Source organism: Nonomuraea sp. NPDC048892 (assembly GCF_040649735.1).
GTDB lineage: Bacteria > Actinomycetota > Actinomycetes > Streptosporangiales > Streptosporangiaceae > Nonomuraea > Nonomuraea maheshkhaliensis.
Map to the genome: position 1 here is coordinate 275,655 of NZ_JBEZFZ010000006.1, position 54,329 is coordinate 329,983.

At 67.8% G+C, this 54,329-nt stretch carries 65 protein-coding genes (2 of these 65 cut by a window edge); 44 read left to right on the top strand and 21 right to left on the bottom strand.

The window, feature by feature from the left end; genetic code table 11:
• Positions 1-448, top strand: the 3' portion of a protein-coding gene (locus AB0C28_RS22325) for a TetR family transcriptional regulator (protein WP_358076867.1). Its footprint begins 251 nt before the window's first position; the window shows 448 of its 699 coding nt (coding positions 252-699); its start codon lies off the left edge, out of view; its stop codon occupies positions 446-448.
• A 3-nt stretch (positions 449-451) separates the two neighbouring features.
• Here AB0C28_RS22325 and AB0C28_RS22330 read toward each other — a convergent pair whose 3' ends face one another.
• Positions 452-1,030, bottom strand: a complete 579-nt coding sequence (locus AB0C28_RS22330) for an NUDIX domain-containing protein (protein ID WP_357846054.1) — start codon at positions 1,028-1,030, stop codon at positions 452-454.
• 177 nt (positions 1,031-1,207) lie between these two features.
• Here AB0C28_RS22330 and AB0C28_RS22335 point away from each other — a divergent pair, with 177 nt between their 5' ends.
• The gene (locus AB0C28_RS22335) at positions 1,208-1,798 is read left to right on the top strand and encodes an RICIN domain-containing protein (RefSeq protein WP_358076870.1); all 591 of its coding nucleotides are present in this window, start codon (positions 1,208-1,210) and stop codon (positions 1,796-1,798) included.
• A 37-nt stretch (positions 1,799-1,835) separates the two neighbouring features.
• On the opposite strand, the gene AB0C28_RS22340 is transcribed toward AB0C28_RS22335, so the two are convergent.
• Positions 1,836-3,107, bottom strand: coding sequence for a GPP34 family phosphoprotein (locus AB0C28_RS22340; RefSeq protein ID WP_358076873.1), 1,272 nt, complete (start codon positions 3,105-3,107; stop codon positions 1,836-1,838).
• Positions 3,108-3,208: 101 nt separating this feature from the next.
• Here AB0C28_RS22340 and AB0C28_RS22345 point away from each other — a divergent pair, with 101 nt between their 5' ends.
• The 3 genes from AB0C28_RS22345 to AB0C28_RS22355 are packed head-to-tail and all read left to right on the top strand — an operon-like array spanning position 3,209 to position 6,664.
• A complete protein-coding gene (locus AB0C28_RS22345) occupies positions 3,209-3,988 on the top strand; it encodes a glucosamine-6-phosphate deaminase (RefSeq protein WP_358076876.1) in 780 nt (259 codons plus the stop codon).
• Positions 3,985-5,148 (top strand): amidohydrolase family protein, encoded by a 1,164-nt coding sequence (locus AB0C28_RS22350; RefSeq protein ID WP_358076879.1) that lies wholly within the window; start codon positions 3,985-3,987, stop codon positions 5,146-5,148. Before AB0C28_RS22345 ends, AB0C28_RS22350 begins: the two co-directional genes overlap by 4 nt.
• A gap of 25 nt (positions 5,149-5,173) precedes the next feature.
• Complete coding sequence (locus AB0C28_RS22355; protein ID WP_357846064.1) at positions 5,174-6,664, top strand: altronate dehydratase family protein; 1,491 nt, start codon at positions 5,174-5,176, stop codon at positions 6,662-6,664.
• 41 nt (positions 6,665-6,705) lie between these two features.
• Here AB0C28_RS22355 and AB0C28_RS22360 read toward each other — a convergent pair whose 3' ends face one another.
• Complete coding sequence (locus tag AB0C28_RS22360) at positions 6,706-7,695, bottom strand: LacI family DNA-binding transcriptional regulator (protein ID WP_357846066.1); 990 nt, start codon at positions 7,693-7,695, stop codon at positions 6,706-6,708.
• Positions 7,696-7,788: 93 nt separating this feature from the next.
• Positions 7,789-8,394, bottom strand: a complete 606-nt coding sequence (locus tag AB0C28_RS22365) for a GDSL-type esterase/lipase family protein (protein WP_358076882.1) — start codon at positions 8,392-8,394, stop codon at positions 7,789-7,791.
• Between the two features lie 104 nt (positions 8,395-8,498).
• Between AB0C28_RS22365 and AB0C28_RS22370 the strand changes: the two genes are divergently transcribed.
• The 7 genes from AB0C28_RS22370 (at position 8,499) to AB0C28_RS22400 (ending at position 14,566) form a co-directional block, all read left to right on the top strand.
• Positions 8,499-9,776: a Gfo/Idh/MocA family oxidoreductase gene (locus AB0C28_RS22370; RefSeq protein WP_358076885.1), complete on the top strand. Its 1,278-nt coding sequence runs from the start codon at positions 8,499-8,501 to the stop codon at positions 9,774-9,776.
• Positions 9,773-11,029, top strand: coding sequence for a mannitol dehydrogenase family protein (locus AB0C28_RS22375; RefSeq protein ID WP_358076888.1), 1,257 nt, complete (start codon positions 9,773-9,775; stop codon positions 11,027-11,029). The genes AB0C28_RS22370 and AB0C28_RS22375 overlap by 4 nt, the downstream gene beginning before the upstream one ends.
• 161 nt (positions 11,030-11,190) lie before the next feature.
• Positions 11,191-11,571, top strand: coding sequence for a hypothetical protein (locus AB0C28_RS22380; RefSeq protein ID WP_358076891.1), 381 nt, complete (start codon positions 11,191-11,193; stop codon positions 11,569-11,571).
• Positions 11,522-11,821, top strand: coding sequence for an oligopeptide/dipeptide ABC transporter ATP-binding protein (locus AB0C28_RS22385; RefSeq protein ID WP_358077383.1), 300 nt, complete (start codon positions 11,522-11,524; stop codon positions 11,819-11,821). Before AB0C28_RS22380 ends, AB0C28_RS22385 begins: the two co-directional genes overlap by 50 nt.
• On the top strand, positions 11,821-12,807 hold the full coding sequence (locus tag AB0C28_RS22390) for an ABC transporter ATP-binding protein (RefSeq protein ID WP_358076894.1): 987 nt from the start codon (positions 11,821-11,823) through the stop codon (positions 12,805-12,807). The genes AB0C28_RS22385 and AB0C28_RS22390 overlap by 1 nt, the downstream gene beginning before the upstream one ends.
• A gap of 82 nt (positions 12,808-12,889) precedes the next feature.
• Positions 12,890-13,915, top strand: coding sequence for a WYL domain-containing protein (locus AB0C28_RS22395; RefSeq protein ID WP_358076897.1), 1,026 nt, complete (start codon positions 12,890-12,892; stop codon positions 13,913-13,915).
• A gap of 102 nt (positions 13,916-14,017) precedes the next feature.
• The gene (locus tag AB0C28_RS22400; RefSeq protein WP_357846081.1) at positions 14,018-14,566 is read left to right on the top strand and encodes a VOC family protein; all 549 of its coding nucleotides are present in this window, start codon (positions 14,018-14,020) and stop codon (positions 14,564-14,566) included.
• Positions 14,567-14,607: 41 nt separating this feature from the next.
• On the opposite strand, the gene AB0C28_RS22405 is transcribed toward AB0C28_RS22400, so the two are convergent.
• On the bottom strand, positions 14,608-15,387 hold the full coding sequence (locus tag AB0C28_RS22405; protein ID WP_358076900.1) for an alpha/beta hydrolase: 780 nt from the start codon (positions 15,385-15,387) through the stop codon (positions 14,608-14,610).
• A 57-nt stretch (positions 15,388-15,444) separates the two neighbouring features.
• On the opposite strand from AB0C28_RS22405, the gene AB0C28_RS22410 reads away from it, so the two are divergent.
• On the top strand, positions 15,445-15,936 hold the full coding sequence (locus AB0C28_RS22410; RefSeq protein ID WP_358076903.1) for a MarR family winged helix-turn-helix transcriptional regulator: 492 nt from the start codon (positions 15,445-15,447) through the stop codon (positions 15,934-15,936).
• A 43-nt stretch (positions 15,937-15,979) separates the two neighbouring features.
• Here the strand turns inward: AB0C28_RS22410 and AB0C28_RS22415 are convergent, their stop codons facing one another.
• The 4 genes from AB0C28_RS22415 to AB0C28_RS22430 form a co-directional block, all read right to left on the bottom strand.
• Entirely contained in the window at positions 15,980-16,477 is a 498-nt protein-coding gene (locus AB0C28_RS22415) for a hypothetical protein (RefSeq protein WP_358076906.1), read from the bottom strand.
• Positions 16,478-16,700: 223 nt separating this feature from the next.
• Positions 16,701-17,339 (bottom strand): hypothetical protein, encoded by a 639-nt coding sequence (locus AB0C28_RS22420; protein ID WP_358076909.1) that lies wholly within the window; start codon positions 17,337-17,339, stop codon positions 16,701-16,703.
• Positions 17,336-17,875 carry a hypothetical protein gene (locus tag AB0C28_RS22425; RefSeq protein WP_358076912.1) on the bottom strand — a complete coding sequence of 180 codons (540 nt, stop codon included), beginning with the start codon at positions 17,873-17,875 and terminating at the stop codon, positions 17,336-17,338. The genes AB0C28_RS22420 and AB0C28_RS22425 overlap by 4 nt, the downstream gene beginning before the upstream one ends.
• Positions 17,876-18,388: 513 nt before the next feature.
• Entirely contained in the window at positions 18,389-18,673 is a 285-nt protein-coding gene (locus tag AB0C28_RS22430) for a hypothetical protein (RefSeq protein ID WP_358076915.1), read from the bottom strand.
• Between AB0C28_RS22430 and AB0C28_RS22435 the strand changes: the two genes are divergently transcribed.
• Both AB0C28_RS22435 and AB0C28_RS22440 read left to right on the top strand, forming a co-directional pair.
• On the top strand, positions 18,672-18,815 hold the full coding sequence (locus AB0C28_RS22435; RefSeq protein WP_358076918.1) for a hypothetical protein: 144 nt from the start codon (positions 18,672-18,674) through the stop codon (positions 18,813-18,815). The two genes, AB0C28_RS22430 and AB0C28_RS22435, sit on opposite strands and share 2 nt — an antisense overlap.
• 308 nt (positions 18,816-19,123) lie before the next feature.
• A complete protein-coding gene (locus AB0C28_RS22440) occupies positions 19,124-19,459 on the top strand; it encodes a hypothetical protein (protein WP_358076922.1) in 336 nt (111 codons plus the stop codon).
• Positions 19,460-19,548: 89 nt separating this feature from the next.
• Here the strand turns inward: AB0C28_RS22440 and AB0C28_RS22445 are convergent, their stop codons facing one another.
• Both AB0C28_RS22445 and AB0C28_RS22450 read right to left on the bottom strand, forming a co-directional pair.
• A complete protein-coding gene (locus AB0C28_RS22445; protein WP_358076925.1) occupies positions 19,549-20,181 on the bottom strand; it encodes a DUF6461 domain-containing protein in 633 nt (210 codons plus the stop codon).
• A 26-nt stretch (positions 20,182-20,207) separates the two neighbouring features.
• The gene (locus AB0C28_RS22450) at positions 20,208-21,197 is read right to left on the bottom strand and encodes a helix-turn-helix domain-containing protein (RefSeq protein ID WP_357846099.1); all 990 of its coding nucleotides are present in this window, start codon (positions 21,195-21,197) and stop codon (positions 20,208-20,210) included.
• 66 nt (positions 21,198-21,263) lie between these two features.
• Between AB0C28_RS22450 and AB0C28_RS22455 the strand changes: the two genes are divergently transcribed.
• Positions 21,264-22,460, top strand: a complete 1,197-nt coding sequence (locus AB0C28_RS22455; protein WP_358076928.1) for an MFS transporter — start codon at positions 21,264-21,266, stop codon at positions 22,458-22,460.
• Positions 22,461-22,545: 85 nt separating this feature from the next.
• Here the strand turns inward: AB0C28_RS22455 and AB0C28_RS22460 are convergent, their stop codons facing one another.
• Positions 22,546-23,061 (bottom strand): GNAT family protein, encoded by a 516-nt coding sequence (locus AB0C28_RS22460; RefSeq protein ID WP_358076931.1) that lies wholly within the window; start codon positions 23,059-23,061, stop codon positions 22,546-22,548.
• Positions 23,062-23,295: 234 nt separating this feature from the next.
• Between AB0C28_RS22460 and AB0C28_RS22465 the strand changes: the two genes are divergently transcribed.
• The gene (locus AB0C28_RS22465) at positions 23,296-23,688 is read left to right on the top strand and encodes a hypothetical protein (protein WP_358076934.1); all 393 of its coding nucleotides are present in this window, start codon (positions 23,296-23,298) and stop codon (positions 23,686-23,688) included.
• Positions 23,689-23,727: 39 nt separating this feature from the next.
• Here AB0C28_RS22465 and AB0C28_RS22470 read toward each other — a convergent pair whose 3' ends face one another.
• Entirely contained in the window at positions 23,728-24,081 is a 354-nt protein-coding gene (locus tag AB0C28_RS22470) for an Imm8 family immunity protein (RefSeq protein ID WP_358076937.1), read from the bottom strand.
• A 69-nt stretch (positions 24,082-24,150) separates the two neighbouring features.
• On the opposite strand from AB0C28_RS22470, the gene AB0C28_RS22475 reads away from it, so the two are divergent.
• The 3 genes from AB0C28_RS22475 to AB0C28_RS22485 all read left to right on the top strand — a co-directional run bounded on the left by AB0C28_RS22475 (position 24,151) and on the right by AB0C28_RS22485 (position 25,898).
• Positions 24,151-24,393, top strand: coding sequence for a hypothetical protein (locus AB0C28_RS22475; protein WP_358076940.1), 243 nt, complete (start codon positions 24,151-24,153; stop codon positions 24,391-24,393).
• Positions 24,394-24,533: 140 nt separating this feature from the next.
• Positions 24,534-24,926, top strand: a complete 393-nt coding sequence (locus AB0C28_RS22480) for a hypothetical protein (RefSeq protein WP_326631890.1) — start codon at positions 24,534-24,536, stop codon at positions 24,924-24,926.
• A gap of 519 nt (positions 24,927-25,445) precedes the next feature.
• A complete protein-coding gene (locus AB0C28_RS22485) occupies positions 25,446-25,898 on the top strand; it encodes a hypothetical protein (RefSeq protein WP_358076943.1) in 453 nt (150 codons plus the stop codon).
• A 174-nt stretch (positions 25,899-26,072) separates the two neighbouring features.
• Here AB0C28_RS22485 and AB0C28_RS22490 read toward each other — a convergent pair whose 3' ends face one another.
• Positions 26,073-26,636, bottom strand: coding sequence for a dihydrofolate reductase family protein (locus AB0C28_RS22490; protein WP_358076946.1), 564 nt, complete (start codon positions 26,634-26,636; stop codon positions 26,073-26,075).
• A gap of 205 nt (positions 26,637-26,841) precedes the next feature.
• On the opposite strand from AB0C28_RS22490, the gene AB0C28_RS22495 reads away from it, so the two are divergent.
• A complete protein-coding gene (locus AB0C28_RS22495) occupies positions 26,842-27,249 on the top strand; it encodes a hypothetical protein (RefSeq protein WP_358076949.1) in 408 nt (135 codons plus the stop codon).
• 249 nt (positions 27,250-27,498) lie between these two features.
• On the opposite strand, the gene AB0C28_RS22500 is transcribed toward AB0C28_RS22495, so the two are convergent.
• Complete coding sequence (locus tag AB0C28_RS22500; RefSeq protein ID WP_358076952.1) at positions 27,499-28,374, bottom strand: PaaX family transcriptional regulator C-terminal domain-containing protein; 876 nt, start codon at positions 28,372-28,374, stop codon at positions 27,499-27,501.
• 105 nt (positions 28,375-28,479) lie between these two features.
• Between AB0C28_RS22500 and AB0C28_RS22505 the strand changes: the two genes are divergently transcribed.
• The 9 genes from AB0C28_RS22505 (at position 28,480) to AB0C28_RS22545 (ending at position 36,555) form a co-directional block, all read left to right on the top strand.
• A complete protein-coding gene (locus AB0C28_RS22505) occupies positions 28,480-29,406 on the top strand; it encodes an SDR family oxidoreductase (RefSeq protein WP_358076955.1) in 927 nt (308 codons plus the stop codon).
• Positions 29,407-29,416: 10 nt separating this feature from the next.
• The gene (locus AB0C28_RS22510; protein ID WP_357846646.1) at positions 29,417-30,295 is read left to right on the top strand and encodes an amidohydrolase family protein; all 879 of its coding nucleotides are present in this window, start codon (positions 29,417-29,419) and stop codon (positions 30,293-30,295) included.
• Positions 30,292-30,750, top strand: coding sequence for a MaoC family dehydratase (locus AB0C28_RS22515; protein ID WP_346111146.1), 459 nt, complete (start codon positions 30,292-30,294; stop codon positions 30,748-30,750). Before AB0C28_RS22510 ends, AB0C28_RS22515 begins: the two co-directional genes overlap by 4 nt.
• Before the next feature lie 27 nt (positions 30,751-30,777).
• Entirely contained in the window at positions 30,778-31,164 is a 387-nt protein-coding gene (locus tag AB0C28_RS22520) for an AMP-binding protein (protein ID WP_358076958.1), read from the top strand.
• Positions 31,107-32,273, top strand: a complete 1,167-nt coding sequence (locus AB0C28_RS22525; protein WP_358076961.1) for an AMP-binding protein — start codon at positions 31,107-31,109, stop codon at positions 32,271-32,273. Before AB0C28_RS22520 ends, AB0C28_RS22525 begins: the two co-directional genes overlap by 58 nt.
• Positions 32,274-33,096: 823 nt before the next feature.
• Positions 33,097-33,513, top strand: coding sequence for a hypothetical protein (locus AB0C28_RS22530; RefSeq protein WP_357846123.1), 417 nt, complete (start codon positions 33,097-33,099; stop codon positions 33,511-33,513).
• A gap of 253 nt (positions 33,514-33,766) precedes the next feature.
• Positions 33,767-35,653 carry an alginate lyase family protein gene (locus tag AB0C28_RS22535; RefSeq protein ID WP_358076964.1) on the top strand — a complete coding sequence of 629 codons (1,887 nt, stop codon included), beginning with the start codon at positions 33,767-33,769 and terminating at the stop codon, positions 35,651-35,653.
• Positions 35,654-35,898: 245 nt separating this feature from the next.
• Entirely contained in the window at positions 35,899-36,174 is a 276-nt protein-coding gene (locus AB0C28_RS22540) for a hypothetical protein (RefSeq protein ID WP_358076967.1), read from the top strand.
• Positions 36,175-36,186: 12 nt separating this feature from the next.
• Positions 36,187-36,555, top strand: a complete 369-nt coding sequence (locus AB0C28_RS22545; protein WP_358076970.1) for a hypothetical protein — start codon at positions 36,187-36,189, stop codon at positions 36,553-36,555.
• A gap of 367 nt (positions 36,556-36,922) precedes the next feature.
• Here AB0C28_RS22545 and AB0C28_RS22550 read toward each other — a convergent pair whose 3' ends face one another.
• Complete coding sequence (locus tag AB0C28_RS22550; RefSeq protein ID WP_357846131.1) at positions 36,923-37,468, bottom strand: hypothetical protein; 546 nt, start codon at positions 37,466-37,468, stop codon at positions 36,923-36,925.
• Positions 37,469-37,619: 151 nt separating this feature from the next.
• Positions 37,620-38,444: an IS5 family transposase gene (locus tag AB0C28_RS22555; protein ID WP_358077385.1), complete on the bottom strand. Its 825-nt coding sequence runs from the start codon at positions 38,442-38,444 to the stop codon at positions 37,620-37,622.
• Positions 38,445-40,194: 1,750 nt separating this feature from the next.
• Between AB0C28_RS22555 and AB0C28_RS22560 the strand changes: the two genes are divergently transcribed.
• On the top strand, positions 40,195-40,290 hold the full coding sequence (locus AB0C28_RS22560) for a DUF2000 family protein (RefSeq protein WP_357846650.1): 96 nt from the start codon (positions 40,195-40,197) through the stop codon (positions 40,288-40,290).
• 12 nt (positions 40,291-40,302) lie between these two features.
• On the opposite strand, the gene AB0C28_RS22565 is transcribed toward AB0C28_RS22560, so the two are convergent.
• On the bottom strand, positions 40,303-40,782 hold the full coding sequence (locus AB0C28_RS22565; protein WP_357846135.1) for a hypothetical protein: 480 nt from the start codon (positions 40,780-40,782) through the stop codon (positions 40,303-40,305).
• Here AB0C28_RS22565 and AB0C28_RS22570 point away from each other — a divergent pair.
• A complete protein-coding gene (locus tag AB0C28_RS22570) occupies positions 40,781-41,077 on the top strand; it encodes a hypothetical protein (protein ID WP_357846137.1) in 297 nt (98 codons plus the stop codon). The two genes, AB0C28_RS22565 and AB0C28_RS22570, sit on opposite strands and share 2 nt — an antisense overlap.
• Before the next feature lie 723 nt (positions 41,078-41,800).
• On the top strand, positions 41,801-42,289 hold the full coding sequence (locus tag AB0C28_RS22575; RefSeq protein ID WP_358076973.1) for a hypothetical protein: 489 nt from the start codon (positions 41,801-41,803) through the stop codon (positions 42,287-42,289).
• Between the two features lie 320 nt (positions 42,290-42,609).
• Here AB0C28_RS22575 and AB0C28_RS22580 read toward each other — a convergent pair whose 3' ends face one another.
• Positions 42,610-43,335, bottom strand: coding sequence for a PaeR7I family type II restriction endonuclease (locus tag AB0C28_RS22580; protein ID WP_358076976.1), 726 nt, complete (start codon positions 43,333-43,335; stop codon positions 42,610-42,612).
• A gap of 179 nt (positions 43,336-43,514) precedes the next feature.
• Between AB0C28_RS22580 and AB0C28_RS22585 the strand changes: the two genes are divergently transcribed.
• On the top strand, positions 43,515-45,200 hold the full coding sequence (locus AB0C28_RS22585) for an Eco57I restriction-modification methylase domain-containing protein (RefSeq protein WP_358076979.1): 1,686 nt from the start codon (positions 43,515-43,517) through the stop codon (positions 45,198-45,200).
• A gap of 6 nt (positions 45,201-45,206) precedes the next feature.
• Here the strand turns inward: AB0C28_RS22585 and AB0C28_RS22590 are convergent, their stop codons facing one another.
• Positions 45,207-46,496, bottom strand: coding sequence for a hypothetical protein (locus AB0C28_RS22590; RefSeq protein WP_358076982.1), 1,290 nt, complete (start codon positions 46,494-46,496; stop codon positions 45,207-45,209).
• A gap of 346 nt (positions 46,497-46,842) precedes the next feature.
• Here AB0C28_RS22590 and AB0C28_RS22595 point away from each other — a divergent pair, with 346 nt between their 5' ends.
• Together AB0C28_RS22595 and AB0C28_RS22600 are read left to right on the top strand one after the other, a co-directional pair.
• Entirely contained in the window at positions 46,843-47,127 is a 285-nt protein-coding gene (locus AB0C28_RS22595) for a hypothetical protein (RefSeq protein WP_358076986.1), read from the top strand.
• A gap of 292 nt (positions 47,128-47,419) precedes the next feature.
• On the top strand, positions 47,420-48,112 hold the full coding sequence (locus tag AB0C28_RS22600; RefSeq protein WP_358076989.1) for a GntR family transcriptional regulator: 693 nt from the start codon (positions 47,420-47,422) through the stop codon (positions 48,110-48,112).
• A 13-nt stretch (positions 48,113-48,125) separates the two neighbouring features.
• On the opposite strand, the gene AB0C28_RS22605 is transcribed toward AB0C28_RS22600, so the two are convergent.
• Entirely contained in the window at positions 48,126-48,545 is a 420-nt protein-coding gene (locus AB0C28_RS22605; RefSeq protein WP_358076992.1) for a hypothetical protein, read from the bottom strand.
• A 165-nt stretch (positions 48,546-48,710) separates the two neighbouring features.
• On the opposite strand from AB0C28_RS22605, the gene AB0C28_RS22610 reads away from it, so the two are divergent.
• The 8 genes from AB0C28_RS22610 to AB0C28_RS22645 form a co-directional block, all read left to right on the top strand.
• On the top strand, positions 48,711-49,136 hold the full coding sequence (locus AB0C28_RS22610) for a plasmid replication, integration and excision activator (RefSeq protein ID WP_358076995.1): 426 nt from the start codon (positions 48,711-48,713) through the stop codon (positions 49,134-49,136).
• A complete protein-coding gene (locus tag AB0C28_RS22615) occupies positions 49,137-49,403 on the top strand; it encodes a hypothetical protein (protein ID WP_358076998.1) in 267 nt (88 codons plus the stop codon).
• Positions 49,400-49,714, top strand: a complete 315-nt coding sequence (locus AB0C28_RS22620) for a hypothetical protein (protein WP_358077001.1) — start codon at positions 49,400-49,402, stop codon at positions 49,712-49,714. Before AB0C28_RS22615 ends, AB0C28_RS22620 begins: the two co-directional genes overlap by 4 nt.
• Before the next feature lie 86 nt (positions 49,715-49,800).
• A complete protein-coding gene (locus tag AB0C28_RS22625; RefSeq protein ID WP_358077003.1) occupies positions 49,801-51,219 on the top strand; it encodes an FtsK/SpoIIIE domain-containing protein in 1,419 nt (472 codons plus the stop codon).
• Complete coding sequence (locus AB0C28_RS22630; RefSeq protein WP_326634297.1) at positions 51,216-51,365, top strand: hypothetical protein; 150 nt, start codon at positions 51,216-51,218, stop codon at positions 51,363-51,365. Before AB0C28_RS22625 ends, AB0C28_RS22630 begins: the two co-directional genes overlap by 4 nt.
• On the top strand, positions 51,362-52,975 hold the full coding sequence (locus AB0C28_RS22635; RefSeq protein ID WP_358077006.1) for a replication initiator: 1,614 nt from the start codon (positions 51,362-51,364) through the stop codon (positions 52,973-52,975). The genes AB0C28_RS22630 and AB0C28_RS22635 overlap by 4 nt, the downstream gene beginning before the upstream one ends.
• Positions 52,972-53,163: a helix-turn-helix domain-containing protein gene (locus AB0C28_RS22640; protein WP_358077010.1), complete on the top strand. Its 192-nt coding sequence runs from the start codon at positions 52,972-52,974 to the stop codon at positions 53,161-53,163. Before AB0C28_RS22635 ends, AB0C28_RS22640 begins: the two co-directional genes overlap by 4 nt.
• Positions 53,160-54,329: the 5' portion of a tyrosine-type recombinase/integrase gene (locus AB0C28_RS22645; RefSeq protein ID WP_358077013.1), read on the top strand. 195 nt of this gene lie beyond the right edge of the window; only the first 1,170 of its 1,365 coding nucleotides appear in the window; the start codon lies at positions 53,160-53,162; the stop codon falls past the right edge of the window. The genes AB0C28_RS22640 and AB0C28_RS22645 overlap by 4 nt, the downstream gene beginning before the upstream one ends.

Sequence of the window (54,329 nt, forward strand, 5' to 3'; positions counted from 1 at the left end):
CGCCGCCACCGCCCGGGCCCTCGCCGATCCCGACCCGTGGCGCGGCTTCACCGGCTTCATCGAGACCGTGTGCGCCATGCAGGCCGCCGACCGGGGCTTCGCCGACGTGCTGGCCAGGTCTTTCCCGTCCGCCAAGGCCCTGGAAGCCCGGCGCGCGGAGGCGTACGAAGGGTTCCTGGAGATCATCGCCCGCGCCCAGGCCGGCGGCCACCTCCGCGACGACTTCACCGCCGAGGACCTCGTCATCCTGCTGATGGCCAACGCGGGCGTCGTCGCCGCCACCGCCGAAGCCGCCCCTGACGCGTGGCGCCGCCTGGTCGGCCAGATGCTCCGCGCCTATGCCACCCCCGGCACCCCGCTCCCGCCCCTGACACCACCCCCCAGCGGGACCGCGGTCTACCGCGCCATGCTCCGCATCTCCCGCCCCGCCCCGGGCTCGGGTACTTAGCAATCAGCCGAGTGCCTTGACGAGCTTCCTGGTGAACCGGTGCATGTGCGGATCGAGCCGTTCGATGGGCTCGGCGAGGACCTCCCGCGGCGACAGCCACCTGATGCCGGCGAACTCGCCCTCGTCGTAGGAGGTGATGGGGTCGGTTTCGATGACGAACCAGAGCGACACGTCGGTGTGGGAGCGCGCACCGCGCGTCCGCGTCGCGGTGACGAAGAACGGCCGCTTCCCGGCCGACTCGGTGGGGCGGGCCGCCACGCCCAGCTCCTCCCGGCACTCGCGTTCGACGGTCTCCCAGGTGTCCTCGCCGGGCTCGACGTGCCCGCCGCTCGGCAGCCAGAGCCGCGCCTTGCGGTGATCGACGAGCAGGATCTCCTCGCTCGGGCTGAGGACCACGGTGTAGGCCACGAGGTGCGGATCCGGCACATCGGGCGCGTCGGTCCGGTAGAGCGGCGCCCCACCGGCGATCCAGTCCAGCCCTTCGGCTATGTGGACGGCCTCCAACTCGTCCCACGGGGTGATGCCGGCGAACTGCCACGCCAGCCGCTCCCGCGCGTCCCCGGAGTCGCCTCGCCCGATCACGACCGCACCAGAGGCAGCCCCCAACCTCCCGGCTCCTTCATGACAACCGACCGTACCGCCCACGACCGACAAGAACCGGCGAGCGGGATGGGCCGACTTTGCGAGAAATCACGAAGACCGCGGCACGGCTCGCTTCCTACGTTGGTCCCCATCCAACTCACGACAGGGGGAACGAACGTGGGACGACGATCACTGACCCGAACGCTCATCGCCATGCTCATCGCCGTGACCGGCTGGTCTGCCCTCACTGGCAACGCCTCCGCGAGCACCGGCGCCACGCTCCTCGACGACGTACCACCCGGCACCTACAGGATCACCCTCCCGGCCGACACCACGCAGTGCCTGACCGCGGGCGCCAAATTGATCGACCCTCAGCGCATCTACGTCTACTTCGACCCGTGCCAGCCGGGCGACACCAGGCAGGCGTGGAGCTTCCAGCCGTCCGCCAACCCCGGCTCCCCCGCCGACGCGCGCCGCGTCCAGAGCGTGGTGTTCTTCGGACGGTGCCTGGACGCCGACAACCGGGGCGGCCGCCTCACCGGCGTCATCCACGTCTACGCCTGTAACACCAGCCCCAACCAGGCATGGCAGTTCAAGGGCGGCCTGGGCGCACCCGGTAACGGATGCGTGTGGGTGGCCTACCTGTGCGACGTGCGCATGGTGCGCGTCCCGGCCATCCCGTACTACGACGACCTGCCCGTCCGCCTGATCAAGCCGAGCCTGGAGGACGTCAACTTCGGCCGGGATCAGTTCATCGTCCAGAACTGACGATCGACCCCGCCTGCGCCAGGCAGGAGGACGGCGCCTACTCCCCACCACCTCCCTCGGAAGAGGCGCTGTCGTGGCTTCTGGAGGGGACGCTCATGGAGAGCACCGCGCTGGTGTCCCGCACCTCCTCCGGCAGGGCCGCCACCGCCCCGATCCCCCGGGCGCGGTCGAGTCTCTGGCGCATCGTCATGGTCAGTCCCAGTTCGCCGTTCAGTCCGGCCTCCTCCACGAGGTCCGACAGGAGCAGCAGGTGCCCGTCCATGGGGACCCGTTCCTCGGTGGCGGCCCTGAGCCGGCTGGCCAGCGCGTCGCGTACGCCGGGATCCGGGTGGTGGCGTTCCTCCTGATCGGGGCCGGAGCCGGGGCTGTGGAACAGCACGCCGCCGCCGGTCAGCGCGTCCCGGTGCAGGAGGAGCGCTCTGTCGCCGCGCCGCTTGAGCCACTGGCGCAGGCTGATCGGCTCGCGCCGGGAGTCCGTCGCGGTCCCGCCGCGCTGCCGGGCGGCCGTCTCCAGCTCCGCCAGCAGCTCATCGGCCCAGGCCAGGCCGGTGGGGGTCGCGTCCAGCAGGTGGATCTTGCTCGGCGAGAGGTAACACTCGAAGCCGAACACCCTGATCTTCTTCCGGGGCACGACCCGCAGCCTGCGGCGCAACGCGAGCTCGCCGAGTTCCGCCGCCGCGCACGCGACCGCGCTCTGATGCCGGTCGTGGACGTCCCCGTACCGGTAGGAGAGGAGAAGGAACGCCTCGGGCAGGGACAGGCGCGGCGGAGCCAGGACCGTGCCCTCCGGCACCGGCCGAGCCCCGCCCACGGGGCCGCTGTCCACTGCTGCCCGGTCCTCGCCGGTCGTGGAGCTCTCGTCGCCCTTCCAGAGTTCGCGCAGCGGGCCCCAGGCGTACCATCCGAGCCATCCCGCCGCCAGGAAGGCGAAGCCGGCGGTCAGCAGGTCGCCGTCGAAGAGCGACATCACCCCTTTGACGAACGCGCCCAGCGTCGTCGGGATCAGCAGGAGCAGGACGAGCACCACCACGACGCGCGCCATGAACAGCCCGGCCCCCTTGACGGTCTCCCCCACCTCCACCAGCACCGAGGGCGGCGCCGCGTCCGGCTCGACCGGCCCCGCCCGCGCGGGCCGCACGCTCCTGCCCGCGAAAGCCCGCAAACCCTTCCAGCCGAGGTACGCCGCGGCGGCCCACAGGGCGATCCAGGCGATCAGGCCGTCATCGCCCGGCTGCCAGGCACTCAGCACGATGACTCCGGCGGGGCGCGGCGGCGCCTCGCCCGGCTGGTCCGTAGCAAGCGCTGTCACCGGCGTCTGAGCAGCTTTGCCGTGGAAGAGTGTCAAGCCTTCTTGCAAGTGCTGCATACGTTTGCAGTATGGTGGTGTTCGTCTAGTCCGAGGAGGATCATTTGTCCACCCCACTTTCCCGATTCACGGCGGACAGCCTGCCCGTCGAGGTGTACGCGAGCGAGGCGGACCTGGGCCGCGCCGCGGCCGAGCGCGCCGCCGCGACCATCCGGGACGCGGTGCGACGGCGCGGCGCCGCCCGGGTCGTCATCGCCACCGGAAACTCCCAGTACGCGTTCACCGACGCGCTGCGCGAGCAGGAGATCCCGTGGGGTCGGGTGACGGTCTTCCACATGGACGAGTACGTGGGCATCGCGGCCGACCACCCGGCCTCGTTCCGGCGCTGGATCAGGGAGCGGATCGAGATCCCCTTCGCGCCCACCGACGTCCACTACATCGACGGCAACGCCGCCGACCCGGAGGCCGAGTGCGCACGATACGAGGCCGAGCTGCGTACGCTGCCGCTGGACCTGGTGTGCATGGGCGTCGGTGAGAACGGTCACCTGGCCTTCAACGAGCCGCACCAGGCGCGCTTCGACGACGACCGGTGGGCGCGGGTGATCACGCTGCTCGCGCGCTCGCGCGAGCAGCAGGTCGGCGAGGGGCACTTCGCCACGGTCGAGGACGTGCCCGCCACCGCGATCTCGCTCACCGTGCCGGCGCTGCTGGCGGCCGAGTCGGTCCAGGTGTGCGTCCCCGAGCAGCGCAAGGCGGCGGCCATCGCCGCCACGCTGAACGATCCGATCACGACCGCCTGCCCCGCCACGATCCTGCGCCGCTCGCCGCACGCCACGCTGTTCCTCGACGCCGACTCCGCCAGCAAGATCGACTCTCTGCGGTGATCCTCACCGGCGGACGGGTGCTGCTCCCGGACGGCATCCACGACGACGTGGACGTGGTGATCACCGACGGCCGGATCGCGTCACTGCCGCCGCATACGAGCGACCACGCCGACGGGGTGATCGACTTGGGTGGGCGGTTGGTCACGGCCGGGCTGGTCGATCTGCATGTGCACGGGTTCGCGGGCGCCTGTTTCGACGCGGGCTCCGGGCAGGCCGCCGAGGTGCTGCGCGGGCTGGCGCGGCAGGGGGTCACCAGTGTGCAGGCGTCGCTGGTGTCGGCGTCCGTGGAACGGCTGGCCGAGCTGCTGGCCGCGTTCGCCGCCGTGGACCGTACCGCCGAGGGTGGCGCGGAGCTGCTCGGCCTGCACCTGGAGGGCCCCTTCCTGGCGCCCGCGCAGTGCGGCGCGCACGACCCGGCCGTGCTCCGTCCCCCGACGCTCGCCGACATCGACCTGCTCCTGCGGCACCGCGACGTGCTCAGCATGATCACGCTCGCCCCCGAACTCCCCGGCGCCGTCGAGGCCACCGGTCTCCTCGCCGACGCCGGGGTCGTCGTCGCAGGGCACAGCGACGCCCGCGGCGACGACCTGAGTGCCGCCGTCGAGGCGGGGCTCACGCACATCACGCACCTGTGGAGCGGCCAGTCCGGCACGGTCCGGCGGGGCCCGTGGCGGGTCCCCGGCCTGCTGGAGGAGTCGCTGGCCGCCGATCACCTCACCGCCGAGGTGATCGCCGACGGCCGCCACCTGCCGCCCGCGTTGCTGGAGATCGCCCGCCGCTGCGTGGGCGAACGGCTGTGCGTGGTGTCCGACGGCACGCCGGGCACCGGACTGCCGCGCGGCTCCCGCTACCGGCTCGGCACCGTGACCTGCGAGGTCGGCGACGGTGTCGGACTGGTGGTGGGCGCGGACGCGTTCGGCGGCTCCACCTCGGCGCTGCCGGACATGCTCCGCCACCTGACCGGCGACCTCGGCTGGCCCGTCCCCGAGGCCGTGGCCGCGGCCACCAGCACCCCGGCGCGGGTGCTCGGTCTGACCGGCCGCAAGGGCACGATCGAGGTCGGCGCCGACGCCGACCTCGCCGTCTTCGACGAAGGCTTCCATCCGTGGGCGACCGTACTGCGCGGCAGGTGGCTCGGCCCAGAAGAGATCAGCGCATGAGCATCGGTCCAGAAGGGAGCAGCGCATGAGCAGAGTCATCCGGTTGAGGGAGGGCGACACGGTGGCCGTCGCGCTCGACGGGCTCGCCGCCGGCGACTCCTTCGGGTACGGACTCACCGCGACCCAGGACGTCCCGCCCGGCCACAAGGTCAGCCTCGCGGCGGTCGGACCCGGCGCGGAGGTCACCAAGTACGGCCAGGTCATCGGCCACGCCACCGCCCCCATCGCCCCGGGCGAGCACGTGCACACGCACAACCTGGGCTTCCACGACACCGACCGGACCGAGGTCGTCCCCACGCCGGGGACGGTCGTCCGGCGGGAGCCCGAGACGTTCCAGGGCATCGTGCGCCCCGACGGCCGGGTCGCCACCCGCAACTACGTCGGCATCATCACCTCCGTCAACTGCTCGGCGACCGTCGCCAAGCTCATCGCCGACCAGGCCCGCCGTTCGGGAATGCTGGACTCGGCGCCGGGAGTGGACGGCGTGGTCGCCATCACGCACGGCAGCGGGTGCGGCCTGGCCTCCGACGGCGAGGGGCTGGAGCTGCTGCGCCGTACGCTGTCCGGCTACGCCGCCCACCCCAACTTCGGCGCGCTGCTGGTGCTGGGGCTGGGGTGCGAGGTGAACCAGATCGCCGAGCTCGACCTGCCCACCGGCACCCCGATCGCGACGATGACCATCCAGGAGGCCGGCGGCACGGCGGCGGCCGTGCGGAAGGGCGTCGAGGCCATCCGCGAGCTGCTGCCCTCGCTCGGCGTGTCCCGGACGGAGGTTCCCGCCTCGCACCTGGTGCTCGGGCTCAAGTGCGGCGGCTCCGACGGCTACTCGGGCATCACCGCCAACCCCGCGCTGGGCGTGGCCGCCGACCTGCTGGTCGCGCAGGGCGGCACCGCGATCCTGGCCGAGACCCCGGAGATCTACGGCGCCGAACGGCTGCTGGCGGCCAGGGCGGTGGACGAGAAGGTGGCGCGGGCGCTGCTGGACCGCATCGACTGGTGGCGCGACTACACCGCGCGGCACGGCGGCTCGCTCGACAACAACCCCTCACCGGGCAACAAGGACGGCGGAATCACCACAATCCTGGAGAAGTCGCTCGGCGCGGTGGCCAAGGCCGGCAGCTCGCCGCTGACCGGCGTGCACGGTTTCGCCGAGCCGGTACGGCAGCCGGGCCTGGCCTTCATGGACACCCCCGGCTACGACCCCGTCTCGGTCACCGGCATGGTGGCGGGCGGCGCGAACATCGTCTGCTTCACCACCGGGCGCGGTTCCGTCTACGGGTGCAAACCGGTGCCGAGCCTGAAGCTGGCCACCAACAGCGACGTCTACCGGCGGATGCGGGACGACATGGACCTGGACTGCGGGCCCATCGCGACGGGCGAACGCACGATCGAGGAGACCGGCCGCGCCGTCTACGACCTGATCCTGGCCACCGCGTCCGGGCAGCAGACGGCCAGCGAGCTGCTCGGATTCGGCGACGAGGAGTTCGCGCCGTGGCAGCTCGGCGCCGTCATGTAAGCCAGGCCGGTCCGAGGCCGGCCGTCACGTGACGCAGGCCGTTACCTGGACGGTGCCAGGGTGGTGGAGCCGCGGACGACCAGTCGTGTCTCCAGTTGCACGACCGGCGGCTCCTCCTCCCCCGGATTGTTGATCATGTCGAGCAGCAGATCGACCGCCACCACCCCGGCCTCCGTCCCCGGCACGTGGATCGAGGTCAGCGTCGGATAGGCCATGCCGGACATCGGGCTGTCGTCGATGCCGATCACGCTCAGGTCCTGGCCGACCCGCACCCCGCGCTCGGCCAGGCGGGTCATCAGGCCGAGCGCGATCAGGTCGTCGTAGGCGATGACCGCGGTGACGTCACCGGCGTGCACCAGGTCGGCGGCGCGTACGCCGGCCTGGACCTGCGGCTCGAACGGCCCGTACTCGACCAGTTCGACGCCCTGCGCCTGGCAGGCCGCGACGACCGCCTCGCGCCGCTGCGCGTTGGACCACGAGCGCCGCGGGCCGCTGAGGTAGGCGAGCTTCCTGTGGCCGAGCGCGGTCAGGTGCTCGACCGCCTCGATCATCCCGTCGTCGTTGTCGACCAGCACGTTGGCCGCGCCGGGGACCCGCCGGTTGACGAACACGATCGGCTTGAGCCGGGCCAGCTCGTGCAGCCGGTCGTCACCGGTACGCGGAGAGACCATGATCAGCCCATCCACCCGCTTACGCAGGATCTGCGCCCGCTCGACCTCGTCACTCGGATGCTCGTCGACGTCCGTGATGATCACGGTCTTGCCCTTGAGCCCCGCCCGCGCCTGGATCGCCTTGATGATCGGCGGGAAGAACGGGTTGGCGATGTCGGGCACGATCAGCCCGAAGATGTCGTGATGGCCGGAGATCAGCGAGCGGGCCGTCTGGTTGGGCACGTAACCGAGCTCGCGGGCCGCGCGGCGGACGCGCTCGCGCGTGTGCACGTTGACCTTGTCGGGGTCGGACAACGCCCGCGACACGGTCGACGCGGACAGCCCGGTGGCCTGGGCGACGTCCGCAAGCGTGACTGGCATGAGCCTGACCTCCTGGTTTGCTGCAACGAGGCGACGATATCGCACGGGCGGAGCTGAGGAAGCGTTCTCTTGTTGCAGGTCGGTGCTGCTATTTCAGCTATCGCTTGCAATTGTACGTTCGGGTACGCCGAGCGCGTCGACGAGCGTGCGCGCCATCACCCGGTGCCCCTCGGCGTTGGGATGCACCGGATCTCCGTACCAGCGGGAATCGGCGTCCTGCCAGCGAGCGTGGTGATCGACGAGCGCCGCACCCAGCTCGCCGGCCAGTTCCCTGATCGCCTCGGCATAGGCGGGGATGGCCGCGATCGGCCCGGGCACGGGGGTCTGCAGGGCGACCAGGGACCCCGCCTCCCGTACGCGCTCGATGACCGGCGTCAGCACGGCGCGGAACTCCGCGACGGAGAGGTCCTTGGCGTCGTTCGTACCGACCCCGATCACCGTCACGTCGGGCGCGTGCCGCAGGACCGCCCGGTCGAGGTGCGCTGCCAGGTTGGCACCCCGCCAGCCGCTGACCCCCGTGTTGATCACCGCGTCCAGGAACCGCCCGCACTCGTACCTGACCCGCTCCGAGAACAGCTCGACATAACCGCGCGCCCCGGCCGTCCACCGGGCGGCCTGCACGATGCTGTCGCCCGCGAACACCCAGGTGACGGGCGCCTCCCCCGTCAGCAGGTCGCCGATCGCCGTCAGGTCGTCCATGAAGCCTCCTGCAAGCGTTTGTTGCAATTTCAGTCGCAGTCTCGGCATTATGGCACGGAACCCGACGAGGATCACATGACTGCGTTTGCAGGAGGCTGACAGGTATGAAGCGGTACGTCGTATGCGGGCTGTCCAACAGGGGGCTGGCGAGCTTCGTGCTGCCCCTGCTCGACCACGGCGACACCGTCGCGGGCGTGGTGGACCCCGACCGGGCGAGGGTGGAGGCGTTCAACGACTCGGTGCTGCCCGAGGGGCACGAGCGCCTGCCCTGGTACGCGCCGTCCGAATTCGACCGGATGGTCGACGAACTGGCGCCCGACACGGTGATCGTCGCCTCCCCCGACCACACCCATGCCGGCTACATCCTGGCCGCGCTCGCCCGCGACCTGGACGTCATCTCCGAGAAGCCCATGGTCACCACCGCCGCCGACGCCGTCCGCGTGCTGCGCGCCGAGCGTGACAGCAAGGGGTCGGTGCTGGTCACGCACAACATGCGCTACATCCCGCGGCACCGCCAGATCAAGCGGCTGATCCAGGACGGCCGGCTCGGCCGCATCACCCACGTCGCCCTCGACTACCACGTGGACGTACGGCACGGCGGCAGCTACTTCCAGCGCTGGAACCGGGTGCGCGCGCTGTCCGGCGGCCTGTCGGTGCACAAGGGCTGCCACCACCTCGACCTGGTCTCCTGGTGGATCGGCGCCGCTCCCGAGCAGGTCTTCGCCTACGGCGCGCTCAACTTCTACGGCCCCGACAGCCCGCACCGCCCCCGCGACGCCTCCGGCACGCCGTACACGGGGGCCGACCTGTACGAGCGCGACCCCTACTACCGGGCGCAGGCGGGCAGCGGCGCGTTCGCCTTCGCCGAGCCCGGCGGCGTCCGCACCGGCCTGTACGGCCTGGCCTACGAGCACCAGTACCCCACCGACACCTACCTCTACGACGACGAGATCGACATCGAGGACACCTACTCCGCGCTGGTCCGCTACGACAACGGCGCGAGCCTGGCCTACACCCTCGACTTCTCCTCCCCATGGGAGGGCTACCGCGTGCTGATCAGCGGCACGCACGGCCAGATCGAGTCCCGCCACGGCAGGACCCCGGACGGGACCACGCTGCCGGGCTCCGGCACGTTCACGTTCTCGCCGCTGTTCGGCGAGCAGGAGACGATCGAGGTGATCGTCCGCGAGGGCGGGCACGAGGGCGCGGACCCGCTGCAGCAGAGCGACCTGTTCGGCGCGCCCGCGCCGGAGTCGCTGCGCGACGGCCTGCTCGCCGACGCCCGGCAGGGGGCGCTGGCGGTGGCGACGGGCGAGGCGATCTGGCGCTCGGCCGTGGAGTCGCGCCCGATCGACATCGCCGAACTCCTCGCCGAATCATGATCGTGCACTTCGGGCTCGGCGCCTTCCACCGTGCTCACCAGGCCGTCCACACACAGGAGGCGGGCGACGGCTGGGCGATCTGCGCGGTGGCGCCGCGCTCTCCCGAGGTCGTCCGCGCGCTGCGCGCCCAGGACCATCGCTACACGCTGCTGGTACGCGACGGCGACGACGTCTCCGCGACCGAGATCTCCTCCGTACGGCGGACCCTGCACGCCCCGACCGAGACCGAGCAGGTCATCCGGCAGGTGGCCGACCCCGAGGTCCGGGTGATCACGCTGACGATCACCGAGAAGGCGTACGCCGACACCCGGCCGGGCAGCCCGATCGACCTGCTGGCGGCCGGCCTGACGCGCAGGACCTCGGACGGGGCCGGCCCGGTGGCCGTGGTCAGCTGCGACAACCTGCTCGCCAATGGCCCCCGGCTACGTGTGGCCGTGCTGAACGTCTGCGGGAGCGTGCCGGAGGGGGTGTCGTTCCCGGCCACGGTGGTGGACCGGATGGTGCCCGCCACCACGCCGGAGGACCTGGCGACCGCGGCGAAGCTGACCGGGCGGGAGGACCTGGCGGCCGTGGTGGCCGAGCCGTTCAGCCAGTGGGTGCTCCAGGACGACTTCCCCGGCGGCCGGCCGGCCTGGGAGCGGGCGGGGGCGCGGTTCGTGGCGGACGTGGAGCCGTACGAGCGGGCCAAACTGCGCATTCTCAACGGCGCGCACAGCACGCTCGCCTACACCGGCGCGCTGACCGGCCACGAGCACGTCGCGGACGCGCTCGCCGACCCGGTGCTCGCCCGGCTGGCCGAACGGCTGCTGCACGAGGACGTGCTGCCCGCACTGACCCCGCCCCCCGGTGTGGACCTGCGCGAGTACGGCGCGCAGGTGCTGGACCGGATGCGGAACCGGGCGCTGCGTCACCGATGCGCGCAGATCGCCATGGACGGGTCGCTCAAGGTGCCGATCCGCCTGCTCGGCACGGTGCGCGACCGGCTGGCCGCCGGGGCGATGCCGCGCTGGGCCTGCCTGGCGGTGGCCGCCTGGCTCAGGCACGTCACCGTCGCCACCGACGACGCCGGGCGGCCGGTCGAGGTCAGCGATCCGCGCGCCGGCGACCTGCGGCGGCTGGCGCACGATCCGATGCGGCTGCTCGCCGCGGTGGCGCCCGACCTGGCCGACCACGCGGAGGTCGCCGCCCGCATCCGTGCCGACCTGGCCGATTTCGCGGCGTACGGCGTGCGGGACTACCTCAGCAACGCCTGAACGATAACCATCCTTGCAGCAATCGATCCATGCTGCCCTGAAACTCGGAATGACTGCAAATCAGATGATAGCGTTTGCAGTATTGCGGCAATCGTTTGTTGTCACTAGGTTCGATGTCATCGGCCGTGGCGTGGGGGGCGCCTTCGACGAAGGAGTTGATCATGGAAAGCAGCTCGCGGATCGAATCTCACCTGAGCCGCCGGCAGATCCTGGCGGGCGCGGCGGCACTGACAGCAGGCGCCCTGGCCTGGCCAGGAGCACGTACGGCGAAGGCGGCATCGCTGGTCCTGCCCGACCCGCCCGCGAACGGCATCGCCCGCGGCCAGATCTTCGACAACCAGATCCCCGACAAATCGGTCTACGCCGGGCTGGTGGACTTCGTCTGGGGAGCCTCAACCCTGGCGCAGCCCGCCGGCGCGGTGCCCTCCGGTTACCTGCCCGCCTTCCGCGACTTCGACCGCACCCACACCCTGGCCTGGTACCAGGCCAACCATCCCGACTGGGTGGTCTACCAGGCCGACCGGGTCACGCCGGCGTGGTAGTTCGGCAACACGCTCTACGTCCCGATCGACCCCGCCGCTGCACGGGCCGCTGCGCGAGCTGCGCGGCATCCCCGGCTCGCCCCCCGACCTGCGCGCGCTGCCTGCCGGCTGCGCCTTCCAGCCCCGCTGCCAGAAACGGCAGCCCGAGTGCTCGACCACCCGGCCGGAACTGCCTCTGGCGGCCGAGCACGGCGCCGCCTGCCTCCTGGCGCAGCCGGCCGACCTCCCCGGAAGCAAGGCGGTGCGTTGATGTCATCGACAGAGGCGATCCTTGAGGCGGTCGCCGTGACCAAGCGCATCCCGCCGCACGGCCGCGACCGCGGCCGCGTGGTGCACGCGCTGAACGGGGTCGACCTGACCCTGCGGCGCGGGCGGATCCTGGCGCTGGTGGGCGAGAGCGGCTCCGGCAAGAGCACCCTGGCCCGGCTGCTGGCACTCGGCGACCTCCCCACCGGCGGCGAGATCCGCTTCGCCGGGAAACCGGTCCGGCGCGCGGACCGCCGTACCCACTTCGGCCGGGTCCAGATGGTGCTGCAGGACCCGTTCTCGTCGCTGAACAACCTGCACCGGGTGCGCTACATCCTGTCCAGACCGCTGCGCAACTTCGGCCGCACGCCGGCGGCCGAGCTGGAGCAGCGCATCCTGGACCTGCTGGAACGGGTGAACCTCACCCCGGCCGACGACTTCATCGACAAGTACCCGCACGAGCTGTCCGGCGGCCAGCGCCAGCGCATCGCCATCGCGCGGGCGCTGGCCGCCGAACCGGCCGTCCTGCTCGGCGACGAGCCCGTGTCGATGCTGGACGTCTCGATCCGGCTGGACATCCTCAACCTGCTCGCCGAGCTGCGCCGGCGCGACGGGCTGGCCATGCTCTACATCACCCACGACATCGCCAGCGCCCGCTACTTCGCCGACGAGATCAGCGTCATGTACGCCGGTCACATCGTGGAGACGGGGCCCGTGGAGCAGGTCACCCAGGACCCGAAGCACCCGTACACGAAACTCCTGCTCGCCGCCTCCCCCGACCCCGACCGGCCGGCCGCCTCACCGGGGACGGACGAACCGGACGACCTCGACGAGGAGGACCTGGCGGAACCCCCGAATCTGCTCGCCGAACCTGTCGGCTGCCCCTTCGCCCACCGCTGCCCGCACGCGACCCCGGCCTGCCACACCAAAACCCCGCCGACGCACACGTTCACCCCGGACCACCGGACCCGCTGCTGGCTCTACTCCTGACAGTTTTCAGCTCCGGTCCTGCGGCGGCCCTGCCGGCGGATGCGGACACGAACGGTCCTCGTTCTGCAGCAGGCTGAGGGGTATGCCGGACACCACCGCACGCGCGCTCGCCCTCCTCAACCTGCTGCAGACGCATCGGCACTGGACGGGCCCCGACCTGGCCCGGCGGCTCGGCGTCACTCAGCGCACGGTGCGCCGGGACGTCGAGCGCCTGCGCGATCTCGGCTATCGCATCGAGTCGGCTCCCGGGCTCGCGGGCGGTTACCGGCTCGAACCCGGTGGGGTGGTGCCGCCGCTCCTGCTCACCGACGACGAGGCCGTGGCGATGGCGGCAGGCCTGCGCCTCGCGGCGACGCGGCAGCTCACCGACGGGGCCGACACGACGCTGCGGGCGCTCACCAAGCTCGAACGCGTCCTGCCCGCCGCGCTGCGCGAACGGGTCAACGCCCTCGCCACCGCGGTACGCCCGTCCCGGACGGGACCCCGTACCGGAGCCGGGCCTGGGACCGAAGCCGCATCAAGTGCCCGGCCTGGAGTGTCGCCGACCGTGCTGACCGACCTGGCGCTGGCCTGCCGCGACCACGAGCGCACCCGCTTCACCCATATATCCCCCTCAGCGAGCGGCCCGTCACCACGCCACGTCGAACCCCACCACCTGGCCCCGTCCGAACGGCACTGGTACCTCCTGTGCTGGGACCTCGACCGCGACGACTGGCGCACGTTCCGCATCGACCGGATCTCCGCCGTACACCGCACCGCCGTGTTCTTCGAGCCACGGCCGCTCTCCCAGCGCCAGATCGAGGAGTTCGTGGCCGTCGCGACGTCATGGGGCAGGCAGGCGACCGACGCGACCGCGACGATCCGGATGCCGATCGAGCGGCTCCGGCAGGAGTTCGGCGAGTGGGCCCAGGGCGTCGAGCCGGCGGGCGCCGACACCACGCGCTGGCCGGTGGGCGGCGGCGACGTCCGCGAGACGATGTACGCCCTGTCGTGGATCCCGGCCGGCGTCGAGTACACCGTCGACCTGCCCGGCCCCGCGCGCACGCAACTGCGCGAGACGCTCGCACGAATGCTCCGCGCCCTGGAGACGCCGCCTGACGCCGCCTGACGCCGCCTGACGTCACCCGTCAATCATCCCCCGCAGATGCGGACGGAATATGACCTCGTCTCCTGCGAGCATGCCTGCACCGCTCACGCAGGAAGGATCATCATGACCACATTCCCTCACGCGCCCGCCGGCTCGAACACGGTCAATCCGTTCATCATCACCGACCAGGCCATCGAACTGATCGACTTCCTCATCGACGTGTTCGGCGCGACCGACGTGCCGGCGGCCCGTACGATCGACAAGGACGGCCTCGTCCTGCACGCCGAGCTCCACCTGGGCGACTCGCTGCTGATGCTCGCCGACCGCAAGCCCGACTGGCCGTTCACTCCCGCGCTCACCCGCGTCTACGTGAACGACATCGAGGCCACGCTGGCCCGCGCGGAGGCTCGCGGAGCACGCGTCGTGACCCGACCGACCGACTTCTTCGGCGACAAGCTCGCCCGCTTCCAGGACCGTTCAGGAAACCTCTGGTGGGTGTACCAGCACGACCCCGCGGCGACCGACCAGGACTGGACCACCGCCTCCGACGAACCGGCGGAGTGGTCCCAGGACACCGACGACTGGACCGCCTTCTCCACCCCCGAACTCGACTACATCCACCAAACCCTCATGGACGCGATGCACACACTCCACGACCCGAGAACCCCCTGAGCCCGCAGGCTCCATTAGGCCGTTGGCCACCGGCGCGGTGATCACCGAGCAGACCGCAGAAAATCCAGGAGGATCTCGTTGTAGACGTCCGGACGTTCCATGTTCGGGTAGTGGGCCGCACCGTCGACGGTGATCGTGCGGCCGTCGGCGACGGCGGAGGCGACCCGTTCCGCCATGCCGATGTGGTCGGGCGAGTCGAGAGCCCCGTTGACGGCCAGCACGGGGACCTCGATCTTGGCGACGCGCTCCCAGGTGCCGGTCACCGGGACGAGCAAATCGGGTTCGCCGGCGGTGTGCTTGGCCATGGTCTGCCTGGCCATCCGCCTCAGCCGGCGCACGACGTCGGGATCGCACTCGTCGAGGGTCCGGTACGGGCCGGCCACGAACGCCATGAACCCCTCGACCGACCCCTCCAGATCGCCGGCCGCCATGACCGCGTGCCAGGTGGTCAGGCGCTGGACGGTCCAGGGGTCGGTGAAGTACGGCTCGCCGGTGCCTGCGCCGGTGATGACCACGGCGCTGACCAGCTCGGGATGCTCCAGCGCGGTCTCGACCGCGACGCTCGCGCCCATGGACACACCCACGAGCACGGCCGGGCCCGTACGCAGCCGGCGCAGCAAGGCGGCGAGGTCGTCGGTGAGCCGGTACGGCTCGGTGGCGTTGGCGGAGCGGCCGTGGCCGCGGGCGTCGGGCGCGATGACCCGGTGGCTCCCGGCGAACTCCGCGATCTGCGCGTGCCACATGCCGTGGTCCACGAAGCCGCCGTGCAACAGGACGAGAGGCCGACCGGCGCCGACGTCGAGCCAGAACACATCATTCATGACAACCAAGGTGTCATCTTGGACCAAGAATGACAACTAAGGTGTCATCATGGAACGGTGAGCGGAACAGCCCGGCCCCAGCACCCCGCAGACCTACCCGACCGCCTTGCCGAGGTGTTCGACCTGGTGGGACCGCTGTACCGGCGCGCCCACCGCAAGGTGGAGCAGGACGCGCCCATCGAGGGCCTGCCGGTCGGAGTGCGGGCCGTCCTCGTCCTGCTGCGCGAACACGGCCCCATGACCGTCCCCCAGATGGGCAGGGCGCAGGCGCTGAGCCGCCAGTTCGTCCAGCGCATGATCAACGACGCGGCGGCGCGCCACCTGGTCGAGTCCGTCCCCAACCCGGCGCACAAACGCTCCTCACTCATCCGGCTCACGGAAGAAGGCACAGCCGCCATCACGGCCGTACTCGGCCGCGAACGCGCCGTACTCGCCCAGGCGGGCGAAGGCCTGACCGACGCCGACATCACCGCCTGCATCCGCGTCCTCACCCACCTCCTGCACTTCCTCGACAACCTGCACTTCCTCGACAACGTCGACGTGGACTGACATCCATAGGAGCATCCCGCGCGCGACCGCGTACCGGCTCCCGCTAACCGAAATTCCAGCAATAGAGCAACTGACCCTCGTCCCGGGCACGTCGGGCCAAGTCGCGCAGCTCTGCGACGAGCGCGGAATAGGACTCAGGATCACCGCCTTCCTCCGCCGCCCATCGCTCGCCGAGCTCGACGAGTTCCGCGTCGGTAACGTCCGCGAGCGAGTCACGAACATCCACCGGCAGTTCCTCGATCCCCGGACCCACCAAGTACGGCGAATCCTCCGGAAGGGCGGCCAACTCCTGGTCGGTCTTGGGCGCATTCTCCGGAGGCGGATAAAGCTCAACCGTCGGCACGAGATCCATGCTGTAGGGCACGTTCCTGATCAGCGCGATCAGTTTCGACAGCGAGTCGCACGGATTGAACCACTTGCTCTCCACGGCATCGAAGGCCGGAAAACCAGGGAGGGGTTTCGCCACCACGCGGGAGTGATCCGGTTTCTCCACGGCGACCTGCCTGTTCGCCGCCCGGAAATACTCATAAAAAATGCCCACCGGAATCCTCCGCCTGCTAAATCACTCATCTCTCAGGGTCGCCGAATCCAGGCCATGTCAGCTCGCGCTGAAGTCCGGCACCCGATTCCGCCTCAGCGACCCGGCCGCGCTGAGAGCAGTGCCGGCCATCACCGCGCGTCAGCGTCCCGCGGGATCTACGACGGTGCGCGCGAGGGCACCATCACCTTCGCGCCGACCGCTTCCGAACGCCAAGGCCCGGACCTCACTTCTCCCGGATCCTGTGGGTGGCCCGCAGCTCGATCAGCTTCTCCTTGGCCACCTCGTCCAGGGCCCGGCGCTGGTCAGGGTCCTCCTCCCAGGTGGCCTCCGCGCACAACACCCTGGCCGCCTCGTGCGGCTCGGCGTCGCGCGCCCTGTACCAGACGGTGTCGCCATCGCCGCGCCGCTCGTGATCGCGGCGCAGGATCGTCACGATGCCGGAGACCAGGATCTGCCTGGTCCACGGGTTTCTGGCCAGGACCTGCCGGTCCACGGTCAGCCCTCCGTCCATGAGCTCACCGCCGAGCAGGTCGTCCTCCCACCGCCACACGCGGCGACTGACACCCGGCGGTGCGTACATGGCGCCACGGCCGTCGATGGGCACCGAGAACGTACGGGTGTCGCGGCGGCACAACTCCTTGGCGATGCGCTCGGCGTCGGCGTACTCGCGCAGCCGCTCCTCGTCCAGCTCCTCCCCAGACCGGGATCCGTACCGCCGCTCCTGCTCGGCGTGATAGCGGTCGATCAGCGGATCGCTGTACCGCCCAGAACGCGCGCCGGGCGGGCTGCAGGTGGCCGGCGTGAGCTCCACACCGTCCGCGATGTCCACCCCGCCCGCGCGCAACCACTCATGAACAGTCATACCCCTGCCCTCGGCCTTGCGGCACACCGTGCGTAGCCAGCCGTCGAAGGTGTCCAGGCCCGGATCCACCCCGCAGCGATGTAGGAGAACGGCGCCGCGTCCGCGATCGGATCGAAGACATCCCGGATCGGCCAGAACCTCAGCAGCCACGTCTCCTCGCAATCATCCGTGGCATGCCCGTCGCCCGGCTGGGGCTCACGCAGGTACATGGACACGCCGTACTCGAAATGCGCCGGCCCGATCAGGAAGTCATGCCCCTTGCCATCCATCATCGACAGAATCGCGATCACGCCACTCTTCGCGACGAACGTCGCCGAACTGACCGGCGTCCACGAGTCGTCCGCGGCCCCCGGCTCGGCGTCCCAGGACTCCATCCGTACGGCCGCGATGAAGTGGTACATCTCATCGGTGGGCGAGCCCCACGTCGGCAGATCGGTGCCGTCCAGCCCGAATGTGTTGTACTCGACGTAGACCTCGTCGTCGAGCCTTCGTAACAACTGCGCCATGCCCGTGCCCTCGCCCTTGTCGGTGATCATCCTGGCTTGGCGGAGTATGACCCACCCCACCGACAATCCCACCCGCACCGCACCCGACTTGCTCTTGAACGCTTGAGACCGGTGATCCGAGGTGGCAGGGCACGAACGACGACGTGCCTCTACCTGCGCCGAAGGCGGCGACCCCGGCCCGCTACCGGATCTTGATCTCCACATGGAATGCTCCCGCCCATGACCGAACCGAGAGAGGGACCCCAGCCCGACTGGCGCAGTTCGGAAACCATCGCACGGGCCGGCCTCCTCGCCATCGTCGTGGGCGTGCGTCGCCATTTCTCCGTGGTCCGCCCAGCTCACGCCCCCGCCCTGAATCTGCTCCCCAGATAGCCGTTCAGGGCGCGCTTCCCGGCTCATGGCTCCCCTGAGAAGACCGTCGAAGTGCGCTTCGACCTCTGCCCAGGTTGGTCGGGCCGTCACGGCCTCACGCTTGTACGGCATGAGCACGACCGACCACGCCCGACAACGACCCTAAGCCGACGCCTTCACTGTACGTGACCATTACAGGGATCCTGCGTGGCGCCAATGGCCTGGCTGTACGGTGCCTCCATGGATGCGTCCTATGCCGCTGATGCTCGCATGATCTGGCAGACCCATGTGCCACGTCGCGGCCAGGCGAACACCGTCCAGGGCGAACTGTTGCGTGCGGTCGAGAAGCTCCGAGACGAGGCGCAGCGCAACGGCAACAGCAATTGGGACGAGCACCACGAACGGCTCCTGGCCTACCTGCGAGACGCTCACCGGGTCGGGCCTCTTCACCGAGGAGACCTTGGCGGAATTGGCCATGGACCTGGATCGCCTGGCCGACTTCGAACACCCCCTCACCGATGACGCGCCCTTCGACCGCATCACGTACCGCGTCGTGGACTGGTGCCGCGCCCAGCCCGAGCCGGTTCGGCACGAGCACGATCCGCAACTGCAGCGATAAACCAGAGCACCGCCTCGCCAGATCGGCGGAGATCAGCCACCTCCCCCAGTGAGTACGCGAGCGGTTGATCCATCCGCTCCATCCGGCCGGGACCGGCAGCTCACTTCAGGCGGCAGAACATACCAGCCCTATACCGCTGCCCACTAAAACTATGGACCTGGCTCGGGAAACAGCTGACCCGACGCCGTTTCCTGCGACGGGACCAAATCCACGGTCGTCCGACGCGCAGCACCACTCATCTCTCGCATGGAAGAAACCGGAGAATGTCGATGCGCTTTCTGAGCACTGCCTTCGCGTGCGCCGCCGTAATGACCGCGTTCGCTGCCCCCGCCTACGCCGGCACCGCCCAGGCCGCCACCACGACCCAGGCTGCCGGCGCGGTCCAGATCCTCGGCAACGCCCCGTCCTGCGTCGACCGCAAGGTGACCGCCTCGTACACGGGCAAGCGGAACAGCCTCGGCGAGGTGCTGGTGAAGACCACCGTCAAGCTCACCAACAACTGCAAGAACGCCGTGAAGGTCAAGGTGGCCTGGTCGTGGGCCCCTGACTCGAACTGCCGCCACATCTCCAAGGGCCGCACGGCATCCGAGTCCATCACGACGACCCACGACCGCGAGCCGTACCAGAAGACCAAGACCTGCTGAACGCTCGACCAGAGCGCCCCGAAGCCGGACCCCGTTCGCCCGACCAGGGCGAACGGGGCTGGCCCCACCCACCGGGGCACCCCTCGTCCTCACTGAGGGAGGGCGCCGACGAGCAAGTACCTGGCCAGGACGCTCTGGGTGAACACCACGCCAGTGATCTTGGCTGCCAGCAAGAACGCCCGCGGGATCCCGTTGGCGAACATGTCATCCCATGTCGCCTCCCATGCCTCTTCATCCGGCTTCTCCGGAGGCAGGCCGGTTTCACGCATGAGCCCGTTGAGCCGGTCCGGGTCGCTGCCCCACCGAGTGCCTGGCAGGCGCGGCGTGAAGCTGGTGACGACCTCGCCGTCCACCGCGTACACAAAGCAGTCCTCCGCATAATCGTGCCGTCCCACGGCCACCACCTCGCATCCCCAAGACAGCCCGGTCAACGACTCGGACAGCACCGCCTGAAAACCCCGCGGTTCGACGGCCACGCTCCACTCGCCGACCTGAACGACCCCGACATAGTTGTCGTCGGTCATTTCAGTGGACTCCCAGACCTTGACCTGCAATTCATAGAAGGCCAGCCTCCGCCCCGGTTCCCTGGTCCCGAAGCGGCGCAGCACCTCGGCAGGTTCGAGCCCGCGGAAAAAGGAAACGCAGAAAACGTCGTCGAGCACTTCGCCGAGTTGTCCAGGTGAGGCTGCCAGCCAACGGAACGGGGCGAGGGGATCGGTCATCACCCTTGCATACTCCTGATCAGAATTCAGGTTGTCACTTCGCTCAAAGACACCCCGAGATCAGTCGTCATGTACAACACGCTGCGCCCCGACCGTTCACGAGCGACCAGCCCGCTCTCCCTCAGCACCCGCAGGTGCTGCGAGACCGCGCTGGGCGTGATGCCGAGTGCCCGCGCCAGGTCCGTCGTCGTCGCGGGAGACCGCAGTGCCTCCAGCAGTTCGGCTCGCGCCCGGCCGAGCAGCCGGATCGTGCTGCCGGCGGGCGCCCGCGTTCCGGCCGTCCACAGCGTCCCGACGCCTCGTGCCGGATAGCGCACGGTGGTCTGGGTGGACGTCCTCTTCTTGATCAGCACGTACGGCGATCCAAGGGCGACCGGCATGAGCACCAGCCCGCCCGGACCGCGCTCCACGACCCGCTCGGCCCGCCACCGTGTCTCCCCCAGCTCCAGCCGGCCATCGCGCCAGCGCAGATCCGGATGCAGGTCGGCGAACAGCCGCTCGGCCCCGCCCGCGGCCATCTGCCTGGCCCGATGGCTGACGTCCGCATCGAGTACGGCCCGGATCCGTGGCCAGTGCGGCGCGATGAGCCGGTCGTGTGCCGCACGCAGTTCCGCGGCGATCGCACGTAGCCCTGCCGCAGGTCGTTCAGCGAGTACGGCGGCGGAGTCCGGGAGATCGTCGCCGAAGACACGCCGGAGGCTGGTCCGCACTTGAGAGGCGGGCGTCTTTCGCAACGCGGCGAGGTCGTCGTCGATGGAGGCCCCCGAGCCGAGCGGAGCAGGGACCAGGAACTCCGGCCAGCCCAGCCTGTCGTTGACGATCAGCGGCCACGTACGCGAGAGATCCAGCGGACGCCTGGCGAGCTCGTCCGCCACCCACCGCAGCCACCGCAGGTTGAGCGGGTTCCGATCAAGGCCGCCCAGTTGCTGCAGGCCGGACACGGTCTCCGACAGCGGCGAGATCGCGAACCGGGTCGCCGCCAACTCGGTCACCCCGAGATCGATCGTCAGCGCCACGGACCGATTATGTAGCACTGGCCTAAATGCTGTCGTGACGAGGTCTTACGCCGTGAAGATCACCACATGACAGCTGAGTCGCGCTTGTCCGGAAGCTACTGGCGGTTGTGGTGGGCGACCGGCGTGAACGGCGTCGGCGACGGGGCGTTCGCCGCGGCCGTTCCGCTGCTGGCCGTCACGGTCACCCGCGATCCCCGGCTCGTGTCGATCGTCTCCGCGGCCACGTACCTGCCCTGGCTGCTGCTCTCCCTGCCGGCCGGCGCACTCGTCGACCGGCACGACCGCGTCGCTCTCATGTGGCGCGCGCAGGCGCTCCAAGCGGTGATCGTCGCAGGCATCGCGATCCTCGCCGCGTACGGCCGGATCGACATCCCGGTGCTCGCAACCTGCGCATTCGGGTTGGGAGCGGGTGCGGTCGTCTTCGGCAACGCGGCGCAGGCGACGCTGCCGGACATCGTTCCCGAACCGCTGCTGCACCAGGCGAACGGCTACCAGCAGACCATCACCACGGTCGGCGCGCAGTTCGCGGGACCACCGCTCGGCAGCCTGCTGTTCGCGGTCGCCGTGGCGTTGCCCTTCGGCGTGGACGCCGCCTCGTTCGCCCTGTCGGCCGCACTGCTGGCGACGTTGCCCAGGCGCGGGCGCGAGCGTACCGAGCCTCCACCGATGCGAACGGCCATCGCGGACGGCCTGCGCTGGCTGATCCGGCACAAGCTGCTGCGCACCCTCGCCGTCCTGCTCGGCGTCAACACGTTCTGCTTCCAGCTCGGCAACGTCTCCCTGGTGCTGTTGGCGACCCAGACGCTGCGCCTCGACACCCCCGGCTACGGACTGCTGCTCGCCGGCGCCGCGATCGGCAGCCTGCTCGGCGGGCTGGTCAGCGCGCACCTGGCCAGAACGATGGGCGAGCTGCCCGCACTCCTCACCGCGCTCATCACGAACGTCATCATCTTCGTCGGCATCGGACTGAGCCCGAACGCGATCGTGCTCGGCGCCCTGCTGGCCGCCAACGGCTTCGTCATCACCCTGTGGAGCATCGTCACCGTCAGCCTGCGCCAGCGAATCGTGCCGTCCGAGCTGCTCGGCCGGGTGAACAGCGTCTACCGGATGCTCGGCTGGGGCCTCATCCCACTCGGAGCGCTGGCCGGCGGGCTGGTGGCGCACACCTTCGGACTGCGCGCGCCGTACCCCGTGGCGGGGGTGCTGCGCGGGGTCGCCCTGCTGGTGGCCATGCCGGTACTGATTCGCGCCGTACGCGGGTGATTGCCCATCAGCCGCGCGTTCTTGAGCACGGAGAAGAACGAGCCGGCGTGCCAGAAATCCGCGAGGCACCTGAAACGAGCATCGATCACTGCTGCGCGGCCGCCCGCCACTCATCTTCGAGGATGCTGAACAGCTCGGAGTCCCGCCAACCGTCGCGAATCAGCGCGGTGTGGCGATGCCGTCCCTCCCAGGTCATGCCGAGCTTCCTGAGCACCCGAGCCGATCCGGCATTTCGCGGGTCGCAGGTGGCATAGATCCGGTGCAGGCCGATCTCCTCGAATCCTCGCCTGAGCAGCTCATTCCCGATCGCCGTTCCCACTCCTTGCCCCCACCATCGCGGGTGGACGACATAGGTGATCTCGCCTTGGCGCTGTCCTCGACTCCGAACGTGCAGCTCGCCCATGCCGACCACGCCGCCGTCGATCTGCGCCGCGTACGGAAATCGCAGCCGGGACGTCTGCGACCACGCCTCAACCGCAGTCGTCACGAACGTACGAGTCTGCTCCTCGGTATTCGGACCCCAGGCCTGGAACCTGCAGACCTCGGCGAGAGAAGCCCAGGAGTGGACAGCCCGCCAGTCCGCAAGTTCGATCTTCCGCAAAGTGACCGATGGCATCACAAGCCGATTCTGCCGCTGCTGCCCGACCCGGCCGCGACGCCGGCGGGTCTCTCACAGGCGAAACGCCACGTCCGGGGCCCGCTGACGGCTTCTGTCGGCTGTGTGGCGGCGATCACATTCGGTGTGTGGATTCGTCCACAGATGATCCGTTGCCGTCTCCGTAATGTCTCTCTTGCCGGAGCACCCCGGTGGAAGAGAAAAGGGGAGGAACCCGAAATGCGTAAGACCTTCGTGATCGCGGCACTGGCTGGTTCGATGGCCATCACCGGTCTGGCTCTCAGCCCGGCTGCGGCTCAGGCGAGCACCACGACGACCACGGTGAGCTGGGGGAAGTTCTTCTCCAGTGACCACAAGGCGTACACGTTCGGCAAGACGTGGAAGTCGCACGGCAAGGTGTTCACGAAGTGGTACGGGGTGGACAAGGTCGGCGGTAAGAAGGGCTGGGTCTGGTTCGAGGTCTACCAGGGCGGTCACTGGAAGAAGTTCAACAAGTCCTGGGACGGCGAAGTCGTCGGCGCGTGGAGCGGCAAAGGCATCAAGAAGGTCTACACCTTCACCTGCTGGGCCGGGAAGTTCGACAACTGCGGCAAGAAGTACCGCATCTACTAAAGACCGGTGAGGCCCCTGCCGGCTCACGGCCGCCAAGACTCAGCCCGGGTAATCCTCGAACTCCCACTGCCCGATCCGGCCGATCTTCTCGGCCAGCTCACCCCAGGTGGGAGCCTCCAGTACCGCGATCCGATCGCTCAGCCACTCGGTCACCTTGTCGGGACGAAGTTCGGCGACGAAGAACCAGTGCCGACCGATGAGAAAAGGAAGCTGTCCGAGTTGCTCCGCGAGGGCCGACGGAGTGCAGACGGTGAGTTGGAAACATTCCTCGCCCAGCTCACCTTGAGGACCGACATACATTTCCAGGAGTTCGCAGGCATGGGCCGGATCGTCGATCCCCGGCCCCGCCTCCAGATCGACCCAACGGAACTCTCCGACTCGTGCTCTCACCATCGCATGATCGCGTGTCGAGCCGAGTCGATGCACTCCCGTCGGGAGAAACGCGGAGTTACGATCCAGCCCATGGCGGATCGAACGGTTAGCGAGTACGCGTACACCTACGCATCACCCACCTCGCGACGCGCGGACGGCCGGGAGTGCATCTGGTACCGCTCGCACGAGGGCGCTTATGACCTGATCCGTACCGGCAAGGAGGGCAGGCGTCGCTATCACGTCTTCGACGCCCAGAGCGGAGAACATCTGGAGGAGTTCACGAGCTGGGACGCCGGCCACCAGTGGATAGAGGAACGACTGCGATCGGCGTGAACATGCGCATCGCCTGGTGAGCCCGTCGTCGCTCTGGTACGGCCTGCACACCGCCACCCCCAGTCAGCGACCCGCAGGCGGGCCGCAAGCGTGGTGACGCTCAATGGTGACGAGCACACGAACCGTCACCGGGAGAGCCGATGAACCGCCCTCTGAGTGCCCTGCTCGGCCTCACATCCGCCGCCGTGATCGCCACGACCGTCGCCGCCCCGGCGAACGCCGCCACGTCCCAGGCCGAGCGTCCCTTCCTGTTCACGTACACCTTCGACGGTCACCTCAAGGTGGCCGGCGGTCATTTCACGGTCGGCGGCCGAGTGTACGTGAGCGTCAAGCACAGCAACGGCGTCACCGCGTTCCACAAGTGGACGACGGCCCGCACGCACCCCGTCACGCCGGGCGGGGCCGTCTACGTGGACACCACGCTCGCCTCCCCCTGCTCGGGCAGCAACAACGGCTACGCCGAGGCGTACGACGCCGCCACCAAGAGGTGGTCGGCCCGCCTGCCGGTGACCGTCTGCCGCCGCATCGACTGAGCCCGCGCCCGATCCGCTCGATGACAGGCGCCCCCGGCAAAGGGGGCGCCTGTAGTCATCTCTCGATGCCGGCTGACCGGACGTATTCCCGTCGTATTCCACGCTGCTACCGACGCGTGCCACGATCACTCCAGCGAACCTCGGGCCTGCCGGATTCTCTCGTGTCAGAGGAGTCCGAGCATGACGAAGCCCCGAGGACTGATGTCCGCGTGAGAAAAAAGGAAGAACGATCGACCCCCGCACAGAAACGGTCACCGTCGGCGTCGCAGCCGCGGTGGCGAGCGCCATTCTCGCCCGACCGGCGCCGAGCCGTTCACGAGAACTACTGGAGCGGGCGAGACACCGACCTGCGCGGGACGTTCACCTTCGGGACCTGACGCTCAGACAGAGCCCCGCCGCAGCATCGATCGCCGTTCTCATCGCGATCCGCCACCTCGCACATTCTCTCCCCCGCCGGCCACGCAGAGGGCTGAATTTCATGCCCCAAGGCCAACCGAAACATCCCTTGCTGGAGGACTGTTGAAGACACGCATTCTGGGCGCCGTACTGGGAATCGCAGCATTGAGCGGGCTGCTGGTGCCAAGCCCGGCGCAGGCGGCGGCCGACGGAGTGTCCTCCGCCCGCCTGAATGGCTGGGGCAAGCACGGTGGAGGGTCCGTCCGGGCGAACGTCGACTTCGTCAACCGGAAGAAGGTCATTTTTCGGAACTTCACGGTGCGCGACCTCTGTCCCGGCGACAACGCTCCGGTGAGGGCCCGGGTTGTCTGGATTCACACCGACGGAACCACCGGGCACAGCGCCTGGAGGAAGGACACCAACGGCTGCGGCGACCACGGCACCAACTTCGGAACCATCATCCGCACCGACACCAAGCCCATAAAGAAGGTCTACCTGCACCTGCAGGTCTACGCCCGATCAGGCGGGATCAGGGGTTTCGCGTTCAGCGCGGACCGATACAACCAGTACACCTGAGCCGCTGACACTCAGGCTTTCAGCCGGTGGACGTACCAGGACTTGATGGCGTTGCCGACGAATCCGGGGCCGGGCTTTCTCATCACACGAGGTGATGGACCGAGATCATGCGCGGCACCTGCTCCTCCGTGCCCGGCCCCATGATCAAGGACGGGCCGATCCGGGGCCGAGTATTCAGCGTTTGGTCTCGTACCTGGTCATAAGCACCCCGCCGGGGAACGTCCGAGTCTCCATCAGGGTCAGGTTCACCCAGTTGTCCAAGGCCGTGAAGAACGGCGTACCGCCACCCACCAAGACCGGTGCGGTGACCAGCATGTACTCGTCGATCAGCCCCGCCCGCATGGCCGCCGCGGCGAGCGTGGCACCGCCGATGTCCATGGACCCACCGTCCTCGGCCTTCAACCGGGCGATCTCGGTGACCGCGTCACCGGTGACCAGGCGGGCGTTCCAGTCGACCGTACGGGCGGTCGAGGAGAACACCACCTTCGGCATGTCCCGCCAGCGGCCGGCGTACTCGATCGCCGCCGGCGTGGCGCCAGGCTGCTGGTCGGCCGTCGGCCAGTGAGAGCTCATCCCCTCCCACAACCTGCGCCCGTACAGCGCCAGACCGGTCGAACCCACCCGGTCGGACCACCACTGGAACAACTCGTCACTCGGTACACCCCAGCCGAGGTCGTCGCCAGGCGCGGCGACGTAACCGTCCACACTCACATTCATGGCGAAGGTCAATTTCCGCATGGCGTCAGCCTCCCGTGAGACGGTACTCGGCGTACAGACCAGCACCGCGCGCGAAAATCATCGCTCAGGCCACACCGATCTATGCCGACGTACCGGAGCTGCTGGGACAGGGCGCGCGGACGAGTTTGCCCGGCCTCGGGCGTATAGCGTGTGATGAGATCTTCGAGCCAGGATCCAGGTGTCCGAGCGAAGGAACCAAAGGGCGATGCGCTTTTTCTGGTGGGTGCTGGTGCCGGTGCTTGCCGGGCTCCTTCTGCTCGCTGCCTGGCGCGAAGTGGTCCCCGCGTACACCGCTCGGTTCGGCACCGGGATCCCCGGCACTTTCACCGCTACGGAACGCGATTGCGGTGGGCGCACTTGCAGTTGGCGGGGGGATTTCGTCTCCGATGACGGCCTGGTCGTCAGACGTGGGATCGGTCTGGCGCCGGGGGCGGAGCCGACCGGTGTCGGAGATCGCGTCGCGGCGACGGCGGTGGATCACCGGCGCAACGTCTATCCGCGGGACGACTCCACGGACTGGTTCCTGATCACCCTGCTCGGCACGGTCAGCCTGGTCGTGCTCGTCGTCTGGGGAGTTGGGGTGGTACACGCGATCCGCCGATCGGTGCGGTAGCGGCGTACGGCAGCGCGAACTCCTGGGCGTAGTCGCCGCCGCCGCGTGCCAGCAGAGGCTCCAGCAGTTCGCGTGCGGCCTGGGCGAAGGCCGGTTCGAGGCGCCTGACCATGGCCCGGCGCAGCACGCGGTCCATGGGAGCGCGGTAGATGCCGTGCTCGGGCGGGTCGAAGTGCAGCGGCGGCCGGCGTTGAGTGCGCGGGACGTCGACACCCGCACGTTCGGCGGCGACGTGTCCGACCAGGTCGGTCAGTGGCTGGAGACCGTGGTCCTGCCGCGCTCGGGATCGTCGGACGTCTCGACTATCTCTGACGCCAGCGTGCCCGCGGGCGGCTCGTAGACGCGGGCCAGCCGGTGGAAGACCTGCTCGGCGCGGATCGCCGGCCAGTCGGGCGGCAGGTGCTCGGCGGGCAGGTGCGGGTCCTGCCGGATGAGCTGCAGCCAGTCGGTGTGCAGGAGGAGCTGGCGGGCGAGGTCGTCGGCCGCGCCCGGCAGCGGGTGGGCGGTGTCCCAGCGGTCGAGGAAGGCGCGGTAGCGACCGGCGATCTCGTCGATGTCGAACGCCTTGCGGACGATGTCGGCCGACTCGGTGGGGCCCAGCGCCTTGGCCTGCAGCACGGTGACGTGGTCGGCCACCCGCAGGTCGCTCGCTTCGAGCGCGGTGAGGACGCCGCCGACGTCCTTGGTGCCCGGCGCGATCCACAGGCCGCTCTGCAGCAGGCCGAAGCCGGCCCAGATGAGCTGGGAGCGCAGGTCGTGCCGGGTGGCGTTGTCGGGCAGCGAGAAGCCGACGAGGGTCCAGGTGCCGTCCCATGCGCGGTTGACCGCGCCGGTCTCCCAGACGCGACTGCGCCCGTCCTCCAGCACCTCCTCCGCGCGTTCCGTGAGTCCGAAGTACGTCTTGCGCCCCCGCCGGTGGCGGGCCAGCAGGCCGCGCTTGGCCATGCGGGCCAGCGTGGACCTGACCGCCTCCTCGGAGACACCGAGGCGGGCGAACACCTCGATGAGGCTGCCGGAGTAGACGGCGACGCCCCGGCCCAGGACGTAGATGCCCAGGAAGCTGAGCAGCAGGGGCTGCGGCCGCGCGGCCGCCTGGCGGGTGTCGTTCCCCTCGGTACGCGTCACACCACGAGCGTAGGCAGCCCGACAACGTTGGGCAAATCTTTGACGACCGTCACAACAGTGACATATATTCGCGCTTGTCCGCCTTATCACCTCAGGGGGAATCCCATGGATCTTTCCGGCAAGGTCGCCGTTGTCACTGGTGCGGGCCGCGGGCTCGGCCGCGCGTACGCCGAGGCGCTGGCCGCGGCCGGAGCGGCGGTGATCGTCAACGACGTGGACGCCTCGGCGGCGGCCGAGGTCGTCGCGGGCATCACCGCCGGAGGCGGCCGGGCGCGCGGGGTCGTCGCCGCCGTCGGCTCGGCCGAGGCGGCCGAGCAGCTGGTCGAGACCGCCGTCAGCGAGTTCGGCCGGCTGGACGTGATGGTGACCAACGCCGGCATCCTGCGCGACAAGGTGCTGTGGAAGATGTCGGACGACGACTTCGACGCCGTCATCGACGTGCACCTGCGCGGCACGTTCAGCTGCGCGCGGGCCGCGGCGGTCCGCTTTCGCGAGCAGGGCACCGGCGGCCGGCTGATCCTCATCTCCTCCCCCGCCGGCCAGCGCGGCAACTTCGGCCAGACCAACTACGCCGCCGCCAAGGCCGGCATCGTGGCCATGGCCAGGACCTGGGCGATGGAGCTTGCCAGGGCGAACGTCACGGTCAACGCGGTCGTCCCGGTCGCGGCGACGGAGATGACCAAGACGATCCCCGCGTTCGCGCCCGTCATCGAGGAGGCCGAGCGGACCGGCCGGCCGTTCCCCGCCTGGCTGCGCAGGGACGAGGGCATGGGCACCGTCGAGGACGTCGCGGGGCTGATCGTCTTCCTCGCCTCCGACACCTCCGCCGGTGTCACCGGGCAGGCGATCGGGATCGGCGGCGACCGCCTCGCCCTGTGGTCGCATCCCGCCGAGAAGGCCGTCGCCTTCGCCGACGGAGGCTGGACGGCCGACGCCATCGCCGAGTCGTGGCAGACGGGGGTCGGCGCCGAGCCCGAGACGTACGGGATCCCCGCGCCGAAGGCCCCCGCCGCGACCGGGCAGGGCGCCTGAGATGGCCGCCATGGACGTCGCCGGCCTGGTCGCGATCGACGTGCACACCCACGCGGAGATCTCCAAGGACGGCCACCGCTCGCTGAGCCCCGAGCTGTTCGGCGCCTCCGAGGAGTACTTCAAGGCCCACGGGCACCGCCAGCCGACGATCGCGGAGACGGCCGCGTACTACCGGGAGCGGAAGATGGCCGCGGTGGTGTTCACCGTGGACGCCGAGCACGCCACCGGGCACCCGCGCATCTCCAACGAGGAGGTCGCCGAGGGCTGCGCCGAGCACGCCGACGTGCTGATCCCGTTCGCCAGCGTCGATCCGTGGAAGGGCCGGGCGGGCGTGCGCGAGGCGCGGCGGCTGGTCGAGGAGCACGGCGTGCGCGGCTTCAAGTTCCACCCCAGCATCCAGCGCTTCGCGCCCAACGACCCCATGGCCTACCCGCTGTACGAGGCCATCGAGGAGCTGGGCGTCCCGGCGCTGTTCCACACCGGGCAGACCGGCATCGGCGCCGGCGTTCCCGGCGGAGGCGGCATCCGGCTCAAGTACGGCGACCCGATGCTGGTGGACGACGTGGCCGTCGACTTCCCCGAGCTGCGGATCATCCTCGCCCATCCCTCGTTCCCCTGGCAGGACGAGGCGCTCGCGGTGGCCACGCACAAGCCGTACGTCTACATCGACCTGTCCGGCTGGTCGCCGAAGTACTTCCCGCCGCAGCTCGTCCGGTACGCCAACTCGCTGCTGAAGGACAAGGTGCTCTTCGGCTCCGACTACCCCGTGATCACCCCGGACCGCTGGCTGAGCGACTTCGACAAGCTCGACATCAAGCCCGAGGTCCGCCCGAAGATCCTCAAGGACAACGCCGCCCGCCTGCTCGGCTTGAAGGAGAACGCCCGATGACCACCACCGCGCACGGACTGACGGAGCTCAAAGCCCTGGCCGGCAAGGACCTCGGCCACAGCGCCTGGCTGGAGATCTCCCAGGACCGCGTCAACACCTTCGCCGACGCCACGAACGACCACCAGTGGATCCACGTCGATCCGGTCAGGGCCGCGGACGGGCCGTTCGGCGGGACGATCGCGCACGGTTACCTGACGCTGTCGCTGCTCATCCCGTTCTTCACCGAGCTGCTCGACATCCAGGGCGTCACGATGAGCATCAACTACGGCCTGGACAAGGTGCGCTTCCCCAGCCCGGTCAAGGTCGGCGCGCGGGTGCGGCTGGGCGCGGTCGTCGCCTCCGTCGAGGAGGTCCCCGGCGACGGCGTGCAGATGCACCTCGACTTCAAGGTCGAGATCGAGGGCTCGGACCGGCCGGCCTGCGTCGCCCGCGCCATCTACCGCCACTACGCCTGACCTCGCCGGCAGGAGGCCGTACACCCCATGCGCAACACCGGACTGGGAGGCTGGCCCGCCCGCCGGGCCAGGATGACGCCCCAGCGGACCGCGTTCGTCTTCGCGGGCCGGTCCGTCACCTACGCCGAGGTCCACGACAGGACGACACGGCTGGCGTCTCAGCTGCGCGCGTCGGGAGTGGGGGCGGGTGACCGGGTCGCCTACCTCGGACGCAACCATCCGGCCTTCGTCGAGACGATGTTCGCCGCGCACCTGCTGGGCGCGATCTTCGTACCGCTGAACTTCCGGCTGGCGGCGCCGGAGGTGGCGTACATGCTGGACCATTCGGGCGCAGAGACGTTGATCTACGCGCCCGAGTGCGCCGACGTCGTCCACGCCCTGCCGGAGGACGCCCCCGACACCGCGTCGCGCTAGGCGAGGGGCACTACGAGCCCTGGCTCGCCCAGGGCGACCCCACCCCGATCGACACGCCCGCAGACCTCGACGACCCGGCGCTCATCCTCTACACCTCGGGCACGACGGGCCGGCCCAAGGGCGCCACGCTCACCCACGGCAACCTGGTGTGGAACTGCTTCAACCTGCTGCTCGGCGTCGACCTCACCAGCGCCGAGACGACGCTGATCAGCGCGCCGCTGTTCCACGTCGCGGCCCTGAACCAGACCCTGCTGCCGACCTTCCTCAAGGGCGGCCGCTCGGTGATCATGCCGTCGTGGGAGGTGGACGAGTGCTACGACCTCATCGAGAAGCACGGCGTCACCTGGATGTTCGGGGTGACCACCATGTTCGCCGCGTTCGCCCGCTCGCCCCGGTGGGCCGAGGCCGACCTGTCGTCGCTGCGGCGCCTCATGGCGGGCGGGGCGTCGGTGCCGGCCGCGCTGATCCGCACCTACCAGGAACGCGGGCTGGTGTTCTGCCAGGGCTACGGCCTCACCGAGACCGCTCCTGGGGCCACCTTCCTGGAGGCCGACCAGAGCGAGCGCAAGGTGGGGTCGGCGGGCGTGCCGGTGTTCTTCTCGAACGTACGAGTCGTGCGGGCCGACGGCACCGACGCGCCGGCCGGCGAGCCGGGCGAGGTGCTCATCCAGGGCCCGAACGTCACCCCCGGCTACTGGCGCGACCCCGAGGCGACCAGGGCCGCGTTCTCCGACGGCTGGTTCCACTCGGGCGACCTCGCCATGCTGGACGAGGACGGTCACCTGTACGTGGTCGATCGGGTGAAGGACATGTACATCTCGGGCGGGGAGAACGTCTACCCGGCCGAGGTGGAGGCCGCGATCTTCGAGCATCCCGCGGTCGCCGAGGCAGCCGTACTCGGGGTGCCCGACGCGAAGTGGGGCGAAACCGGCCACGCGTTCCTGGTCCTGCGTCCCAGGGCGAACATCACGGCCGGCGAACTGCGCGACTTCCTGCGCCCCAGCCTGGCCACGTACAAGATCCCCGCCCATGTCGAGGTCGTGGACGAGCTACCGAAGACCGGCTCCGGCAAGATCCACAAACTCGCACTGGCACGCCGCTTCACATGATCACGCCGAGCCTTTCGATCGCGCGGGCGTGACCGCCACTGCGGACCCGGCCACATCCCCGTGCGGACGCACACGCCTCCCACCTGATCATCCCGGAGCCGGAGAACCCCCACCGGAGGCACATCGCGAGCAGCCAGACCGTTCCATCGGCGGCCGCCCGGCATGGAATCATCGGCATCATGACGATGATCAGAAAGGGCCATGCCGCGTAGGCGCCCTTCCGCGGTTCGCGCACGACGGTTGCCGTGCGGAACCCACAGACCCTCTCTCCATCAAGTCCCCGGCCTCACAGCCCGACCCATGGCCGCGGTCATCACCCTTGAACACACAATCCTGCAACCGGGCGAGGTGGCAGCGACCCTCTTGGCCTGGATCCAGGACGTCATTCCCGGCACTACGACTCAGCTCCCGCCCACGTGCTCGTGCCCTGGATGCTCATGGGAAATCGATCCACGCGGAGACCTTGAGCGGATACTCGCCGCACTCCCCGATTGGGCCAAGCCGTCCCTTTACGGCTTGGTGCTTCCGATCGACAGGAGTTTCATCGCTCGAACGACTCCTGACCCTCGCGCATCACCTGACTGGCCATGGTGGCGACAGCGCCACCGTCGATACTTCGGAGACAACGCCGGCTGACCTGACTGCGGTGCGGTCCTCATGCGGCGGGCTGAGTGCATATGGCAGTGCTGTGGGTCCTTGCGCCGAGAGCGCGGTCGACCGTGTCAAGAACGCGATCGAGCTCTGAGGCTTGATATACCGCAGACATACCGGCGATCCCTAGGGTCCACGTGTCCGTAAGAATCGGCTCTTGGGGGGACCAATGATGAGCAAGCGTACCCGCTGGATCACCGCCGTCGTGAGCGGCCTGGCCGCCGCGGCCGTCGGACTCACCGTCTACGCGCCCGGCGCCCAGGCCGGCAGCGGCCTGGACGACCCGAGCAAGGCGAGCAACGTCAAGACCCGCGACACCGACACCGTCTGGTCGGGGCCGGTGGGCTTGAAGTGCCAGGTGCGCACAGGCACGTACAAGGGCACGACCTATGTCTGGGGCCGTATGACCAAGGGGCGCACCGGCACGTTCAAGTCGCTGAAGAACGGTGTCGGCATGAGCCAGCTGGACGTCAACCTGGGTTCAGGGGAGACGCACTACAGCCGGGGCATGACGTTGCAGAAGGGCTACACCTACGAGGCGTCTTTCTTCGACGGCAAGTACCGCTGCAACGCCAAGTGGACGAACTAGTAGACAGCTCCTGAGCTGGACGGCCGGATTCCGGGATCGTTGTTCGGCGTACGTTGTGATCTTTGTGCCGGGATGCCATGGCCGAGGCGCTCATGAGCTTGGCCCAGGAGTCAGGGCCCGCGAACGTCTGCCACCCGCTGGAAAGGCCCCGCCCCGCGCGCCTTCGTCACCTCTAAGGCCCCTCTGACTCCGACCACCCGAAGCCCCGGCTACGCCGCGCTCCGTCCATCCAACCCCTCCGGAAAGGAATCCCGTGCGTCTCGCTCGTCCTGTTGCCGCCGCCGTGCTCATGGCCGCCGCTCTGGCGGTTCCGCAGCCCGCACAGGCGGCCGGGTTCAAGCACCCCGGTGTCCTGGTCAGCCGTGCCCAGCTCGACTTCGTCAGGGCCAACCTCGACAAAGCGCCTTGGAAGTCAGCCTGGGACGCCCTGCAGAAAAGCTCCTTCGCCTCGCTGTCCTACACGGCCAAGCCCCGCTCCGACGTGAACTGCGGCGGGAATTCCATTCCCGACAACGGCTGCTCGGACGAGCGTAAGGACGCGATGGCGGCCTACACGCATGCCCTGCGGTGGTACCTCAGCAAGGACGCCCGCTACGCCAAGAAGGCGATCCAGATCATGGACGCCTGGTCGGCCGTGATCACCAAGCACACCGGAAGCAACGCGCCGCTGCAGACCGGCTGGGCGGGCGCCAACTTCTCCCGGGCGGCCGAGCTCATCAAGCACACCTACGGCGGCGGCTGGAGCCAGGCCGGCCGGTTCGCGAGCAAGCTTCGCACGGTGTACCTCCCGACCCTGCTCGCCGGACGGCCCGACAACAACGGCAACTGGGAATTGATCATGACCGATGCCGCCATCGGCATCGCCGTACATCTCGATGACCGGACCTCCTTCAACAAGGCGGTCGCAACCTGGTACGGCAGGCTGCCCGCCTACATCTACCTCACCACCGACGGGTCGATTCCCAAAGCTCCGCCGGGCAGCAAGTACAACACCAAGGCCGAGATCATCGAATACTGGCACGACCAGACCAAGTTCGTGGACGGCCTGACTCAGGAGACCTGCCGCGACTTCTGGCACACCGGCTGGGGCCTCGCAGCCATCTCCCATGTGGCGGAGACGGCCCACCACCAGGGCATAGACCTGTATGCAAAGGCCAAACACCGGCTGCGTCGCGCGATGGACCTGCACGCCAAGATACAGCTCAGCGGCTCAGTCCCCAGTTGGCTGTGCGGCGGCAAGGTCAAGGCCGACCTCGGCAACCACTACGAGGTCGGCTACAACGCGCTGCACAACCGACTCGGCTACAACGACTTCCCCTACGCCGCCAAGTGGGTCGAGCGGAAGCGCCCCATGGGGACGTCACACTTCCTGGGCTGGGAAACCCTCACTCATGCGCAGAACCCCGCCTCCTCCTCCAAGGAGACCGCTTCGATTTACGGGGCGTTACCAGACGGGAAGTTGACCTACACCACCATCGACGCCGCCACCGGACAGCGCACGCGCGACGCTGTGGTGTCCACGGCCACTCTGGGTTTCACCCCCAAGGCGATGGCGACGCTGGACTCCAAGACCATCCTGGTCACCGAGAACGGGTCAGAAGGCCGGCTCTACCGGGTCGACATCCAGAGCAACAGTGACAGCCTCACCTTCGATCGGCCGGTCTATCTCGGCGGCGGTTACACCCACGACCTCCTCGCCTACGACGGCAACGGCCACCTGTTCGGCATCACCGGCGGAACTCTGCGCCGCTACACCATCAACGCGGCCAAGCCCACGGTCAGCGATATCAGCGACAACACCAAGATCGGCGACGGTTTCACCCTCAAGGCCCTGACCGCCACCGGCCCCGGCTGGATTCTCGGCACAACGACTGACGGCAGGCTGATCTCTTACCGGATCAACGGCGCCGGCTCCTGGCAGAGGTACCAGCTTCGCGACACCACCTGGCAGGTCTTCGACCATCTCCTGTCGCCCGGCGGGGGCGTGTACTACGGCCACCGGAGCGAGGGCTCCCTCTTCCGCTACGACGACGAGAACCCGTACGACGGCCGGGGCGCCGACCTCCGCGGCCAGGGTGCGATCGACACCACAGGCTGGACGCAAACCCTCCTGTCCGCCCAACCCGCCACTGTCAGCTGACCGAACAACCGACAGCCGCCGGAGAACCCCGGGTATCGTCCGAGGCCCTCCGGCATGGCCCGGCCCTCGATGCCTGACTCCACGGTGGCGGCATTGACGACAACCCGATCGGGGCACGTCGGATCGGTCTGAGGTCACGGCCCGGGAGCCGTACGCGGCAGAGCTGGAAGATCTTTTCGGCAAATCCGCTGCACAAGATCAAGTGGAAGCCGCCCAAGAGCACGGAGACGGTGGACCCTCGCGTCGTGGTGAATCACCGCCAGGCGCAAGAGCTGCTGACCGCGGTGACCTATGTCGGCCGACGTGGCAGAGGCCGGCGGCTCATAGCCCTCTTCGCCTGCACGTACTACGCCGCCCTCCGCCCGGCCGAAGCGGTGGGCCTCCGCGTCCAGGACTGCCACCTACCCACCGAGGGTTGGGGACGGCTGACGATCGACGGGTCCCGCCCCGAGGTCAACACGCAGTGGACCGACACCGGGAACGCTCACGTAGAACGCGGCCTCAAACACCGGGGCAGGTAGGACGTCCGCCCGGTGCCCATCCCTCCCGAACTGGCCAGGATCCTTCGCGAGCACCTCGCCGAGGACGGAACGGGTGAAGACGGCCGGATCTTCCGCAGTGAACGAAGGGGTGTCATCGCCTCAACCGCGTACACAGAGGTGTGGCAGGCCGCTCGGCTCCTGGCCTTCACCCCCGCCCAGGTCGCCTCTCCGCTCGTGAGGCGTCCCTACGATCTCCGGCACGCAGCGGTGTCGCTGTGGCTCTACGCGGGCGTGTCAGCCCCCGACGTGGCCGAACGAGCCGGCCACAGCGTCGATGTCCTCCTGCGGGTCTACGCCAAGTGCATCGACGGCCAACAGGAGATCGCCAACAAGCGGATCGGCAACGCCCTCGCCGCATGACCTACACCCTGACCCCACCCAGAGCCCCGCCCACCACCGGGCTCTCGTTCTTGGCCACGCATTGGCCGCAAATCAGGCGCTGACCAGCGGAAACGCCGCCAAGATCATTGCACGCATATTGGTGAACCAGCAACAAACGAGCCACTCAGCGTGGCATCCGGCTGCATACCCCTGAAATGCAGACGAGGCCCCGTAGGGCCTCTGAGCTGCACTTACTGCCAGTGGCAGGTGCAAGGTTCGAACTTGCGCAGGCTGAGCCGACGGTTTTACAGTCCCGTCGCAATCATGCACTGAGTGCGTGTTTGAGAAGATCGTTCATGTCGGCGTCGCGGCGTAACGAACGGCACGGATGCCTAGCCGCAGCCTTTCACACGCAATCCCATAGGAAGCGGCCCTCCTTTCCATTCGGCGAGACGAAGGCCCAACCTGCCCCCCACCCACTTCGGCTCCAGGTGTAATAGCAAGGCACGACCTCTTCCGAGACCCCATGCTCGGTCAGTCCGTCGACGGGCAGCCAATCCTCCAGCTCTGACGTGAGCTGAACCACCAGCGTCCAGCCCTTTTCCGGATACCGCTCATCGTGTATCCAATCCGGTTCCACCCCAGGGCCACCGAGGAACACTGACGTATCGTGCTCCGCCAAACGGGGCAGATGGTCCACGCACGCCGCAGGCCCCTCGGCCTGCGCCCGTACGGTTACGAAGTCTGGGATACGACCGCCCGGTTGGATCACCACCGCGTTGTCACCGCCCTCGGGTAGCCCGGAGAGATCTTCATCGCCCATGAACACATAAGCCAGGCGGCCGCCGCCGAGCGTGAACTGGCCCAAGAACTGCATGGGTTCGCCGCTGATACGCGAGAATGGCCACTGCGGCTCCTCCAGCCACACCGGCTGCCCGCCGATCTTGGTCACCGGCTCACTTATGGGCCCGTCAGCGGAGACGAACTCAAGGCGGGCGCCAGGCTGGAACATGGATACCTCTTGCGGTTTGCACGGTGGGCAATGAGGACGGGACATGTGCGGGGATGACTGCGTGTTATGCGAATATCGTTTGTGTGGTCCGTCAGCCGCAGATGTAGCGAGGTTGGCGTCGAGCGGGGCCTCCTCGGGTGAGGCGGCGGGCCATGCCAGCGATGGCAGCCCAGCGGATGATCGCCTCGGAGACGGCGGGGATGCGCTCGTAGTCGCGGGCCAAGCGGCGGCAGGCGGTCAGCCACGCCAGCGTCCTCTCTACCACCCACCGGCGGGAGATGACACTGAAGCCGCGCTGATCAGCAGGCTTGCGCACGATCTCCAGGGTGGTGTATGGGGTGTCACGGGCCCAGTCCACCAGCCGTCCCGCGAAGCCCTGGTCGGCGAAGACGTGCCGGATCGGGATGGTCAGGTACGCCGACAGCAGGGCGGTCTTGGCGCCATCGCGGCCCTGCCAGCCAGCCGCCATCACCGCGACCGTGACGAGCGGGCCAGTGGTATCGGTGATGATGAATCGCTTGCGGCCGTTGATCTTCTTGCCCGCATCGTAGCCCCGACCATCACGCCCCACGGTATCGGCGCCTTTGACGCTCTGAGAGTCGATGATGCCGGCCGACGGCTCGTCGTCGCGACCGGCTTGGCGGCGGGCCTTGACGCGCAGTTCGGCCGGCAGCGCCTCGGTGACGCCGGCGGCTTCCCACTGCTGGAAGTACCAGTACACGGTCTGCCAGGGCGGCAGGTCGGTAGGCAGGTACCGCCACGGGCAGCCCGAGCGCACCACGTACAGGATCGCATTGACGATCTCCCGGCGCGGATGCTTCTCCGGGCGCCCGCCGGTGCTCGGCTCGGGAAGTAACGGCTCGATCAGCTCCCACCGCGCATCGGTCAGGTCCGAGGGGTAGCGATTTGGTGGCATCCGGCCACCCTGATGGGCATCCGCACCAGCCGTCACGTCGCCACGCCGGGCATGAATGATCTTCTCAAACAAGCTCTGAGCTGCGGGTCCTCCATGCACTGCAAAAACTTGGCCGCATATTGGCCGCGATCTCCCTGCCATCTGATCCAGGATGCAGCTCACAAGCCCACCAATCGCGCGATGCCAGGGCGCTTGATGTACCTACTCGACGGCGAGGTCCCAGCGACACGATACGAGGATCCGGTCAACTATCCTCCCACCGTCGAGGATATCGCCGCGGCATCGCGATCGGTTACTCGGAGGCGGCCAGGACGACTCGTCCATGAAGCGATCAGAATCAATTCGGTCTCAGGTCCTCGGAATACTCTCCACCTTCACCGTGCGGCCTGTGGAATTGAGGTCATGCAAGGCAAACGGCTACATGATTCCATTCCAATACTGCTCACTGCTGCTACAGCGGCAGCAGTCTCAGCGATGGCCACAGTCATGATGATCCGGAGAAAACCTTGCTCCCCTGAGTCTGCGGCCACGCTGCCGGAAAACAAAAAGGTGATCCAACATACCGAGGCTCCTCCCCAAAAGAAGTTAACCGTAGCTGGCGAACAGTCGGAGCCACCACCTCCGACCAGGCACAGATGGTGCTGGCTGCGTTTGGCGGCGGCAATATCATTACTGGTGGCCACGATCGTAGTAGCCGGCACTGCTGCCCTGATAGGGCAGGAGGATGTGGCGCATTTACCCTGGACGCTGTGGGGGATGGGGATCGCCGTGTTGGCATGCGCGCTCTTGGCCGGCCTATCCGCTTTCGACTCATTGCGCCGCAAGGGGAGGTGCGGCCGGGTACGAAGACCCGGACAGGAGTCACCAGCGGCGGGAGCCGAATCGGCGAAAGGGCTGGTATTCGTTGCGATTTTAATCGCGTTCGTCTTGTGGGCTTTCAGCGAAGAGATCCTCGAGGCGATCGGTGACGCCGTTAATCCTGGTCAGACCGATCGGATCGGCGTTGAATATCTTCTGCCAGGAATCGACGTGCTTCTCATGCTGGCCGTGTTTGCAGCTACCCGACGTGAAGCGCATGCGGGCTGGCCGGTCTTGTGGGGGTGGGCGTGGGTGAGCGTCGGGTGCAGCCTGGCCGTCGACCTTGGCTCGCTAGCGCTCCCGGAAGGAAACCTACTGATCGATCTGGGCACGTCGGTTATCTATAGCGCGATCTTGCTGGTCCTGACAGCGGCCGCGATCGGCGTTAGTCCTCTTGTGGTCATTCCGCGCTCGAGACGCTCGGTAAAAGATAAAGAGCCTGGAGGGAAGGACGAGTGGGAGCGCTTCCGGGTGGCGCTTCCGCTACTGGTGGGAACCTTCGTGGCGTATGTAACGTCGTCGCTATGGACTCAAGAATTCGAACGTAACGGCGTCTACACAGGAGGTGTCGATCAGGAGTACTTCGCCCAGTTGAGCCAAATCGTCCCACTATTGCTGATCGCCGTAGGATTGGAAGCCGGACTTGTTAAGCGCATGCTGCGCGGAGTGGTGGAGCGTGCGGTGGTTCTCGTGACTATGACTATTCTATGCTTGGGCGAGGTGCTCGCGATCTCCGCGCTCACCAAATCGAAGTTGAACGGGTGGCACGAGTACATCGCGTTCATCGGGACGGCCGAGGCATGCTGCGTGGCGCTGGTGGCGCTAGTTTGGGCCCTGGTTGATGCTGCAGCAGACGGGGCACGACGTGGCCGACCGGGCGGCGGTGCGGGCCATGGCGGCAGGGGAGATGGAACTGGTCGGGATCGCCGTGCACGGGGGACGGAACGGCGTGGATAAGGCACTGAAGGGCCTGACGCTCCACCCCTGAGCACGCCCCCGCTTATGACCGGATGGGGATCTGGTAATAGGTACGGGGCGACGTCCACCATTCCCGGTCGGCGAAGCGCCCCGTAATCCGCCCCGCCACGCAGAACATCAGGTGCGCCTCACGGGCGGTGCCGCTCCTCCTGCCGAGTTCCAGCCCCGCCGTGTAGGGCCGGTAGTCGGGAAGCTCCATGTCCCCGCCTTCCTCGTAAGGTGGGGTGACATCACCGAGCCGCTCTCCGTCGTAGTTCAGATACAGCGGCTCAAGCCCTTCCCCCACCTCTCCCGCGTTGTACATCTCGAAGACCCGCCGCTTGCCCAGATCCCGGAGGGCGGGGTGGAACGAGTACATGCCGAAGACGAACAGGTGGGTCCAGCCGGGCGCGTGCGGGCCCATCCAGACGCCCTGGGGGATCGTGTCCCAGCGGGCCATCAGCGTGCGCAGGTCGCACTCCATGCGGGAGGCCGGATCCACCTTGATCTGTTCTGAATCCATGGTTCCTACCTTGCTCGGCCGGGAGTTGCGGGGCCGCATCCTCGTGGATGTCTCCCGCCCAGAGGTCAACGTACGGTGGACCGACACCGGCGACGCCCACGAGGAACGCGGGCTCAAGCACCAGGGCCACGACGATGTCCGCCCGGTGCCCATCCCGCCCAAGCTGGTCCGAATTCTTCGGCAACATATCGAGGAGTTCGGCGGCGCCGAGGATGGCCGGCTGTTCCGCAGCGAGCGTGGTGGAGTCATGACCTCGACGGCCTACACGGAGGTCTGCAAGAGGCCCGGAAGCTGACCCTGACGCCCGCCCAGTTCGCCTCACCCCTCGCTCGTCGTCCATACGACCTGAGGCACGCGGCAGTGTCCCTTTGGTTGAACGTGGGTGTGTCCGCCCCTGATGTAGCCGAGCGAGCCGGGCACGGTGTGGACGTGCTCCTCAGGGTCTATGCCAAGTGCCTCGACGGCCAGCAGGAGATCGCCAACAAGCGGATTGAGGACGCTCTCCCCGAATGATCAACCAGCATCACCCTGAAGGGTCCCGGAACGCCAACGGGGCCCTTCGCCGTTCCCACGCCCGAGCATTCCGCGAATCCTCCGGATCATGGCCTCCGACCAGGGGAAACGCTCCAAGATCCATTCCGGACATATTCCGGGACCTGCGACAACAGGCCGCTCACGGCGACATCCGGCTGCATGACCCCTGAAATGCAGAAGAGGCCCCGTAGGGCCTCTGAGCTGCGCTAACTGCGTGTGGCAGGTGCAAGGTTCGAACTTGCGTAGGCTGAGCCGACGGTTTTACAGCTCGTGACCTGTCGGGCAGCAGAACGGTCTTCCACCAGTGATGCAAGCGTGCCTCTCGGTCGTGTAGGCCGTGATCATTGCACGTATATGGCACGGCGGTCCGGGTGATAATCCCTAACAGGCCCGCTTCCGAGGAGCAGCTACTCAGGGGGTTCGGGCTTACTGGTCCTCGAACCCTACGCACAGCTCAGACGCCGCCCAGACTCCGGAGCATCCTGTGCCTGACGACGTGACAAGTCATAAGTCGCCATACCTGCGACTTCAGGTCGACTACGTCGGTCGTTTGGGGGTCGAGGTCGGCATCTTCGTCGCCGTCGACCACCTGCGACGCAAGAACTTGCTCACACCGGAGGAAGAAGAACTCTACTTCGACATCGACGACTGGTTCCGCGAGCACCTGCCCGAGCCGCCGTTCTATGCCGATGGGAACTCCATCGGCGCGATCACGTGGTTCAAGAGCGCCCCCACGGGCGCGATGCTCGCCCGTCTGGAGCCGTTGCGGGATCTACTGACGGTGCACGGCGTGCGATGCGACCTCGTACGCGCAAGCAACCCCGGCAAACTGATCTACGAGGACGAGTACCAAGTCGGCGTGATCCCCAGGATCAGAAAGCCGGTATCACCACTGCCAGCTGGTGTCACGCTTGGACCGACCACCTCGGGTTCCAAGCGGCACCTTGCCCGCCAGGCACCGGAAACCAGATGAGCCGATGGACTTGCCTCGGCTCGGAAGCGGACCGTAACCACGTTATCCGGTGAGCCGTGCTGAGGAACGAAGCACGGATCGACGATCGCCCCCAGCTGCGTACGGTGGCCCGCCATGCAGAGGCGATCGTGAGGGCTGTATCTGCGCGGCGGCGTGGCAACCCCGGCCGAGGCGTTCGGTCAGTACGGTGGGGCCGGCGTGCGGCGCCCGGCCCGCAGACCCGCGCCGTCCGGGACCGGCCTCCAGGCCGCACGCCCGGACGGCGGGCGGGCGGAGGGCCGGGGGTACGGCGGCGCGCCGCGCCGCCGTCTTGATCCTTGTCAGAACAACTCGGCAGTACGGCCAACAGCAGTTGCATCGTGCTTCGCCGCCTTCGCCCGGCGGTCAGCGAGGAAGGCCTGGACGGTCTCAACCCGTCCGACAAGAGCTGCAGCGAACGCGGCATAGCTTGCCATGCTCAGTGGTTCCTTATGCGTGCGAATGCTATCGATATAGGTCGTCGTCAGGAACCATCCGGCATCGTACACTTCCTTCAACAAGAATCGCCTAATCATCTCCCGATAGCGGTCTTCATACGACATTCCGGGAAAATCCGAATCGACGTCGAACTTTGCGTGCGTTTCACGGTTCTTCTGGGTAGTCTCGTCATCCTCTTGAAGAATGAATACGTAGCCCAACCAAGGAGCGAGCGGCCCAAATGCCGTGTTATACTCCTGTGCAGCTCTCGTATCAGTGGCAGTGCCGAGGGCTTCTTCGAATCTGTTGTTGATGTTTTTGGCTACACTACCTAGTTGTGATTTGAACTCAATTGCGGCGACCAGAACATCCTCGCAGATGACAACTAAGTCCCACTGCTTGCGGGCACGATAGTAGCCGGGCAAATATGGCTTGCCCGCGAAGATGCATTTCGGCGGAATGCCAGCTTTTATGAGCTCTTGCCGCACAAGGTCTTCGAAACCTTTCATGTGAAGATTCGCTTGAACACTCTTCGTGTCGCGATTGGTCCAGAAGACATCAAGCGCCTTGTCGATCTGCTCCGCGTGCACCCGTGGCACTCCCTTCGGCCCTCTCCGTTGGGTTCCGAATGCGATCAAGAGTACCGGTGGGCGTCCATCGATCAAGCCGAAGTGAAACATCGACCGCTTTCGCTACACCTCGTGTCCTTCGGTAACTGTCAGGCACGGCCGCTCGCCATTGATCACTACATCCCCGTAAGGTGGCTTCCGTGAAAGCTCAAACTCTGTTTCCGCAGCTCACCGCGTCAGCTTCCCTAGCACACATACCTGACGAGGCAGTGGAACACGGGGAGGTCTTCACCCGACGCTGGGTGGTCAACACCATCCTTGACCTCGTCGGTTACACGCCAGATCGAGATCTCGCGGCGCAGCGTTTGACCGAGCCGGCCTGTGGAGCTGGGGCCTTCCTAGCCGTCATCGCTGAGCGCGTGAGCCAAGCCTGCCATGAGCATGGGCGGGGCATCCTCGACGCCGCCGACGCAGTCATTGCCTTCGACCTACTGCCAAGAAACGTAGCTAGAGCGCGAGACCTCGTTGAGCATACGCTCCGAGAGACTGGCTGGAAATCTAACGTGTCAAGTAAGGTGGCATCAGCCTGGGTCCGGCGTGGTGACTACCTCCTTGACCAGGCCACGAGTGCGACACGCACGGACTTCGTCGTCGGCAACCCCCCATACATCCGCCTCGAGGACGTGCCCGACGCCCGCATGGACCTCTACCGAACCCTGTATCCCACGATGGTAGGTCGGTCAGACATATACATTGGCTTCTTTGAAGCTGGTCTCCAGTCCCTATCAGAAGGCGGCCATCTCGGCTTTATATGCGCTGACCGCTGGATGCGCAATCAGTACGGCCGAGAACTGCGGAAGTTGGTAGCCAAGAGCTTCGCCCTCGATGTATGTATAACGATGCACGATGTGGACGCCTTTGAGGAGCAGGTAGCTGCGTATCCGGCCATTACGGTCCTGCGACGAGGAGAACAAGGAACCGCTGTCGCGGTAGAGACTTCGCGCAACTTCAACGGTACGGCGGCTCATGAGCTCACAGAATGGATTGGCACAAGGAAGGGCGATGTAAAGCGGGCTGCAACGTATGAGGCTGCACGACTCCCTCACTGGTTTCCGGGCGACGACCTGTGGCCTACCGGATCTCCAGCCCGCTTGGCCCTGCTCGAAGAACTCACGAAGCGATTCGTCCCGCTTGGCAGTAGGGACTCAGAGGTCCGCATCGGGATCGGCATCGCCACCGGCGCCGATCGAGTTTTCATCACCCAGGACGCCGATGCCGTCGAGCCTGAGAGGCTATTGCCCCTTGCCATGGTCCGTGATACTTCGACCGGCCAGCTCAAATGGTCGGGAAACTATCTCATCAATCCGTGGGACGAGAGCGGCCACTTGGCCGACCTCGACACCTTTCCGCGTCTCAAAGAATATTTCCTCCGAAATTCCGCCGCACTAAGGAAACGCTACATCGCCAAAAAGAGTCCAGCTAAGTGGTACAAGACCATCGATAAAGTCGAGACGGGTCTAGCCGAGCGACCGAAGCTACTGTTTCCCGACATGAAGCTTAGTAGCCATCCAGTCCTCGACAGAGGCGGGTACTATCCGCACCACAACCTTTATTTCGCGACGTCAGATGTCTGGGATCTAGAAGTCCTTGGCGGGCTCCTGCTCTCCAAAGTGGCTGAAGCGTTCGTGGATGCTTATGCGGTCAAAATGCGCGGCAGGACATTGCGTTTTCAGGCTCAATATCTGAGGCGCATCCCAGTTCCCCTCTATCGGGATATCACTACAGCTCAACGCGAACGCCTGAGAGAGGCTTTTTTGAACCGAGATGTCTTGGCAGCTACGGAAGCTGCTACGGAAGCATACGGCCTTGAGGAGTGGCCAAGCTGAACAGACTCAATCGAGGAGTTCCGGACGACGATTCGTGAGGGCTCGATGTGCTGCTACGAACCGCTCATGGAACTCCTTGGCAAGCTTCTCCTGCCGATAACGCTGCCGCAGGACTCGATCTAGATCTCCCGCACGATTGACTAGGTCCGTCAGCGAACGCCGATCAATATCGAAGGCAACTATGCCGTGTTCTACAGCGACATCAAGTTCTCCGCGTCGAGCGTTGACTATCCCAAGGTCTATGTGTGCGTCGGCGACGCGCATTGGGGCGTTAGAGGTGCCGTCGGGGCGAGTGTGCATCTGGATGGTTTCGCGGGCGTGTTCCTCAGCGCGGTCATCATCGCCCAGCCATGTGTAGCAGGTGGCGGCGTAGAAGACCCACTTGGCGTGGTCGAAGACGAAGTGGTGGTCGGGGTGGTCAGGCATGGGCAGGGTGTTGAGGACCTCGGCTCCGCGCGTGAGGGCACGGTCGGCTTCGCGGCGGTCGCCGATGCGGGCCAGGCCGCGGGCTTCTTGGAGGGTGAGTTGGACCATGGCGCTGCTGGTGCCGGCGACGGCCTGGCCCATCCGGGCAGCAGTGACGACGTCCTCGAAGCGGCCTTCCACGAGCGCGAACCAGGCTGACATCTCGTGCGCCCACCCCATCAATTCTCCGTGCTCAACTTGGCGGCCCATCTCGAAGGCGGCGCGGCGGGCGGTCTCGGCCTCTTCCCTCTCCCCCAGGTCGTAGTGGACGCAGCCGAGCAGGGCGGTGAGCCAGCCGGTGATGACGAGGAGTTCGCGGTGCTGGGCCAGGGTGAGGCGTCCGGAGAGCAGGCGGTTGATCTGGGCCAGGCGCTTTTGGGTGCGGTCTCGTAGCGTTCCTGCGGGTACGACCGGGTAGGCGCGGCAGAGCAGGTCGACGGCTTCGGCGAGGGCTTCCAGGGTGCCGGTGCCGACGTCGGATGCTTGGAGTTGCTGGGCGAGTTCCATGGTGCCGTACAGCTCGGCCTCGGCTCGGAGGGCGTCGGCGGGAATGACCTGGGCCTCGATGAGGCGGCTGTTGGTCTGTCTGGTCTGGGAGAACCCGAGGGCTTCCGGCTCCAGGCCGGTGAGCTGGGTCAGGGCGAGCCGGTATGGCGTGCGGGGCCAGCGGACTTCGCCGGCCTCCCAGCGGCGGACCCGTTCCTCGTCGCATGCCAGGTGTTCGGCGATGCCTACCGGGGTGGCGTTGATGCGGTCGGCCATCTCCGCGCGGGTGAGGCGATGCTCGTTGCGCCAGGCGCGTAGTCGCACGTTAGGGACGTAGTCGGGCATCTTCGGGTCTTCCTCCCGGCTGGGGGCTCGAAAGGGGAAATGAGGGGGCCGTTCAGGGGTCCTGCTCAGACTCGGTTGCCGGTGGACTTGTCATCAGACAACCACGGTACGTCACGCGGCCTCCCGCCACAGGGAACGCCGGTTGAACGAGGAGATTGGCGACGGTGATCCGGCCAGACGAGATGAGCAAGACGTCGCCGTGCCCCGGCTGCCGGGGACGCGGGATCAAGCTGCGCGACTCGCGCCGTGCGCTCCTCATCGGCGACTGCGACACAGATCAGACCCCTAATGAGGAGCGGGAGTGTCTCGACTGCCTCGGAGACGGCCAGGCCGAAGGGAACGGGAAATGAATTCGATCATGCGGGCGGCGATGGCCGGCTTCCCACCTGTCCAGCAAGAAGGTGATCTGCTCGTCCGGCTGCGCGATGAGCTGACGAAGCTGGGCGTCAATGCCGAGTTGCGCGACAACAACTCCGCGCTCATGGTGCACAAGCGGGAGCCGGGGTTGCCGGTGTGGGTGTTCGTCGGGTTCGGCGGGGCTTACTACTCCTGGCAGAGCGCCGAGCAGCGGCACCCGACCTCCGATCCGGAGGGCGCGGCGAAGCTTCTGGCCGCATCCGCCGCCAGGTGATGACCGGCGCGCCGAGGCATGCGCGGTCCCTGTCGGAGGGGGTAGGGATCGCGGCCGCCGTGCCTCGTCGCGTCACCACCGGCAGGCAGCCTCAGCGGTGGCTCCCGTGGCGTTCTTTCCCCGCCCGGCCGCTATGCTGCCTGCCGGTTCTCATGTACGGCTCCCCGCCTTGGCTCAACTGCGTGGACAGTGCGTGGTTCGCCGGTTACTCTCAAACTTGGTAAAACAACCTGTCGGCTGTTGGACGGTCATGATGTCGCTTGAGTCCGTGCCGCCTAAGTATGCGCAGCTTGTGCAGACTCTTCAGAGGCGCATCGAGGCAGGAGCCTACCCACCGGGCACGCTGCTCCCGAGCGAGAACCAGCTCATCCAGGAGTTCGGCGTCTCCCGTCCCACCGTGGTCGCCGCCCTTCGCGTGCTGCGTGAGCAGGGCTGGATCGAGTCCCAGCAGGGCAAGGGCCGCTTCGTACGCGGCCGACCGGCCATGGCCTCCATCGAGCAGAAGCGGCCCGGACAAGCGTACCTGACCAACCCCGAAGCCGGCACCAGCGGCGAGGTCGTCGAAGTGGGCTCAGTGACCGCCCCTAATCGTGTCGCCACACTGCTCGATCTCCAGCCCAAGAGCAAGGTGTTCGTCCGGCGGCGGCTGATCGTGCGTGAGGGCGAATCGACCGAGCTGGTGTCGCTCTGGCTGCCGCTGGATCTCTCCTCAGGTACGGACCTCACCAGCGATGAGCCGTTGCGGCAGGGGTTCCGGGAGCACCTTCAGGCGCGTAAGGGCGTTCGGTTCGATCACATCGTGGAGCAGATCACCGCGCGCATGCCCACATCTGATGAGGTCAAGCAGCTCGGCATGCCGAAGAACGTCCCGCTCCTGGCCGTGTTCGGCGCCGTCCGTGATGCCTCCGGCCGGCCTCTTGGTGTCGTCGAGGTTCTGCTGCCTGCTGACCGGCACGAACTGGAAGACGCCTACCCGGTCGCCTGACCCGACAGTCCGGCTATGTGCAGCGCCAGTCCCAATCGCTGGGGCTAATGTCGATGACCTCCACGGTGACCTTCCGACCGTCTCCTGGGTCTTCACCGAACCGCAGAGACACCTGCGCTTGTTCGTCGTTGTCGGCCCCGCGGATGCGAGCCTTGTTGTAGTAGGTGCGGATCTCGCCCTGAGACAGGCCGGTCTGCAGCACTCGCCGTACGCGGTACTCGCAGTAGTCGCCGTTCCCTCCCGAGATCTTGCCGAAGGTCGCTCGGGCACTGCCTTCGCTCTGCGTCTTGGGCGGAAGCGGATGAGCAAGGACGCGCTCGCGGAAGTCGTCGAAGCGGGCATCGTCGCGCCACATGGGGATCTGGTACAGCAGGAAAAGCCCGATCAGCGGGACGATCACCACCACGGATAAGCAGCCCCACAAGATTCGCACCAGATCCTCCTTATATGTCGGGCCATCGGCTTGGGTGCCTGTCTATCGCAGTGGTGACACGCACGTCACCTCTCACCTAGTCACTTGACCTAGCAAGCTACGGAGAGTTATCTTCCGACTACTTGGTAGGTCGAGTGCCTGTCATCCAAGAGAGGAACCGTAGTTATGGCTCTGCAAGGCCCCATCCCTGTCACCTTCGCCATGGTTTTCCCGCACGGCTGCTACATCGTCGGCGAGGTCGAGCCCGTCAAGGACTTCGACGCCTCGACGAACGGCCGGTTCGTGCAGGCCCGCGATAAGCAGACCGCTGAGTTGGTCTGGCAGGTCGCGGTCATGGACGGTGACCCGACCCTCAAGCCCGCCCAAAAGACCGTGGCGGTCAAGATCCTCGCGCCGGTCCAGCCGGTGCCGCCGCAGCCCATGCCGGGGCTGCCGTTCACGCCGGTCGAGTTCGACGGCATGTCCGTCACCCCGTACGTCAACGCGGCCGGACGGCTCGCGTACTCGATCAAGGTGCGGGAGATGCACGCACCTCGCCAGCTCAACCAGCCCGCTCAGAGCAAGGCTTCGGCCGGAAAGGAAGCCGCCTAAATGACCCGACGCCGTACGCCACGTAACAGCGTGATCCGGCTGACCACCGGGCACGCCGCCCACACGCTCAACCACCCCTTCCCGCGCCGTCAGCCCGTCCTGGCGCTCGACTTCGGCACCACCTCCGTCCTGGTCACCACCCACGGGGCCGTCACGAAGGAGGACCTGGAGTTCGCGCGCCAGCTCGCCCGCGAAGCATCGCGCTTCGCCCGCTCGCTGGAACGCAGCTTCTACGGCCTCCCGGACGGGCGAGGGGTGGCGGCATGAGCGAGCACCGGCCCTACACCTACGTCACCTTGTCCATGCAGCCCGACTCCGCGCCGCACGTCGGCGTCTCCTTCCACACCGCGCGCCTGAAGGTGCGTTCCGGGCTCCTGCTCAGCAACCCGCGCCCCTACCTGGACTTCGCCTCGCACGAGGCGAACGTGCACATCTCCACCACCGGGGCCGGACCGGTCACCGACGACGACCTGACCATCGCCCGCGAGATCTTCAGCGCGACTGCTCGCTACCTGGCCGACTGCGAGCAGCTACACGCCGAACAGGCCACTAAGGACGCCGGCGACACGGCGGCCTGACAGATAAGGCGGGGCCGCTGGAAGCGGCAACTTCCGGCGGCCCCTCAGTTCTCCCCTGACTCCACATCACGAGAGGTACCCAGCTTATGTTCAAGCGGCTGCCTGGCGACGAGGCGCGCAACCTCGTCTCCACCACGCCCGACACGGCCGTCGTCTTCCGACCGGCCGTGCTCAAGACACCCGCCATCATCACCTTCCTGGTCTACGGCTGGCGCTTCCTGTCAGCCCTCGTCCGCACAACCTGGCGGCATCCGGTCGCCGTCGCCGTTTCCGTCGTCCTCAGTGGCATCTGGTACTGGTACGGCTGGCCCGCTGCCGCATCCACGCTCGGCCTCGTCGTGCTGTCCATGCTCGCCTGGGCCTGCACCGACGGCGACTCCTTCGCCCGTCTCGTCGGCTGGCGGCTGCTGGCCTGGTGGCGGCTCATGTCGGTCTACCGCCGCCACTGGCACGGCGTCATGGACGTCTCCGGCCTCGCCAAGCGCGTCAACGGCCACGTCTACATGCCCCGCCTGCTCCGCGTCACCTGCGACGGCTGGGCCGACCGCATCACCGTCCGAATGCTCGGCGGACAGGCGGTCAAGGACTGGTCCGACCGCATCGACAACCTCACCCAAGGCTTCGGCGCCACCTCCTGCCGCGTCGCGCTCATCAAGGGCGGCCGACTGCTGCTGACCTTCCCACGAAGCGATCCACTGGCTGCACCGATGCCCGCCCTGCCCATCCCGGACGAACCATCGGTCGGACCGATCGAGATCGGCAAGCAAGAAGACGGCCGACCACTCCGGCTCAAAGTCCACGGCACCCACATCCTGATCGCGGGCGCGACCGGGGCCGGCAAAGGCTCGTTCCTGTGGGACACCATCCGCGGCTTGCTCCCCGCCATGCGCGCGGGCCTGGCCGAAGTCTGGGCGCTCGACCCGAAGCTCATGGAGCTGTCCTACGGACGTGAACTGTTCCAAGGCCGCTACGCCGCCGACCCGGCCGACTGCGCCGACCTGCTCGACGAGGCGGTCAGCGTCATGCAGAAGCGGGCCGCCCGATTCGCCGGCCTCCAGCGCTCCCACGTGCCGACCATCGAGGACCCGTTCGTCCTGGTGCTCGTGGACGAGGTGGCGTTCCTGACCGCCTACCAACCCGACCGGCAACTCCGGCAGCGCATCTCCGCCGCCCTGGCCACCCTCGCCACCCAAGGCCGCTCGGTCGGCGTCGGCGTCATGGCCGCCCTCCAGGACCCACGCAAGGAGGTCATGAACATCCGCAACCTGTTCCCCGACAAGATCGCGCTGCGGCTCGACGAATCCGAGCAAGTGGACATGGTGCTCGGCGACGGCGCACGCGACCGGGGCGCCCTGGCCGACTACATCTCACCCGTCCCGGAACTGGGCGCGGGCGTCGCATACATGCGCCTGGAGACCTCACCCGAACCGATCCGGGTCCGCGCCGCCTACGTCTCCGACACCGACATCCGCGCCATGGTCGCCTACTACGGGCAGGCCGCATGACTCACCTGCTCCATGGCCTGCGCTGCGCCACCTGTCTCGCCTTGAACGTTCTCTGGCTCGACCCCGTCCGCGGCCTGGTCGAGTGCTCCGAGTGCGGCCAGACCGCGCTCATCGTCACCGACCCCGACGAAGGGAGGACCGCATGACCCATCCGCACGACCGCGCCCTCCCCCGGGCCGTCCGACAGGCCATGCCGATGGCCCGCGACGTGCTCGTAGAGGTCGCCAAGCAACACGGCGTCTGCATCCGCCCCATCCCGCTCAAGCGCCTCGACGTCGTCACGGGCAAGTCCGAGATCATCGATGTACCGTGCGGGGCCACCCTCGACAGCAAGTGCCCGCCTTGCGCAAAGCGCAACAAGCAGCTCCGCAAGGCCCAGTGCCGCGAAGGTTGGCACCTCGACGCCGAACCCACCATCACACCCGACGAGGCCAACGACGAACAGCGCTGGCTCGTGGAGTTCCGCGCCGACTACCAAGCCCAGCGCGATGCCGCCGAAAAGGCCGGCGACGACACCACCGAACTCGACGCGATCCTCACCGGCCTGGACGAGGAGATCAACGCCGCAGGAATGCGCGGCAACGTCCTGGGCCGTACGACGTCCAAGCGCTCCCGCTCCACCCGGCGACGGCAGGACGCGCCCGACCTGCCCAAGCGCAAGATGACCCACACCACCCTGGGACGCACCTTCCATGCGCCGGACGGCAAGACCTACCGGCCGTCCCTGTTCGTCACGCTCACCTTGCCCTCGTACGGCAAGGTTCGCGACGGCGCACCCATCGACCCCGACACCTACGACTACCGGCGCGCCGCACGGGACGCGCTGCACTTCTCCAAGCTGGTCGATCGCTTCGTGCAGAACCTGCGCCGCGTCGCGGGCTATGACGTGCAGTACTTCGCCTCCGTGGAGCCCCAGAAGCGGCTCGCCCCGCACCTGCACATGGCCATCCGTGGAACGCTCCCACGAGCCGAGATCAAGCAGATAGCCGCCGCCACCTACCACCAGGTCTGGTGGCCCCAAGCCGACGAAGTCGTCTTCGACGGCGACCACATGCCCATCTGGCAGGACGACACCGGCTACCTCAACCCGGCCACCGGCGAAGTCCTGCCCACCTGGGACGAAGCCCTAGGCGCACTCGACGATGACGCCGAACCGCTCCACGTCATCCGCTTCGGCGAACAAGTCGATGTCCAAGGCGTGCTCGCGGGCACTCCGGACGCCGACCAGTGCATCCGCTACCTGTCCAAGTACCTCACCAAGTCCATCGGCGACGCCCTCGACGGCGGCCAGGCCCAGCAACAGCACGCCACCCGCATGCTCGATGCGCTCCGCTACGAACCCTGCTCGCCCACCTGCCCGAACTGGCTGCGCTACGGCATCCAGCCCAAGGACGCCAAACCCGGCATGCAACCCGGCCGCTGCCGTGGCAAGGCCCACAAGCCCGACCACCTCGGCTACGCGGGCCGTCGCATCCTGGTCTCCCGAAAGTGGTCCAACAAGACCCTCGCCGAGCACAAACAGGACCGCCGCACCTGGGTCCTGGAAGCCCTCGGCCAGGCCGACGAACCCACCGACCCACACCGCTACGTCTGGCGCCCCGTCCCGGCCGGGGACGCCAACGTGCCGCCCCTCGCCGTCCGAATCCTCCGGTCCGTCCACGAACGCCAACGCTGGCGAGCCCACCTCCGCGAACTGGAGGCCAGAGCAGACGGCCAAGAACTTTCGGCAACCCAGGACGTGGGGAGGGCCGCATGACGGCACGAGACGAGCTGCTGACCGTCCGACAGGTCCTCGACGAACTCGGCGGCGTCTCCCGCCGGACCTTCTACCGCTGGCGTGAGGTCGGCAAGGCACCGGAGGGCATTCGCCTGCCCAACGGCGAACTCCGCATCTACCGCAGCGACCTCAACGCCTGGCTCGAATCCCTCCGGAGCGCCGCATGACGACCTCGTACGACGTGAAGTTCTTCGAGATCACCCGCAACAAGTCCAGCAAGACACCCTCGTACGTCGTCCGCTGGTCCGTCAGCCGCAAGCGCTCCTCGAAGACCTACCGCACCAAAGCCCTCGCCGAGAGCTTCCTGTCCGACCTACGCCAGGCCGCCAAGCGCGGTGAAGCCTTCGACGTGGACTCCGGGCTACCGATGTCCATGATCAAGGCCAAGGACGCTCGGAGCGTCCTGGAGTTCGCCCAGGCGTTCATAGAAATGAAGTGGCCACATGCGGCGGCCAAGAGCCGGGACAGCATGTCCGATGCCCTGGCGACGGTCCTGCCCGCCCTGACCAAGGACCGAGCGGGCCGCCCGGACGCCCGCGAACTGCGCACAGTCCTCCGTAAGCTCCTCCTCCTGCCCGAGGACAAGCGCCCGACTGTGCCGCAGCAGCACACCGCCGCCGTGGCCTGGATGAAGGCGGCCTCGCTCGACCTGGCCAGCCTGGAGGATGCCAAGACCGTACGGCTCTCCCTACACGCCCTGACGCTGTGCCTCGACGGCAAGGCGGCAGCCTCCACGACGATCGCCCGCAAGCGTGCCGTCTTCCACGCCCTCCTGGAGTACGCGGTAGAGCTGGAAGAACTTTCGGCAAATCCGCTGCACAAGATCAAGTGGAAGCCGCCCAAGACCACGGAGACGGTCGACCCTCGCGTCGTGGTGAACCCGCGCCAGGCGCAAGAGCTGCTGACCGCGGTGACCTACGTGGGCCGACGCGGCAGAGGCCGGCGACTCATGGCCCTCTTCGCCTGCATGTACTACGCCGCCCTCCGCCCGGCTGAAGCGGTGGGCCTTCGTGTCCAGGACTGCCACCTACCCGCCTCAGGCTGGGGACGGCTGACGATCGACGTGTCTCGACCCGAGGTCAACACGCAGTGGACCGACACCGGGGACGCACACGAGGAACGCGGCCTCAAGCACAGGGGCAGACAAGACGTCCGACCGGTGCCCGTCCCTCCCGAATTGGTCAAGATCCTCCGCGACCACATCGCCGAGTACGGAACGGCCAAGGACGGCCGGATTTTCCGCAGCGAGCGAGGCGGCGTCGTCGCCTCCACGGCGTACACGGAAGTGTGGCAGGCCGCTCGGCTCCTGGCCTTCGCGCCCGCCCAGGTCGCC

Bases quoted from the DNA above. Each gene is read 5' to 3' on its own strand.
- AB0C28_RS22360 (WP_357846066.1), bottom strand. From the start codon at position 7,695: ATGCCAGTCACGCTTGCGGACGTCGCCCAGGCCACCGGGCTGTCCGCG.
- AB0C28_RS22590 (WP_358076982.1), bottom strand. From the start codon at position 46,496: ATGCCCGACTACGTCCCTAACGTGCGACTACGCGCCTGGCGCAACGAG.
- AB0C28_RS22420 (WP_358076909.1), bottom strand. From the start codon at position 17,339: ATGACTGTTCATGAGTGGTTGCGCGCGGGCGGGGTGGACATCGCGGAC.
- AB0C28_RS22495 (WP_358076949.1), top strand. From the start codon at position 26,842: ATGCGCTTTTTCTGGTGGGTGCTGGTGCCGGTGCTTGCCGGGCTCCTT.
- AB0C28_RS22555 (WP_358077385.1), bottom strand. From the start codon at position 38,444: ATGCCACCAAATCGCTACCCCTCGGACCTGACCGATGCGCGGTGGGAG.
- AB0C28_RS22465 (WP_358076934.1), top strand. From the start codon at position 23,296: ATGCGTAAGACCTTCGTGATCGCGGCACTGGCTGGTTCGATGGCCATC.
- AB0C28_RS22625 (WP_358077003.1), top strand. From the start codon at position 49,801: ATGTTCAAGCGGCTGCCTGGCGACGAGGCGCGCAACCTCGTCTCCACC.
- AB0C28_RS22610 (WP_358076995.1), top strand. From the start codon at position 48,711: ATGGCTCTGCAAGGCCCCATCCCTGTCACCTTCGCCATGGTTTTCCCG.
- AB0C28_RS22565 (WP_357846135.1), bottom strand. From the start codon at position 40,782: ATGGATTCAGAACAGATCAAGGTGGATCCGGCCTCCCGCATGGAGTGC.
- AB0C28_RS22640 (WP_358077010.1), top strand. From the start codon at position 52,972: ATGACGGCACGAGACGAGCTGCTGACCGTCCGACAGGTCCTCGACGAA.
- AB0C28_RS22530 (WP_357846123.1), top strand. From the start codon at position 33,097: ATGAGCAAGCGTACCCGCTGGATCACCGCCGTCGTGAGCGGCCTGGCC.
- AB0C28_RS22560 (WP_357846650.1), top strand. From the start codon at position 40,195: ATGGCGGCAGGGGAGATGGAACTGGTCGGGATCGCCGTGCACGGGGGA.
- AB0C28_RS22400 (WP_357846081.1), top strand. From the start codon at position 14,018: ATGACCACATTCCCTCACGCGCCCGCCGGCTCGAACACGGTCAATCCG.
- AB0C28_RS22365 (WP_358076882.1), bottom strand. From the start codon at position 8,394: ATGGACGACCTGACGGCGATCGGCGACCTGCTGACGGGGGAGGCGCCC.
- AB0C28_RS22455 (WP_358076928.1), top strand. From the start codon at position 21,264: ATGACAGCTGAGTCGCGCTTGTCCGGAAGCTACTGGCGGTTGTGGTGG.
- AB0C28_RS22470 (WP_358076937.1), bottom strand. From the start codon at position 24,081: ATGGTGAGAGCACGAGTCGGAGAGTTCCGTTGGGTCGATCTGGAGGCG.
- AB0C28_RS22430 (WP_358076915.1), bottom strand. From the start codon at position 18,673: ATGGCCAATTCCGCCAAGGTCTCCTCGGTGAAGAGGCCCGACCCGGTG.
- AB0C28_RS22370 (WP_358076885.1), top strand. From the start codon at position 8,499: ATGAAGCGGTACGTCGTATGCGGGCTGTCCAACAGGGGGCTGGCGAGC.
- AB0C28_RS22570 (WP_357846137.1), top strand. From the start codon at position 40,781: ATGGTTCCTACCTTGCTCGGCCGGGAGTTGCGGGGCCGCATCCTCGTG.
- AB0C28_RS22520 (WP_358076958.1), top strand. From the start codon at position 30,778: ATGCGCAACACCGGACTGGGAGGCTGGCCCGCCCGCCGGGCCAGGATG.
- AB0C28_RS22440 (WP_358076922.1), top strand. From the start codon at position 19,124: ATGACCGCGTTCGCTGCCCCCGCCTACGCCGGCACCGCCCAGGCCGCC.
- AB0C28_RS22480 (WP_326631890.1), top strand. From the start codon at position 24,534: ATGAACCGCCCTCTGAGTGCCCTGCTCGGCCTCACATCCGCCGCCGTG.
- AB0C28_RS22380 (WP_358076891.1), top strand. From the start codon at position 11,191: ATGGAAAGCAGCTCGCGGATCGAATCTCACCTGAGCCGCCGGCAGATC.
- AB0C28_RS22510 (WP_357846646.1), top strand. From the start codon at position 29,417: ATGGACGTCGCCGGCCTGGTCGCGATCGACGTGCACACCCACGCGGAG.
- AB0C28_RS22395 (WP_358076897.1), top strand. From the start codon at position 12,890: ATGCCGGACACCACCGCACGCGCGCTCGCCCTCCTCAACCTGCTGCAG.
- AB0C28_RS22515 (WP_346111146.1), top strand. From the start codon at position 30,292: ATGACCACCACCGCGCACGGACTGACGGAGCTCAAAGCCCTGGCCGGC.
- AB0C28_RS22615 (WP_358076998.1), top strand. From the start codon at position 49,137: ATGACCCGACGCCGTACGCCACGTAACAGCGTGATCCGGCTGACCACC.
- AB0C28_RS22355 (WP_357846064.1), top strand. From the start codon at position 5,174: ATGAGCAGAGTCATCCGGTTGAGGGAGGGCGACACGGTGGCCGTCGCG.
- AB0C28_RS22635 (WP_358077006.1), top strand. From the start codon at position 51,362: ATGACCCATCCGCACGACCGCGCCCTCCCCCGGGCCGTCCGACAGGCC.
- AB0C28_RS22475 (WP_358076940.1), top strand. From the start codon at position 24,151: ATGGCGGATCGAACGGTTAGCGAGTACGCGTACACCTACGCATCACCC.
- AB0C28_RS22435 (WP_358076918.1), top strand. From the start codon at position 18,672: ATGGACCTGGATCGCCTGGCCGACTTCGAACACCCCCTCACCGATGAC.
- AB0C28_RS22490 (WP_358076946.1), bottom strand. From the start codon at position 26,636: ATGCGGAAATTGACCTTCGCCATGAATGTGAGTGTGGACGGTTACGTC.
- AB0C28_RS22390 (WP_358076894.1), top strand. From the start codon at position 11,821: ATGTCATCGACAGAGGCGATCCTTGAGGCGGTCGCCGTGACCAAGCGC.
- AB0C28_RS22595 (WP_358076986.1), top strand. From the start codon at position 46,843: ATGAATTCGATCATGCGGGCGGCGATGGCCGGCTTCCCACCTGTCCAG.
- AB0C28_RS22375 (WP_358076888.1), top strand. From the start codon at position 9,773: ATGATCGTGCACTTCGGGCTCGGCGCCTTCCACCGTGCTCACCAGGCC.
- AB0C28_RS22445 (WP_358076925.1), bottom strand. From the start codon at position 20,181: ATGACCGATCCCCTCGCCCCGTTCCGTTGGCTGGCAGCCTCACCTGGA.
- AB0C28_RS22620 (WP_358077001.1), top strand. From the start codon at position 49,400: ATGAGCGAGCACCGGCCCTACACCTACGTCACCTTGTCCATGCAGCCC.
- AB0C28_RS22630 (WP_326634297.1), top strand. From the start codon at position 51,216: ATGACTCACCTGCTCCATGGCCTGCGCTGCGCCACCTGTCTCGCCTTG.
- AB0C28_RS22425 (WP_358076912.1), bottom strand. From the start codon at position 17,875: ATGATCACCGACAAGGGCGAGGGCACGGGCATGGCGCAGTTGTTACGA.
- AB0C28_RS22405 (WP_358076900.1), bottom strand. From the start codon at position 15,387: ATGAATGATGTGTTCTGGCTCGACGTCGGCGCCGGTCGGCCTCTCGTC.
- AB0C28_RS22505 (WP_358076955.1), top strand. From the start codon at position 28,480: ATGGATCTTTCCGGCAAGGTCGCCGTTGTCACTGGTGCGGGCCGCGGG.